Origin of the sequence: Brachyspira alvinipulli ATCC 51933, from assembly GCF_000518245.1 — a bacterium.
GTDB lineage: Bacteria > Spirochaetota > Brachyspiria > Brachyspirales > Brachyspiraceae > Brachyspira > Brachyspira alvinipulli.
Map to the genome: position 1 here is coordinate 47,897 of NZ_KI912404.1, position 57,671 is coordinate 105,567.

The 57,671-nt window shown below is 26.3% G+C and carries 56 protein-coding genes, 1 tRNA gene and 1 pseudogene (1 of these 58 cut by a window edge); 25 read left to right on the forward strand and 33 right to left on the reverse strand.

From position 1 onward, the window contains the following. The 3 genes from T324_RS17175 to T324_RS0110365 all read left to right on the forward strand — a co-directional run. Positions 1-369: tetratricopeptide repeat protein (locus T324_RS17175; RefSeq protein WP_038375218.1), on the forward strand; the 369-nt coding region annotated here is incomplete at its 5' end. Positions 370-725: 356 nt separating this feature from the next. After that, entirely contained in the window at positions 726-1,130 is a 405-nt protein-coding gene (locus tag T324_RS0110360; protein ID WP_028330192.1) for an HI0074 family nucleotidyltransferase substrate-binding subunit, read from the forward strand. A gap of 28 nt (positions 1,131-1,158) precedes the next feature. Next, entirely contained in the window at positions 1,159-1,449 is a 291-nt protein-coding gene (locus T324_RS0110365) for a nucleotidyltransferase domain-containing protein (RefSeq protein WP_028330193.1), read from the forward strand. 516 nt (positions 1,450-1,965) lie between these two features. Here the strand turns inward: T324_RS0110365 and T324_RS0110370 are convergent. Further along, positions 1,966-3,054: a hypothetical protein gene (locus T324_RS0110370; protein WP_028330194.1), complete on the reverse strand. Its 1,089-nt coding sequence runs from the start codon at positions 3,052-3,054 to the stop codon at positions 1,966-1,968. Between the two features lie 172 nt (positions 3,055-3,226). Then, positions 3,227-4,774 carry an AAA family ATPase gene (locus T324_RS0110375; RefSeq protein WP_028330195.1) on the reverse strand — a complete coding sequence of 516 codons (1,548 nt, stop codon included), beginning with the start codon at positions 4,772-4,774 and terminating at the stop codon, positions 3,227-3,229. A 184-nt stretch (positions 4,775-4,958) separates the two neighbouring features. Here T324_RS0110375 and T324_RS0110380 point away from each other — a divergent pair, with 184 nt between their 5' ends. Further along, the gene (locus T324_RS0110380; RefSeq protein ID WP_028330196.1) at positions 4,959-5,840 is read left to right on the forward strand and encodes a VIT1/CCC1 transporter family protein; all 882 of its coding nucleotides are present in this window, start codon (positions 4,959-4,961) and stop codon (positions 5,838-5,840) included. 128 nt (positions 5,841-5,968) lie between these two features. On the opposite strand, the gene T324_RS17180 is transcribed toward T324_RS0110380, so the two are convergent. The 3 genes from T324_RS17180 to T324_RS17760 all read right to left on the reverse strand — a co-directional run bounded on the left by T324_RS17180 (position 5,969) and on the right by T324_RS17760 (position 9,769). Continuing rightward, positions 5,969-6,856 carry a radical SAM protein gene (locus T324_RS17180; RefSeq protein ID WP_038375219.1) on the reverse strand — a complete coding sequence of 296 codons (888 nt, stop codon included), beginning with the start codon at positions 6,854-6,856 and terminating at the stop codon, positions 5,969-5,971. A 17-nt stretch (positions 6,857-6,873) separates the two neighbouring features. Then, positions 6,874-7,938: a glycosyltransferase gene (locus T324_RS17755; protein WP_051436836.1), complete on the reverse strand. Its 1,065-nt coding sequence runs from the start codon at positions 7,936-7,938 to the stop codon at positions 6,874-6,876. A 757-nt stretch (positions 7,939-8,695) separates the two neighbouring features. Beyond that, complete coding sequence (locus T324_RS17760; RefSeq protein WP_051436837.1) at positions 8,696-9,769, reverse strand: glycosyltransferase family 8 protein; 1,074 nt, start codon at positions 9,767-9,769, stop codon at positions 8,696-8,698. 337 nt (positions 9,770-10,106) lie between these two features. On the opposite strand from T324_RS17760, the gene T324_RS0110400 reads away from it, so the two are divergent. Then, entirely contained in the window at positions 10,107-10,625 is a 519-nt protein-coding gene (locus tag T324_RS0110400; RefSeq protein ID WP_028330197.1) for a YcxB family protein, read from the forward strand. A gap of 41 nt (positions 10,626-10,666) precedes the next feature. Here T324_RS0110400 and clpX read toward each other — a convergent pair whose 3' ends face one another. The 6 genes from clpX to T324_RS0110430 form a co-directional block, all read right to left on the reverse strand. After that, on the reverse strand, positions 10,667-11,905 hold the full coding sequence (clpX, locus tag T324_RS0110405) for an ATP-dependent Clp protease ATP-binding subunit ClpX (protein ID WP_028330198.1): 1,239 nt from the start codon (positions 11,903-11,905) through the stop codon (positions 10,667-10,669). Between the two features lie 146 nt (positions 11,906-12,051). Beyond that, positions 12,052-12,636, reverse strand: coding sequence for an ATP-dependent Clp endopeptidase proteolytic subunit ClpP (gene clpP, locus T324_RS0110410; protein ID WP_051436838.1), 585 nt, complete (start codon positions 12,634-12,636; stop codon positions 12,052-12,054). A gap of 43 nt (positions 12,637-12,679) precedes the next feature. Then, positions 12,680-13,990: a trigger factor gene (locus tag T324_RS0110415; RefSeq protein ID WP_028330200.1), complete on the reverse strand. Its 1,311-nt coding sequence runs from the start codon at positions 13,988-13,990 to the stop codon at positions 12,680-12,682. Between the two features lie 68 nt (positions 13,991-14,058). Next, positions 14,059-14,131, reverse strand: a tRNA-Gly gene (locus T324_RS0110420). Positions 14,132-14,178: 47 nt separating this feature from the next. Next, entirely contained in the window at positions 14,179-14,985 is an 807-nt protein-coding gene (locus T324_RS0110425; protein ID WP_028330201.1) for a Cof-type HAD-IIB family hydrolase, read from the reverse strand. Positions 14,986-15,125: 140 nt separating this feature from the next. Beyond that, a complete protein-coding gene (locus T324_RS0110430; RefSeq protein WP_084548654.1) occupies positions 15,126-15,563 on the reverse strand; it encodes an ATP-binding protein in 438 nt (145 codons plus the stop codon). A gap of 215 nt (positions 15,564-15,778) precedes the next feature. On the opposite strand from T324_RS0110430, the gene T324_RS0110435 reads away from it, so the two are divergent. Further along, entirely contained in the window at positions 15,779-16,894 is a 1,116-nt protein-coding gene (locus T324_RS0110435; protein WP_028330203.1) for a DegT/DnrJ/EryC1/StrS family aminotransferase, read from the forward strand. A 60-nt stretch (positions 16,895-16,954) separates the two neighbouring features. Here T324_RS0110435 and T324_RS0110440 read toward each other — a convergent pair whose 3' ends face one another. Continuing rightward, entirely contained in the window at positions 16,955-18,403 is a 1,449-nt protein-coding gene (locus tag T324_RS0110440; RefSeq protein WP_028330204.1) for a nucleoside-diphosphate sugar epimerase/dehydratase, read from the reverse strand. 150 nt (positions 18,404-18,553) lie between these two features. On the opposite strand from T324_RS0110440, the gene T324_RS0110445 reads away from it, so the two are divergent. Next, the gene (locus T324_RS0110445) at positions 18,554-20,323 is read left to right on the forward strand and encodes an SWIM zinc finger family protein (protein ID WP_028330205.1); all 1,770 of its coding nucleotides are present in this window, start codon (positions 18,554-18,556) and stop codon (positions 20,321-20,323) included. A gap of 51 nt (positions 20,324-20,374) precedes the next feature. On the opposite strand, the gene T324_RS0110450 is transcribed toward T324_RS0110445, so the two are convergent. The 8 genes from T324_RS0110450 to T324_RS0110480 all read right to left on the reverse strand — a co-directional run bounded on the left by T324_RS0110450 (position 20,375) and on the right by T324_RS0110480 (position 26,984). Beyond that, the gene (locus tag T324_RS0110450) at positions 20,375-21,508 is read right to left on the reverse strand and encodes a pyridoxal phosphate-dependent aminotransferase (protein WP_028330206.1); all 1,134 of its coding nucleotides are present in this window, start codon (positions 21,506-21,508) and stop codon (positions 20,375-20,377) included. 84 nt (positions 21,509-21,592) lie between these two features. Then, complete coding sequence (dapD, locus tag T324_RS0110455) at positions 21,593-22,297, reverse strand: 2,3,4,5-tetrahydropyridine-2,6-dicarboxylate N-acetyltransferase (protein WP_028330207.1); 705 nt, start codon at positions 22,295-22,297, stop codon at positions 21,593-21,595. Between the two features lie 24 nt (positions 22,298-22,321). After that, the gene (dapB, locus tag T324_RS0110460) at positions 22,322-23,017 is read right to left on the reverse strand and encodes a 4-hydroxy-tetrahydrodipicolinate reductase (protein ID WP_028330208.1); all 696 of its coding nucleotides are present in this window, start codon (positions 23,015-23,017) and stop codon (positions 22,322-22,324) included. A gap of 34 nt (positions 23,018-23,051) precedes the next feature. Then, positions 23,052-23,933, reverse strand: coding sequence for a 4-hydroxy-tetrahydrodipicolinate synthase (gene dapA, locus T324_RS0110465; RefSeq protein ID WP_028330209.1), 882 nt, complete (start codon positions 23,931-23,933; stop codon positions 23,052-23,054). Positions 23,934-23,964: 31 nt separating this feature from the next. Beyond that, positions 23,965-25,146 (reverse strand): M20 metallopeptidase family protein, encoded by a 1,182-nt coding sequence (locus T324_RS0110470; protein WP_028330210.1) that lies wholly within the window; start codon positions 25,144-25,146, stop codon positions 23,965-23,967. A gap of 103 nt (positions 25,147-25,249) precedes the next feature. Further along, positions 25,250-25,378, reverse strand: coding sequence for a hypothetical protein (locus T324_RS18780; RefSeq protein WP_281171810.1), 129 nt, complete (start codon positions 25,376-25,378; stop codon positions 25,250-25,252). Between the two features lie 136 nt (positions 25,379-25,514). Then, the gene (locus T324_RS0110475) at positions 25,515-26,153 is read right to left on the reverse strand and encodes a hypothetical protein (protein ID WP_028330211.1); all 639 of its coding nucleotides are present in this window, start codon (positions 26,151-26,153) and stop codon (positions 25,515-25,517) included. 186 nt (positions 26,154-26,339) lie between these two features. After that, positions 26,340-26,984 carry a hypothetical protein gene (locus tag T324_RS0110480; RefSeq protein WP_028330212.1) on the reverse strand — a complete coding sequence of 215 codons (645 nt, stop codon included), beginning with the start codon at positions 26,982-26,984 and terminating at the stop codon, positions 26,340-26,342. Positions 26,985-27,261: 277 nt separating this feature from the next. Between T324_RS0110480 and T324_RS0110485 the strand changes: the two genes are divergently transcribed. The 6 genes from T324_RS0110485 (at position 27,262) to T324_RS0110510 (ending at position 33,189) form a co-directional block, all read left to right on the forward strand. After that, the gene (locus T324_RS0110485; RefSeq protein ID WP_028330213.1) at positions 27,262-28,806 is read left to right on the forward strand and encodes an acyl-CoA carboxylase subunit beta; all 1,545 of its coding nucleotides are present in this window, start codon (positions 27,262-27,264) and stop codon (positions 28,804-28,806) included. Between the two features lie 19 nt (positions 28,807-28,825). Further along, positions 28,826-29,146: an OadG family protein gene (locus T324_RS0110490; RefSeq protein WP_028330214.1), complete on the forward strand. Its 321-nt coding sequence runs from the start codon at positions 28,826-28,828 to the stop codon at positions 29,144-29,146. A 17-nt stretch (positions 29,147-29,163) separates the two neighbouring features. Then, positions 29,164-29,571, forward strand: a complete 408-nt coding sequence (locus T324_RS0110495; protein WP_028330215.1) for a biotin/lipoyl-containing protein — start codon at positions 29,164-29,166, stop codon at positions 29,569-29,571. A gap of 9 nt (positions 29,572-29,580) precedes the next feature. After that, entirely contained in the window at positions 29,581-30,708 is a 1,128-nt protein-coding gene (locus tag T324_RS0110500; protein ID WP_028330216.1) for a sodium ion-translocating decarboxylase subunit beta, read from the forward strand. Positions 30,709-30,784: 76 nt separating this feature from the next. Beyond that, positions 30,785-31,474, forward strand: coding sequence for a M48 family metallopeptidase (locus tag T324_RS0110505; protein ID WP_028330217.1), 690 nt, complete (start codon positions 30,785-30,787; stop codon positions 31,472-31,474). Between the two features lie 290 nt (positions 31,475-31,764). Next, positions 31,765-33,189: a DUF4026 domain-containing protein gene (locus tag T324_RS0110510; protein ID WP_028330218.1), complete on the forward strand. Its 1,425-nt coding sequence runs from the start codon at positions 31,765-31,767 to the stop codon at positions 33,187-33,189. A gap of 65 nt (positions 33,190-33,254) precedes the next feature. On the opposite strand, the gene T324_RS0110515 is transcribed toward T324_RS0110510, so the two are convergent. The 4 genes from T324_RS0110515 to T324_RS0110530 all read right to left on the reverse strand — a co-directional run bounded on the left by T324_RS0110515 (position 33,255) and on the right by T324_RS0110530 (position 35,809). Next, a complete protein-coding gene (locus T324_RS0110515; RefSeq protein WP_028330219.1) occupies positions 33,255-33,671 on the reverse strand; it encodes a secondary thiamine-phosphate synthase enzyme YjbQ in 417 nt (138 codons plus the stop codon). A 20-nt stretch (positions 33,672-33,691) separates the two neighbouring features. Further along, positions 33,692-34,111 carry a C-GCAxxG-C-C family (seleno)protein gene (locus tag T324_RS0110520; protein WP_028330220.1) on the reverse strand — a complete coding sequence of 140 codons (420 nt, stop codon included), beginning with the start codon at positions 34,109-34,111 and terminating at the stop codon, positions 33,692-33,694. Positions 34,112-34,122: 11 nt separating this feature from the next. Beyond that, the gene (locus T324_RS0110525) at positions 34,123-35,097 is read right to left on the reverse strand and encodes a beta-ketoacyl-ACP synthase III (protein ID WP_028330221.1); all 975 of its coding nucleotides are present in this window, start codon (positions 35,095-35,097) and stop codon (positions 34,123-34,125) included. Positions 35,098-35,188: 91 nt separating this feature from the next. After that, the gene (locus T324_RS0110530; protein ID WP_028330222.1) at positions 35,189-35,809 is read right to left on the reverse strand and encodes a queuosine precursor transporter; all 621 of its coding nucleotides are present in this window, start codon (positions 35,807-35,809) and stop codon (positions 35,189-35,191) included. A 296-nt stretch (positions 35,810-36,105) separates the two neighbouring features. Here T324_RS0110530 and T324_RS0110535 point away from each other — a divergent pair, with 296 nt between their 5' ends. Continuing rightward, on the forward strand, positions 36,106-36,933 hold the full coding sequence (locus T324_RS0110535; RefSeq protein ID WP_028330223.1) for a CAP domain-containing protein: 828 nt from the start codon (positions 36,106-36,108) through the stop codon (positions 36,931-36,933). A gap of 55 nt (positions 36,934-36,988) precedes the next feature. On the opposite strand, the gene T324_RS0110540 is transcribed toward T324_RS0110535, so the two are convergent. Beyond that, positions 36,989-40,726, reverse strand: a complete 3,738-nt coding sequence (locus T324_RS0110540; protein ID WP_028330224.1) for a DUF2723 domain-containing protein — start codon at positions 40,724-40,726, stop codon at positions 36,989-36,991. 316 nt (positions 40,727-41,042) lie between these two features. On the opposite strand from T324_RS0110540, the gene T324_RS0110545 reads away from it, so the two are divergent. The 6 genes from T324_RS0110545 to T324_RS0110565 all read left to right on the forward strand — a co-directional run bounded on the left by T324_RS0110545 (position 41,043) and on the right by T324_RS0110565 (position 45,815). After that, positions 41,043-41,525 carry a hypothetical protein gene (locus tag T324_RS0110545; RefSeq protein ID WP_028330225.1) on the forward strand — a complete coding sequence of 161 codons (483 nt, stop codon included), beginning with the start codon at positions 41,043-41,045 and terminating at the stop codon, positions 41,523-41,525. A gap of 787 nt (positions 41,526-42,312) precedes the next feature. Beyond that, positions 42,313-42,525 carry a hypothetical protein gene (locus T324_RS0110550; RefSeq protein WP_028330226.1) on the forward strand — a complete coding sequence of 71 codons (213 nt, stop codon included), beginning with the start codon at positions 42,313-42,315 and terminating at the stop codon, positions 42,523-42,525. 148 nt (positions 42,526-42,673) lie between these two features. Then, the gene (locus tag T324_RS18530; RefSeq protein ID WP_245580685.1) at positions 42,674-42,907 is read left to right on the forward strand and encodes a hypothetical protein; all 234 of its coding nucleotides are present in this window, start codon (positions 42,674-42,676) and stop codon (positions 42,905-42,907) included. 7 nt (positions 42,908-42,914) lie between these two features. Further along, on the forward strand, positions 42,915-43,523 hold the full coding sequence (locus T324_RS17195; protein ID WP_245580686.1) for a hypothetical protein: 609 nt from the start codon (positions 42,915-42,917) through the stop codon (positions 43,521-43,523). 634 nt (positions 43,524-44,157) lie between these two features. Then, positions 44,158-44,724: a hypothetical protein gene (locus T324_RS0110560; RefSeq protein WP_028330227.1), complete on the forward strand. Its 567-nt coding sequence runs from the start codon at positions 44,158-44,160 to the stop codon at positions 44,722-44,724. A 194-nt stretch (positions 44,725-44,918) separates the two neighbouring features. After that, positions 44,919-45,815 carry an Rpn family recombination-promoting nuclease/putative transposase gene (locus T324_RS0110565; RefSeq protein ID WP_028330228.1) on the forward strand — a complete coding sequence of 299 codons (897 nt, stop codon included), beginning with the start codon at positions 44,919-44,921 and terminating at the stop codon, positions 45,813-45,815. A 57-nt stretch (positions 45,816-45,872) separates the two neighbouring features. On the opposite strand, the gene T324_RS0110570 is transcribed toward T324_RS0110565, so the two are convergent. The 4 genes and pseudogenes from T324_RS0110570 to T324_RS18540 all read right to left on the reverse strand — a co-directional run bounded on the left by T324_RS0110570 (position 45,873) and on the right by T324_RS18540 (position 48,285). Then, entirely contained in the window at positions 45,873-46,505 is a 633-nt protein-coding gene (locus T324_RS0110570) for a hypothetical protein (protein WP_028330229.1), read from the reverse strand. 87 nt (positions 46,506-46,592) lie between these two features. Further along, on the reverse strand, positions 46,593-46,781 hold the full coding sequence (locus T324_RS18535; protein ID WP_028330230.1) for a hypothetical protein: 189 nt from the start codon (positions 46,779-46,781) through the stop codon (positions 46,593-46,595). 44 nt (positions 46,782-46,825) lie between these two features. Next, positions 46,826-47,332 (reverse strand): hypothetical protein, encoded by a 507-nt coding sequence (locus tag T324_RS17200; RefSeq protein ID WP_245580687.1) that lies wholly within the window; start codon positions 47,330-47,332, stop codon positions 46,826-46,828. 440 nt (positions 47,333-47,772) lie between these two features. After that, a pseudogene (locus T324_RS18540) lies at positions 47,773-48,285 on the reverse strand (hypothetical protein). A 468-nt stretch (positions 48,286-48,753) separates the two neighbouring features. Between T324_RS18540 and T324_RS0110595 the strand changes: the two are divergent. Beyond that, complete coding sequence (locus T324_RS0110595) at positions 48,754-49,755, forward strand: NADP-dependent oxidoreductase (protein WP_028330231.1); 1,002 nt, start codon at positions 48,754-48,756, stop codon at positions 49,753-49,755. A gap of 670 nt (positions 49,756-50,425) precedes the next feature. Here the strand turns inward: T324_RS0110595 and T324_RS0110600 are convergent. Together T324_RS0110600 and T324_RS18060 are read right to left on the reverse strand one after the other, a co-directional pair. Continuing rightward, a complete protein-coding gene (locus T324_RS0110600) occupies positions 50,426-50,806 on the reverse strand; it encodes a PepSY-like domain-containing protein (RefSeq protein ID WP_028330232.1) in 381 nt (126 codons plus the stop codon). 410 nt (positions 50,807-51,216) lie between these two features. Further along, positions 51,217-51,366, reverse strand: a complete 150-nt coding sequence (locus T324_RS18060) for a hypothetical protein (RefSeq protein WP_156920164.1) — start codon at positions 51,364-51,366, stop codon at positions 51,217-51,219. A 130-nt stretch (positions 51,367-51,496) separates the two neighbouring features. Between T324_RS18060 and T324_RS0110605 the strand changes: the two genes are divergently transcribed. Beyond that, complete coding sequence (locus T324_RS0110605) at positions 51,497-51,853, forward strand: hypothetical protein (RefSeq protein ID WP_028330233.1); 357 nt, start codon at positions 51,497-51,499, stop codon at positions 51,851-51,853. 364 nt (positions 51,854-52,217) lie between these two features. Here the strand turns inward: T324_RS0110605 and T324_RS0110615 are convergent, their stop codons facing one another. Continuing rightward, on the reverse strand, positions 52,218-52,589 hold the full coding sequence (locus T324_RS0110615) for a DUF4234 domain-containing protein (RefSeq protein WP_028330234.1): 372 nt from the start codon (positions 52,587-52,589) through the stop codon (positions 52,218-52,220). A 131-nt stretch (positions 52,590-52,720) separates the two neighbouring features. Between T324_RS0110615 and T324_RS0110620 the strand changes: the two genes are divergently transcribed. The 3 genes from T324_RS0110620 (at position 52,721) to T324_RS0110630 (ending at position 57,296) form a co-directional block, all read left to right on the forward strand. Then, the gene (locus tag T324_RS0110620; protein WP_028330235.1) at positions 52,721-55,054 is read left to right on the forward strand and encodes a tetratricopeptide repeat protein; all 2,334 of its coding nucleotides are present in this window, start codon (positions 52,721-52,723) and stop codon (positions 55,052-55,054) included. A 91-nt stretch (positions 55,055-55,145) separates the two neighbouring features. Continuing rightward, the gene (gene rfaE1, locus T324_RS0110625; RefSeq protein ID WP_028330236.1) at positions 55,146-56,153 is read left to right on the forward strand and encodes a D-glycero-beta-D-manno-heptose-7-phosphate kinase; all 1,008 of its coding nucleotides are present in this window, start codon (positions 55,146-55,148) and stop codon (positions 56,151-56,153) included. Positions 56,154-56,168: 15 nt separating this feature from the next. Then, positions 56,169-57,296 (forward strand): hypothetical protein, encoded by a 1,128-nt coding sequence (locus tag T324_RS0110630; RefSeq protein ID WP_028330237.1) that lies wholly within the window; start codon positions 56,169-56,171, stop codon positions 57,294-57,296. On the opposite strand, the gene T324_RS0110635 is transcribed toward T324_RS0110630, so the two are convergent. Further along, positions 57,297-57,671: the 3' end of an AAA family ATPase gene (locus tag T324_RS0110635; protein ID WP_028330238.1), read on the reverse strand. 486 nt of this gene lie beyond the right edge of the window; only the last 375 of its 861 coding nucleotides appear in the window; its start codon lies off the right edge, out of view; it ends in the stop codon at positions 57,297-57,299. It lies immediately after the preceding gene.

The following is a 57,671-nucleotide window of genomic DNA, read 5'->3' on the forward strand; positions in this document are numbered from 1 at the left end:
TTAAACCAATATGAAGAAGCTATTAAAGATTATAATAAAGCCATAGAATTAAATCCTAGTAATTCAGAAGCTTATAATAATAGAGGCAGTGCTAAAAATAATTTAAAACAATATAAAGAAGCCATTACAGATTTTAATAAAGCCATAGAACTGAATCCAAATAATTTTATGTATTATTATAATAAAGGTATATCTAACTCTTATTTAGGACATAATGAAGAAGCTTATAATGATTTTATAAAAGGTTATGATTTAGCAGGCTATATATCTAAAAATGAGTACAAACAAAGAATTGTTAAATTAGCTAAACAAAATAATAAAGCAGCAATAGAAATATGCGATGAAATGGATTGGGGTATTAATTTTTGAAACTTTTATAAAATATACCAAGATAAAATTTAAATAATATAGAGTCTTAGATTTATAAAATTTTATATTTTTAATTTTTTTTACTATTCCAGCCATCTATGCTTTTTTATTTTGTACTAAAAATAAAGCTTTCATTAACTTTTTTGCTTAATTTATAAAAAGTATGCCCGCCTAACTTGATAATTTATTTAACGCACGGTGAACTGAATTTTATTTGTAGTTTAAATTTTAATTTATAATTATTCTATATTTATAATTTTGTTTAGCGTGCGTTTTACTTACTTATGGGAAAAAATTAAAGCTTGATAAATATAGTCTAAATTATATAATTGCAATTAAAAATTATTGGAAATATTATGTCAGAGAATATTCGCTGGAAACAGAGATTTAACAATTTTGAAAAAGCATTTAACTTATTAAAAAGTGTATTTGAAGAAAGAGAAATAAATGAATTATCATTATTAGAACAGGAAGGTGTTATTCAAAGATTTGAATATACTTATGAATTAGCTTGTAAAACCTTGAAAGATTATTTAGAATACAATGGAAGTTTAAACAATATAGATATATCTCCAAGAAATATTTTTAAAGAAGCATATTCAGCAAAGATTATCAAAAGTCAAGATGATTTTATTGATATGATGCTTAGCCGTAATTTACTTTCACATACTTATGATTTTATTAAATTCAAAGAAATTATTATCAAGATAGAAAATCATTATTTGAAAATACTTAATGAATTATATAATTTCTTTTTGTAAAGAATAAATAATTAAAGGGTAAATATTAATGCTTGATGAAAAGATAAAAGAAGGTATAAAAAATATATGCAGTTCTTATGAGAATATAGAACATGTTATACTGTTTGGTTCTAGGGCAATTGATAAAGAAAAATATAATTCGGATATAGATTTGGCTGTAATAGGAAAGTTTGATTTACTATTTTGCGAAAGACTAAAAGAAGAATTATCAGAGCTTCCTACTCTTTTAAAATTTGATGTTATTTCTTATAATGATATAGAAAATCAAGAATTAATAAATGATATAAAAAATCATGGAAAAATTATTTATAAAAAATAGTATTAATTATATTTGATGAATAATGTATCATTATAGCAGGAAAATATTTCCTCATTAATATATTCTATAATCAAGTTTTTTTATATATACTAAGAATTTTTAAGTTTGTCATTTTTTTAGTCAACTTTTTCCCGCCGCAAAAAGAACCAAAAAGTGCAAATGTAAAATTAGTATTAAACAGTACTAATTATATTTTATATGTAGGATAAATTATTAAATTTAAGCTAAAATGCAGTCTTTTTGCTTCTTTGGGTCACCAAAAGAAGTGGGGGTTCGGGGGCTAGTCCCCGAAAATAATAAAAACATAAAAACTGATTTTTGACAAACTTAAAAATTTTTAATATAAATTATTAAGTTTATATTTTATTTTTACTAACCTTTTTAAAAAATTAAATATGTTCTAACAAGTCTATATTTTCTTCTATATATAAATAAAAATTGTTCGCATTTAAACTCTGACATTTTTGCAAATGTCAGATACTCACAATTTTTATTTCTACTAACTTCTTTAAAAAATTAAATATGCTCTAACAAGTCTATATTTTCTTCAACATCCATTATATAAGCAAGCGAAGATTTATTATGTTTTTTATTATAAGCATTTCTATATAAATTATTAATCTCATCTATAATTTTATTAAGTTCATTTTTATTATCAATACCGTTATTTAATTTGCTTTCTATATCATCGCAGTCTTTATAATAATCATTTTTTATAGCATATTCAAAATCTTTAGATAATTCTTTTATTTCTTTTAATTTATCTTTACACTTTGGAATATAATTAATTATCTCTTCTTTGATTATATTTTCTGAATTATCAGTTTTAATATCTTCTTTTGACTCTGAATTACTTTGTTTTTCTGAAGAATTATTTTTTTGTATGTTTTGACCATTATTATAGAAATATGATTGTAAAGTAAATATATAATCTGAATAATTTGAATTACTTATCATTTTTGTAAGCGGATAAAATAATGATGATGATGAACTTCTTTTACTTAATGGGATTTTTTCTAAATCATTTAAAAATATATTTTTAGCTTCATCTGTTATTTTAGTATATTCAAAAAATTTATTTTTTTCTTCGTTTGAAGATAATAATTTTTTTATTAATTTTTCACTTAACCCTATGGTTATAGTATCGCTTGGTTTATATGTACCTAATTTCTTTTCATATTCTATAGTTATATAATTAAAAAAATGATGAAGTAAAAATTCATAAGACCAATGTGCATCTCCTCTGCTTATGGCAGGAGCAGCACCAAGACATGACATATTTACTATATGTTCGCAAATAACATTATATATTATAGGATTATCTCTAAAGTAACCAGCTTTTGTATACATATCATCATATTTTAAAACTTTTTTATCTACCAAGAATGAAGCTAAAGCACTGGCACTGCTTTTTATCCATATAAGAGATTTTTTATCTTTATAAATTATATTAAATTCTATATCTTCATAATCACAAAATATTTGTTTAGTATTTCCTCTTTTATAAGCACTAAATCCAATACTACGCATAGTATTTATAAAAACATTTTCATCTATAGAAGTATAATCCAAATCTATATTATACCTTGAACCGTATTTTCCCATTTATATTTTATCTCCTATTTATTCTTATATATATATTAATAGTACGAAAATTAAAAACATATTCAATTAATATTATAAGTTTAAAATAATTATTTTTTATAATCTAATCCTAATCTAACAAAAAATAATAAAAACTATTCATTAATACAATTTATTATTGTTTACTAATACATTACTGAATAAAAGGATTATACTGCTCCTGCTTTAATTTAGGTATAGGTTTATTTTTAGAGTCTGCATCCTCTGCCCAAGTATTAGATGAAGCTAGTACCGCTCTTGCTCTTGCCCATCTTCTCATGCCTTCCAAATCTTCAAATGTTTTTGATATAGGGTATGTTCTTTTCATAGCATCTATTATATGCTCTGTAGTAACTTCCTTGTCTTCATCAAATGCATTAAATAATGCTTCTTTAATAGCTTCTTCTATTTCTGCTCCTGAGAACAATTCGCATTCATTTGCAATTTTTGAAACATCGAAATTTTTATAATCTCTTTTAAATTTAGCTAAATGTATTTTGATTATCTCTTCTCTGTCCGGCTTCATAGGTAAATCCACAAAAAAGTTTTCATCGAAACGTCCCTTTCTTAAAAGCTCAGGAGGAAGTCCTCTTATATCATTAGCAGTAGCTACTACAAATACTGGTTTTTTCTTTTCCTGCATCCAAGTTAAAAATGTTCCCAATACTCTTGAAGTAGTACCTCCGTCCGTAGAGCCTGATGACTGCATACCTGAAAGTCCTTTTTCTATCTCATCTATCCAAAGAATAGAAGGTGATACTGCTTCTGCTATTTTCAATGCTTTTCTAATATTACTTTCAGATTCTCCAACATGTCCTGCAAAAACTTTACCCATATCTAGTTTGATAATAGGAAACTGCCAAGCTGCACCTACTGCTTTAGCACATAAGCTCTTTCCTGTTCCTGGTATTCCTAATAAAAGTATTCCTCTAGGAGTTTCAAGTCCATAATCTTTAGCACCTTGTTCAAATGCTCTTCCTCTTCTTCTAAGCCAATTTTTTAAAACATCAAGTCCGCCTATATCATCTAATGTTTCATTATGATGATAATATTCTAAATGTCCGCTGTTTTTTATGATAGTTTCTTTCTCGGATATTATTATTGGTATCTCTTCTTCTGTTAATTTTCCTGCCTGTACTATTGCTTTGGAAAATGCTCTTTTAGCTTCCATTATAGTTAATCCTAATGCAGAATCAACTATTTTTTCTTTATTTCCCATTGGGGTTATATTGTATTGTTTGCATGTATGTTCAAACATTACTGTTAAATCGCTTCTATCCGGCAAATCTTCTTCTACAATATATACATCTTTTTCTAATTCAGATGGAAGACTTCTTTTTGTTTGAAGAAGTATTAAAGTTCTGTCGCTGTAATTACTGTAGCTTATATCTTTTATTTTGCTTATTAATCTAGGGCTATCTATATGCAATTCATAGTCCTGAAGCATTAATATAGAATTTTTTGCCTCATCGCTTTGATACCAATCAAGTATAAATAATGCATCATCTTTTCCATCTATTTCTTCATAATTTTTTCCATTATTTAACATTTTTTTAAGCCCAGATGCAATTCCCCATTTATACCAGTCTCTTTTTAACTCTGCAGCAGTTCTTGAAATCTCTCCCTCTATTCTCATGGTTTCATAGCTTATAACCTGTACAATATTTATAGATGAACGTATTAAAATGCTTAGATTAATCATTAAAACCCCCAATCAATACTACATAATATGTTTCATAATAACATAGATATAATAAAATGCAAATATAATTATAAAAAATACTATATTTATCTTTAATATAATAATTTTTTATGTAATATAAAAAATGCTAGAAATTAATAATATTTCATTGTACTATATATAAAACTATATTGGATAAACTATAATGGATAATACTATTTCAAAAGAAACTCTAAAATTCTTATTAGAATTGCAGCAAAATGAAGTTACTGAGCATGCTGTTTATTTAAATTTGGCAAAATTCGTAAAAAAAGAAGATGATAAAAATGTTCTTATAAGTATAGGCAAAGAAGAATATGCTCATGCAAAAATACTTGAAAAATATACTAAAAAGAAATTAAAACCTCAGAAGTTTAAAGTATTTAAATTTTTTATATTAAGTATAATTTTTGGGTATACTTTTGTTATAAAAATAATGGAAGGCGGGGAGAAAAATGCTGAGTATATATATTCAAAAATAGTTGCTGAAGTACCCGATGCTAAAAAGATAGCATTCGATGAAGAAGAGCATGAAAATAAACTTATATCTATTTTAGATGAAGACAGATTAAAATATGTAGGTTCTATGGTTTTAGGTTTAAGCGATGCATTAGTTGAAATTAGCGGCACATTGGCAGGTCTTAGTTTTGCCTTACAGGATAATAAACTTGTTGCATTATCAGGTATTATAACAGGGATATCTGCCACTCTTTCTATGGCTTCTTCAGAATATTTATCAGCTAAAGCGGATGGTGATAAAAATGCCTTGAAGTCATGTTTATATACAGGAATAATGTATTTAATAACTGTGAGTCTTTTGATATTGCCTTATTTAGTATATCCTAATAATCATTATTTATATGCATTAATTACAATGCTTTGTATAGTAGTATTTATAATATTTTTCTTTACTTACTATGTATCTGTTGCTAAAAGTCTTCCATTTAAAAAGAGATTTATTGAAATGGCAGGAATTAGCTTAACTGTTGCCGGTATTAGCTTTTTAGTAGGACTTTTAGTTAAGCAATTTTTGGGTATAGATATTTAATATATATTACATGTCATATTTTATATCGTGTTTATAAAATAAATATCTAAATCTTTTAATTTTTTTTAAATGTATAAATTTATTTCCTTTTGACATAAAATAAATATTATTAATTAATAAAATACTTATTAAATATTTTTTATATATATATACTCATCAATTATTTTTTTCGAAGGTCTCCATTCACCTGCAATCTTTATTGGTCTAACACAATATCTGCAAAATGGAATAGGATTATTTATATAAGTAAAAATATCATCTTTTGAACATTTATATATATCTAAATAATCTTTACTTGTAATTTCTAAATTAACATTAAAATATTTATTAAATATATTGATATAAGCTGCTTGAGGACAAATATAAAATTTACCGTCTCTTAAATGAAAACATGATGGATAACATTTTTTAAAACTATCTTCTGCATTCTGTTTTCCGTCAATATCAAAAGAAGAACAATAACTGTATTTTACATAATCATCTTTATTACCTTCACCATAAAAATTAATATTAACATCATATTCTTTACATAACTCTAATATTTTATCTATATTTATGTTAATAGGATATTTTGTAGGATTTAAGTATACATTATTATTATGCATAGACTTCCAAAAATCCTCATTTTGCTTTATTAAAAGAATTCCATTGGTAACAAGAATAATGCCAGTAAATGGAAAATATTTTCTTGTTATAGTTAAGTAATCTTTACACCTTTTATTTAATAGAGGTTCTCCCCCCATAATACGAATTTCCTTTATAGCAGAATTAGTTAAATAACTCATTCTTTTAATATCTTTTTCAAATATATCAATATCATAATATTTTTCTTCAGATAATTGAGAATAATGCATACAGCTATAACAAGAAAAATTACAATGATCCGCTATATGTATTTCAAGTACACTTAATTTTTCTAACTTGTTCCATTTATTAATAATATTATTTCTATATATTTCTCTATATTTTTTTATTGGTATATATAAAGATAATTTATATTTTTCAAATATACTCATTTATAACCTTCCACAAATTAATATAAAAACATTTTTCTAATTTTATCTCTAACAGTTTTTAGAGGTATTAACCAAACTATAATATCCACAATTTTATTAATTTTTCTTTCTAAACGAATATTATCATACTGGTTAAATATATTCATAAAATATATTGGATCTTCTTTAAACCATGGTGTCATAATTAAATATTTCCAACCTTTTAATAACAGACTATTTTTTTCTTTTGGTATAAAATAGCAGGATGGTTCAAATACTTTACCACAAGAATAATGGGCAATATATACATCATCACAATATTCTTCCTTACGCCATATAGCCATATCTGTTTGATATTTTTCATCAAGCATTAAAATTCTTTCTTTTGGAATGAAATAATCAAAAAAATATCCTTCTCCGGCACCATAAATTTTTGAATCAATTAATTTATTGAAATATTTACAAACTTTTTCATGAGAAATAATATTTCTTAATGATTTCAAGTTCATATACATGACACCTACAAAAATCAAATCTTCTGGGTTTTTATTTACAATACCCATTTTTAACATTTTATTATAAAAATCATCATTCTCTATTTTTTCTTTCTTTTTTTCTTTTTCTCCATATAAAAAATTGAATTCTTCAAATCTAAGTGATTTTGATCTGTCTTTTTCATATTTTATAGATAAAATATCATAATTACTAATATCAGCATAAAATAGTTCTTTCAAATTTTTTAAAACTACCAAATCAACATCCATACTAATTACTTTATCAACATCTTTTAATATATTCATTATTTCAAGTCTTAAAAAAGGACTATATCCCCAATAAAATGGTATTTTAGTTTTATTAACAAATTCTTTATATTTTTCCAATACATTTAAATCTGGGGTGTAAAATTTTATATTAAAATCCTTTATTTCTTTTAATTGAATTAATTTATTTTTATCCTCATCTGACATGTCATTAGTTATAATATGAAAATAGAATTTATCGTCTTGATCTGAATTCATTAATATAGATACAATTAGAATACCTGTATTTATAGCATAAACATGCCCGTTTGATATTAAACATATATTTATAACTTCTTTCATAATGAATTAACTCCAAATATTTCATAAAATGCAAAATTTTCTAACCCTATCAAAGAAAATAGGTAAATGTAAAAAGTCTTTTTTAAGATAGATACTAAATATTTAAAATTTTTTAAATTACACCACTTGACTTGACTTGACTTGACTTGACTTGACTTGACTTGACTTGACTTGACTTGACTTGACTTGACTTGACTTGACTTGACTTGACTTGACAATTAAGTCTGATTTAATAAAATTAAATATTTTCATGTTTAATATTATATTGTATTTTGAATATAAATCAAGCCTTAGTTATAAATTAATGTACTTGTGTAAATAATATTATTCCAACTATAATTGTTTCTTTTGCACAAGTTTAATTATTTTAAATTTATATACTAAATTCCAACTATCTATCATAGGTTTTATCTCAAAAAATCATGGTAATTATGATATATGCTTATTATTAAAACAGGCTTATGTTTTTTATTGTATTTATAGCACCTTCCAATAATTGAGGTTCAAAACCTTACAAATCTGTTTTTAAGTTATATTTTTACATACTAAAAAATTCAAAATGTCTAATCCATATAAAAAATAGATAGATGTAAAAACCTTTTGTGGATTAGTTTTTTAGGATTAAGTTATAACTAATTATTAAAAAGTAAGAGTAAATATACATAAATATTATATTTATAATATAACGCAAATGCTAAATAACTTTTAATATCATATTAATTTGATTATGTTTGTGATAAATCAATAATTATATTATTTAATAATCTAAAAAAAATTTTCTGATGTTATCTCTAATTGCTTTTATTGGAATTATCCATAAAATAAAGTTAATAACTTTATCAATTTTTCTTTCTAAGCATGTTCTATCATATTGATTAAATCTATCCATAAAATATATTGGATCTTCTTTAAACCAGGCAGTCATAGATAAATATTTCCATCCTTGAAGTAATAATCTATTCTTTTCTTTTGGAGCTGGAACAGCATCATGAGATATTTCAAATATTTTTCCACATGAAAAATGAGCTATATATACATCACAACTTTCTTCCTTTAGCCATATAGCCATTGGTATATTATATTTAGGATCTACAAATTTGATTTTATCTTTTTTTATAAAATAAATAAGAATATCCTGTTCATATACTTTAACATTATTGTTTATACACGTTTCTACATAATCATTTATGAATTCTTCTTTCATTTCATTTCTTAGCAATTTTAAATTCATGCACATAAAACCACTACAAAAAGGTATATGAGTTTTTTTATAATCTATTTGAAGATTTTTATAATGCTGATATATTGATTTTTCATTTTTTATTCTATTATTATCATATTCTTCAATTGATTTAATATTCAAAAGTTTATAAGTCTCATTTCTATATAATCGGATGTCAAATTGATGATCTGCTGCTATAATATAATAACTATCTAAATTGGTGTAATATATTTCGCTTAAACTTTTTAAAACCATTTGATCAACATCTAAAAATATAACTTTATCTAAATGTGTTAATAAATGAATAACTTCTAGTTTAAAATATATACTATATCCCCAAAATTCTTGTACACAAAATGTTTTAGCCCATTTTTTATATTTAGCAATTCTATTAATATCAGGAGTATAAAATTTTATATCGAAATTTTTTATTTCTTTTAATTGAATTAGTTTATTCTTATCTTCATTTGACATATTATCTGTTATTATATGAAAATAAAATTCATCTTCCTTATTTGAATTAACTAATATAGAAGTGATTAATATTCCTAAATTTATAGCAAATACATGTCCGTTTGAAACCATACAAATATTAATTTTTTCTTTCATAATGAATTAACTCCAAATATTTTATAAAATGCAAAATTTTCTAATCCTATCAAAGAAAATAGATAAATGTAAAAAGTCTTTTTTAAGATGGATACTAAATATTTAAAATTTTTTAAATTACACCACTTGACTTGACTTGACTTGACTTGACTTGACTTGACTTGACTTGACTTGACTTGACTTGACTTGACTTGAGATTAAGTCAGAATTAATCTTAAAATTATAAATACTCATATTAAGGATTATATTATATTTTGAATATAATGCAAGTTTACGATACTTGAAAAAAATATTACTTATATTTATACTAAAAAACAATATAAATATTGGAGTATAAATGAAAAAAGAATATAAGTATAAATTGTCAGAAGATGACTTTATAGATTTTCAGCTTTATTATTTGAAAATGAATTCGAAAATGACTAAATCTGTAAAAAGAACTATTATAATATTAATATCTCTTTATGTTGTTATTTTTGCAGCAATGGCTATTTATTTTAGAAGCAATGCTTTTTTAATATTAATAATAGCAGTTTTAGTATCAGCATTTTCAATATTACAAATATTTACATATAGAAAACGTCTTGAAAAGAAAATCATTAAGAAAGTAAAAGAGTATGTAAGGTCAGGTAAATTAGATAAAGTTTTAGGTGATAAAGAGCTTGAAGTTTATGATGATAGGGTAGTATTTCATGAGGAGAGAGGAACAAGTTCTTTTAATAAAGAAGATATAAAAAATATAGAAAATAGTAATAAGTCAGTTTTCCTTTATGTTGATGATATGTCAGCAATTATTGTTCCAAAGCATTATATAACAGGTGAGGATGTAGATTTTTTATTATCTTATAAAAATTAATAACATAAAAAAGCGCAGGTTATCCTGCTCTTTTTTATGTTTTATTCTTCTGTTATTGAAAGTTTTGAACAAACATAATCTTTATTTAATTCAAAAACTTTTTTCTCTTTATCATCGGAAGGCATATCATACATAGCATCAAGCATAACACGTTCAAACAAAGCTCTCAAACCTCTTGCTCCTGTATGCTCTTCCATAGTTTTTTTTACTATAGATTTTAATGCTTCATCATCAATTTTTAATTCTATATTATCATAAGAAAATAATTTCTGATACTGTTTAGTTAAAGCATTCTTAGGTTCTTTTAATATTTTTAAAAGCTCTTCTTCTTTAAGTTCCTCTAAAGTAGCTATTACAGGAAGTCTTCCTATAAGTTCAGGTATAAGTCCATATTTAACTAAATCTTCAGTAGAAATATTTTTCATTATTTCATCATAATTAAGATTATCCATAGAATTAACTTCAGCAGCAAATCCTAAACCTTTTTTAGAAGTTCTTTCAGCAATAGATTTTTCTATATCAATGAAAGCACCTCCGCATATAAATAGAATATTAGATGTATCTATATGTAAATTATCCTGATGCGGATGTTTTCTTCCGCCATGAGGAGGGACTGTTGCAATAGTACCTTCTACTATCTTTAATAATGCCTGCTGTACTCCTTCTCCAGATACGTCTCTTGTTATAGAGCGTGATTCACTTTTGCGTGAAATTTTATCTATTTCATCAATGTATATGATGCCTTTCTCAGCAAGTTTAATATCACCATCTGCATTCTGTATGAGTCTAAGTAGTATATTTTCAACATCATCTCCAACATAACCAGCTTCTGTTACAGTGGTAGCATCAGCAATAGCAAAAGGAACATTTAACGCCTTAGCTAAAGTACGAGCCAATAATGTTTTACCGCTTCCAGTAGGTCCTATTAAAAGTACATTTGATTTTTCTATTTCAACTTCATTTTTATCTTCAATATTTTGAGTTATTCTTTTATAATGATTATAAACAGAAACAGATAAAACTTTTTTGGCATAATCTTGTCCTATAACATATTCATCAAGTAATGCTTTTATTTTTTTAGGAGGAAGCACAGTTATTTCATGTTCTTTTGATTTGGACTTCATTTTGCTTTGTGAATGCATATTGAAATAATCATTAGCTATTGCAGAACAATCTGAACATAAATATCCTTCATTTCCTTCTATATATCTGTTTAATTCTTTTAATTCTCTTCCGCATAAAGAACAAACTTCTTTTTTATCGCTATTTTTTTTAGACATATTTCTCCATATAAAAAACTATAATTAAGTTTATATATTTTATATCAAAATAAAAGTATTTCAATAATAAAAAAAATAAAAAGTTATATTTATAAAAAAATAAGGGGCTTTAATAAGCCCCTTATTAATTAATATTCAATTTTATATTATGATTCTCTGCTTGAGAAAACTTTATCTATTATACCATAATCTTTTGCCTCTTCAGCGCTCATAAAGTAATCTCTGTCCATATCAGCTTCAAGTTTTTTAATATCCTGTCCTGTATGATTAGCCATAATATTATTAAGTATGCTTTTTAAACGTATAGTTTCTCTTAATTGTATTTCCATGTCAGTAACCATACCTCTAGAACCACCTGAAGGCTGGTGAATCATTATTCTTGAATTTGCAGTGGCAAATCTTTTACCTTTAGCACCTCCTGCCAAAAGCAAAGCACCTGCAGAAGCAGCCTGTCCTACACATAAAGTAGCAACATCAGGCTTAACATATTGCATAGTGTCATACATACCTAAAGCAGCAGTTACAACTCCTCCAGGACTATTTATATATAATGATATATCTTTTTCAGGATCAGCTGATTCCAAGAATAAAAGCTGTGCTATAACTACATTAGCAACATCATCATTTATTTCTCCGCCTAGAAATATAATTCTATCTTTTAAAAGTCTAGAATATATATCATAAGAACGTTCACCTCTGCTTGTTTGCTCTATAACATAAGGTATAGTCATGTAATTTCTCTCCATCTTTTATATTAACCCCTTATTTTATAAATTAATATCCGCCCCAAATATCGCTTTCTTCCGGTTTGAATTTGCCCGCATCTTTCTCAGCAACATTTACATGTTCTTTAACATAATCTAAAATAGCTTCAGAAGTAGCTCTGTTTTGTGCATCTCTCATTATGTAGTTTATAATGTTCTGCTGTTCTTCTTTAGGGAGTTTAGAAAGCCCCATGTAACTTTGATATTGATACATTCTATTAGCATATTCTTTTGCTTTTTCTTCGTTTACTGTAATAGAATCTTTATATGTTTCAGCTAATTTAGCCATAATCATATCAAAAGTTATTTGTTTTCTAACATTTTCTTCATACTCTTTTTTAATGTCTTCATCTGTTTTAGCAACAGAAATTAAGAAATCAGTTTTACTCATTCCTCTGCTTGACATAGATCTTTCAAATTCATTTAATGATATTTCTAATTGCTCTTCATAATAACCTTTAGGAAGAGTCATATTAACTAATTCTATTAATTTATTAAATAATGTATCATTTACAAGTTCACTGTTAGCTCTATCTTCAGCTCTTTTTACTAAATGTTCTTTTAAAGATTCTTTAACTTTTTGTCTGTCTTCTTCTTTGGAATCATCTTTCATATCTGGTTTTTCTACTTTTACTATATTCATTATTAAAGTAGCTTCTCTTCCATCAACATAAGTTTTAAGAAGTTTTTTATCATCTTTTTTAACGCCTATAGCATTTTTAGCAAATATACTTTCATTTTCATCATTGCTTGCAACTACTGTAAGTTCTTTGTCATATTTTTTATTTATATCATCATCAAATTCTATTTTTACGTTAACTCTGTCTCCGATTTCAGATTTTAATTCACTTTCTTCAAAATGAGAAAATCTATGAAGAGAAAGTTTATAAGCTTCTTCAACAACACTGTCATCAACAGTATATTTGTTTTTTTCTACATTTATAGAAGCCAAATCAGGCAAATTAAATTCAGGTATAGGATAATATTCATAAGTAAGATGAAGCCCATCATCTTTATTTTCCAAGTTAAGCAATTTAGGAGTACCTAAAGCCTTAACATTTTTTTCATCATGATAAGTATTCCAAGCATCATCTATTAAAACTTCATTAGTAGCACCTTCTAAAGCTTCTCTGTATCTTGAAAGTATAATATTATTAGGAGCATGTCCTACTCTAAAGCCTTTAACATTAACTCTAGGTTTATAATATTCAATTTGTTTTTCTAATTCTTTTTTGTAAGCATCTTTTGAAATTGTTAGTTTGAGTGTAACTAAATCTTTTTCATCTGTTGAAGTTTCGAAATTTAAATCTTTAATATCCATATTTAAAAAACCTTTAAAAAATAATAAAAAAATACCCCAACAGAGAAATCTATTGGGGATTTAATATGAGCGGGAAACGGGACTCGAACCCGCGACAGTCTGCATGGCAAGCAGAAACTCTACCAACTGAGTTATTCCCGCATAGACATGTCAAATAATATAACATAATGAAACAAAAATGTCAATACTTAAATTGATAAAAAATCTTCTAAAAATTTACCAACTCCGTTTTTATCATTGCTTAAACATATATAATCAGCTTTTTTCTTCAATTCATCTTCTGCATTTGAAACTGCCACACCAATTCCTGCAAATTCAATCATTTTTATATCATTATAATTATCTCCGAAGGCTATTATTTCATCTCTTTTTATACATTTTTGCTCACAAAGCCACTTTAAAGCACTTCCCTTATTAATTCCGCTAGCAAGTATTTCCAAAAAATTTGTATGTGAAAATGATGTATCAGCATTTATGTTTTTATTTATATCATGCTGTATCTTTTCAAGTATATCTCTATCACCTATAAAAAGCATTTTGCTGAACTCAAAATTTTCTATATTGTCCAATCCTATAAAAATATCAGAAATATTTTCTTTCTGTGCATATCTTCTAAAATAAAAATCTTCTTCAGATACTATATATTTATTTCCGCTGTAAACATGCAAATATATGTCTTTGCTTTTATATTTATTATAAATATCTATAATATTCATAGCTGTGTTTTTATCTATAGGTTTATTATAAATAAAATTACCATCATTATCAGCAACTACAGCACCATTAAAAACTATAGAATGATTATTATTATTTAAAATATTTTTATAGCGTATCATTCCATTAAGAGGTCTTCCTGTAGAGAGTATTACTTCTATTCCTTTATCCATTAAATTTTGGAAAACTTTTTTATTATAATCACTTATTTCGCTATAATCGTTTAATAAAGTTCCATCCAAATCAGTTGCTACAAGTTTTATATTTCTTATATTATCCATAAATAATATATTATCATAAAAAAACTCAAAAACAAGTGAATTTCAAAATAAAATTAAACTATTAAAAGTGATAACTATATATTTTTTTAATGAAACTGTAATTTTGATATTGTTAAAGGAATAAAGTTTAAAATATAGTTTTAATTAATGTATTTAATCATAACTATTTTGCTGCCATTATTTTCAAAATAGAAATCATCAGCATAAAGTGATATTAAAAAAATACCTCTTCCGCTGTCTTTATATATATTCTCCTGAGATTCAGTTAATCCTATCATAGCCATTATATAATCAAATCCATTTCCTTCATCTTCTATAATAACTTCAACATAATCATTAATTATATTAAATTCTATATTAACTTTTTTATTTAAATCATTTCCGTTGCCATGAACTATAGCATTAGTCAAAGCCTCCTCAAAAGCTATTTGAAAGGCATCGCATTCTTTTATTCCATTATTCCGTAAAAACATTAAAAAGTCACTAGAAACCTTTGGTATATATGATTTATCACTAGGTATTTTCATTGATAAAGTCGTTTCTTTTGTTAAATCTTTCACACACATATTCACAATCATTCGTCTCAATTCTATTATATTACTGTATTCAGTTATTCATTACTATATAGTATAGTAAAATAAGATGCATTGTCAAGTTTTTTTATATTTATAATGCGTTTTTTTGTTCTTTTGTAAAACATTAACTACTTATGTTGTAATATTTATCAAAATAATATTGACAATAATTATAATATGAATACAATTAAACATAATTATTTTTTAAGGACTATTTTATGAAATATATGAACCTTTATAGAGGATATGAGAAGAGAAAAGATGCAATAGATAAAAAAATATTTTCTATTATAGAGAGAAGCCAATTTATATTTGGTCAGGAATTGGATGAATTGGAAAAAGAATTATCTAATTATACAGGGGCTAAATATGCTGTAGGAGTGTCATCAGGACATGTTGGTCTTGTACTTGCTCTTTTGGCATTAGGATTCAATGCGGGAGAGGATCATTCTGATAAAGAAGTTATAGTTCCTGCAATGACTTTCTTCTCTACTGCTGAAGCTCCGGCATTTTTAGGTATGAAAGTTAGAGTATGCGATATAGATGAATATTTTAATATGGATGTAAAAAAGCTGGAATCTCTTATAAATAAAAATACTGCTGCTATTATACCTGTTAATTTATTCGGACAATGTGCTAATTTTGATGTTATACTTGATATAGCTAAGAAACATAATATATTTGTTATAGAAGATGCATGCCAGTCTTTTGGGGCTAGTTATAAAAATATAAAATCATGCTCTGGAAAATTAGGTGATATTGCTGTTACTTCATTCTTTCCAGCTAAGCCTTTAGGATGTTTTGGTGATGGAGGAATGGTATTTACTAATAATGAGGAGCTTTATAAAAATTTAAAACAGCTTCGTCATCATGGTGATGAAGGCGGTATGATACATGTTAAATTGGGCACTACTGGAAGATTAGATAATATGCAGGCTGGTATTTTGTTAGAAAAATTCAAAGGTTTTGATGATGATATGAATCATAGAAGACAAGCAGCAGAATATTATAATGAAAAATTAAAAGATATTGTAAAAGTTCCTGAAGTAGCTTCCTATACTCAAAGTGTACATGCTCAATATGTTATACAAGTTAAAGATAATAGAGATGAGATAAGAAATAAATTAAATGAATTAGGTATTCCTACAGCACTTTATTATCCTCATCCTATACATTTAGCTCCTATACTTGTAAAAAAATTAGGCTATAAAGAAGGCGACATGCCGGTGTCAGAATATGCTTCAAAACACAATATAGCTTTGCCTATAGATAATGATATTTTAAGAGAAGAACAGGACATTGTTATAGAAGCTGTAAAGAAAGTATTATCTTAATTATAAAAATATGCAGAAGGTCATATAGTTTATATACCTTCTGCTCAATTAATATATAAATTATCCTGTATACTCTTCTATATATTTTCTCATAAGCATTTTGATTGTTTCTTTATCAGCATCAAGCGAAGCAATATCAAAAGCATCTATCATAACTTTTCTCTCTTCAGGAGTTAAGCATTTTACAGTGTCCTTAGCTATGAATAATTTTTTATACTGAGAAGGTATTAATGTTTCATCATCCATTAAAATCTCTTCATAAAGTTTTTCTCCCTCTCTTATGCCGGTAAAAATTATAGGAATATCTTTTTCTGTAAGTCCGTACATTTTTAGCATATTCTTTGCCAAGTCTAAAATTTTAACCGGCTTTCCCATATCTAAAGTAAATATTATACCATCATTTAAAGTGCATGCTTTTATAACAAGTCTTGCCGCCTCTCTTATAGACATAAAGAATCTTACCATCTCAGGATGCGTAACAGTCAATGCTTTCCCTTCTCTGATCTGTTTTTCAAATACAGGTATAACACTTCCGCTGCTTCCTAGTACATTACCAAATCTTGTTATTTTAAATGCTGTAATATTTTGTTCATGCGATAAAGACATTATCATTCTTTCGCATATTCTTTTACTTGCTCCCATTAATGAAGTAGGGCGAACTGCTTTATCTGTTGATATGAATACAAAATTTTTAATATTATTTTTAATTGCCAAAGTTGCAACATTTTCCGTAGCTAAAATATTATTTTTAATAGCTTCTTCCGGATAAGCTTCCATAAAAGGTAAATGTTTATGAGCTGCTGCATGGAAAATTATGTCAGGATTTTCTTCTTTTAATATTTTGTCAACCTTTACATAATCTCTTACATTAGAAATTATATATTTAAATTTATGTTTATTTTTTTCATTTTTAGAATCATTTAAAGACATTATAAGCGAGTGAATAGCACTTTCTGAATTATCTAATGCCATAACTTTTTTAACAGGAAGTGTAATTAATTGTCTTACAAGTTCGCTTCCTATAGAACCGCCTCCGCCTGTTACAAGTATAACTTTGTCTTTATAGTATGCAGCAATTTCCTTTTCATCAAATCCAATCTCTTCTCTTCCAAGCAAATCGGAAGGCTCTACATTTCTAATATCTTTTATTGACGCATTTCCTTTTATTATTTCAAAAAAACAAGGAAGTATTTTATATTTTATTCCTGTAGGATATATAATATCTAATATTTCAAGAAGTTCTTTTTGCTTAAGAGTAGGTATAGCAATTATTATTTCTTCTATATCTACATCATTATTTTTATATTCTTTTATTATTTTTTCTATATCTTTGATTTTACCTTTTACTTCTATGGAGTGATTTTCTAATTTTAATTCTTTTTTATTTTCATCATCATCTAAAAAGCAAAGTACATTATATTCATTGTTTTCATCAGAAGTTAATATTTCAGAAGCAAGTGTTTCTCCAGCATTACCAGCTCCGATTATAACTATATTTTTTTTATTCATTTATTTTTAATTCCCAAGATATAATTTAAATATTGAGTAATAGTATATAGTTTTTTTATTTATTATACAAGAATTTTTAATACTATAATTTTGACAATATATATGTTTTAGTATATCATTTTTTTATCAAGCGGTAAATGGAATATTTTAATGACTGAAAAAATAAATAATTTAAAACAATATATAAACGAAAATTTTCTTCTTACTTTAACAAGCAAAGGTATATATAACAGATCTGTAAAAGATATGGATGCTATAATAAATAATAATAATATCAATCAAATAAGTATTGAAGAGATTGACGATAAAATAAAAGTGATATTTGATATGTCAGGAGAAAAAATAGAAGTTGTTTTAAATGATGAAAATATAAAATTAAGTAAATGTACATGCCCTTCAAAAGATGTTTGCAAACATATAATAATGGCTCTTCTTTATATAAAATATATAGATGATGCCAATACTGTAAATGACAATGAAAAAAAAGAAGAAATAGAAAATGATTTTAATAATAATTCAAATAATGAAAATGATGCAGCAGAAGAAGAAAATAATTCATTTGACGAATTAAAAAATATTAGTTTTGATAATATAAAAAAATTAAGTACAAAAAAGAATTTTGAATATGCATTGGATAGATTTTATGATAATGTAGAAGTTAATATAAAAGAAGATGTAATGCTTGAGATATATATACCGGAAGATGATATAAGCATTTATTTCCCTAAAAAAGATAGCATAAAAAATTCTATATGTTCATGCAGGGATTCTTCTTTATGTTCTCATAAAATAATTGCAATACTTAAATATAAGGAAATGTATGGTACTTTAGAAGAAATCAAAGAAGAGGATAAAGAAATAGATGAAAATATTTTAAAATTCTCGAAAAAATTTACGGAAAGCATATTTGAAAAAGGTTTATATTCATGCAGTGAAAAAGATTTTGATACAGCAGAACAGCTTAGTATTAAACTTCAAATGAAAATAATGCCTGAGCTTTCAAAGATGTTTAGAAGTATTGCAGACGGTATTGATTCTATGCTTAATAAAAGAGCTTCTTTTAATAAATTGTTTTGCTTTGCTACTTTATCAAGACTGTATAATACAATAAATTTAATAGAAAAAGCAAAAAAAGAAAATGATAATAGAACTGTAAAATTATTAACAGGAGAAATTAGAAGCAAATATGTAGATAGAAGAAACGGTGATTTTTTAGGTTTAGGTGCTTATCCTTGGATTACTTCTACAGGATATTTGGGTGTAAGTGCATATTTGTATAATTTGAATTCTAAAAATGTTTCTTTCTTTTCATACATGATACCTACATTTTATGATGATTCAAAAATTTCTTATGATGATGTAAGAAGCAATTACAGAAAGAAAATGCATTTTGAAAATAATTTATCTATAGAAGAAGTTTCAAAATATAAGTTAAAATTTATAAGTTATAAAATTAACAGTGAAGAGCGAATATCATCGAGCAAGTATAGTTCTGTAATATTAAATGATAGAGTAGATTCTAAATTATTAGAAGAAATAAGAATATCTAAAAACAATGAAGAATTATTTGCTGAAAGTTATGATGATATATTTAATATGGGTTTCGAGTACGATTATTTTAATAGATCAAATAGAGTTAAAGTTATAGTAGCTAAGTTTCAAGCTATAGAGAATGTGGACTTTGATAAAATACAGCAGATACTTTATTTTGATATAGTAAATAATGACGGGGAAGAAAGATTAACTTTAAGTATTAAATATAATTCTATTCATTCAAACGGTATTAAATATATAATGAATTATAAAAACTCTGATATTGATAAAGACAGATTTATATTATTAGAAAAAACAAAATATTATATTAGACCTATAAGTATAATAAATGTTAATGCTGTTATAAATATATTTTTTGAAGATTAATATGTTTAGCATATAAATCTATTCATATACTAAACATATTAATATATATTATTATTTGTTTACGAATTTCTTTATTCTCTCTACAGCTTCTTTTAATAAAGGTATATCCTGAGTTAAAGCTATTCTAAAATAATTCTCACTTCCGAAAGCAATTCCAGGTACTACTGCAACTGAAGTTTCCTCTAAAAGTTTCATACAAAAATCAATAGAATTTTCTTTAGAGAATTTACTGTATCCTACAAATAAATAAAATGCTCCTCTAGGCTCTATAACATCAAAACCTAAATCTGATAATCCCTTAGCCATAATCATAGCACGTTCTTTATAAGTATCTCTAAAACTTTCAATAAAAGGATAATTTTTTAAAGCATACTCAGCAATAGCACATGAAAGAGCAACCATACTTCCTACATTATTAAAACTTGCATTGATAAAGCATTTTCTAACATATTCCGGAGATATACTGTATCCTATTCTCCATCCTGTCATAGAATGAGATTTAGAAAAACCATTGAAAGCTATAACTTTATCTTTTATAGAAGGATAAGATGTAAATGATGTAAAAGGATAAAATGATATAGCAGAATATATTTCATCAGCTATAATAAATATATCTTTTTTCTCAAAGTATTTAACAAGCTCATCCATTTCTTCTTTTTTAAGCATATATCCGGATGGGTTTCCTGGATTGCTGAAAAGTATTGCTTTTGTCTTATTTGTAACAACTTTTTCTATAGTTTCTGGTTTTAATACGAATTTATCTTCGCTAGTATCCAAATAAACAATTTTACCATAAGCTAATTTTATAGCCCATTCATAAGGTGAAAAGTATGGAGTAGGAAGTATAACCTCATCATCAATATTTAATATAGTTCTGAATATTGATGAAATTCCTTCCATAGAACCTATATGCATTAAAATATTATTAGCATTAACATCAGAACCGTAATATTTATTATAATGTTTTGCTACAAGTTCTCTTAATTCATTAGAACCTCCGGCTTGAGTATAACCTAATGCATGAGTTTTAGCATACTCATAGGCATAATCAATAAATTCTTTAGGAGGCTGCAAATCAGGCTCTCCTATAGTAAGCATTATAGCATTTCCTTTTTTTTGAGCTTTTTCAGTAAATTCCCTTATTATAGAATAAGGCACAGTAACTATATTTTTATTAAGCTCCATGATAGATTCTCCATTTAATTTATTTTTTTTATATATTGTCAAATTAGAAAAGCCTCTATATATAGACTATATAGAGGCTTTTAATTATTTTCTCAAATCATCAACTAATTTAGTTTTGTCGGAAGTTTTATCATCTTTTTCTTTTATTACTTTAGCAGGATTTCCAACAACAACTTGATTATCTAATACATCCTCTATAACAACAGCACCGGCACCAATAACTGCATTTTTACCAACATGTACACCTTCTATAATTACAGCATTAGCTCCTATAACAACATTGTCTTCTATGATTACAGGTTTAGCAGAAGGCGGTTCAATTACTCCGGCAATAACTGTACCAGCACCAACATGGCAGTTTTTTCCAACAATAGCACGTCCTCCTAAAACAGCTCCCATGTCTATCATAGTTCCTTCGCCTACCTCAGCTCCTATATTGATTATAGCCCCCATCATTATAACAGCATTATCACCAATTTTTACTTTATCTCTAATTATAGCACCAGGCTCTATTCTGGCATTTACATTAAAATAATTTAAAGTAGGCACGCCTGAATTTCTTCTGTCATTTTCTAAATAATAATCTTCTATGCTGTCCTTATACTCATCCAAAATAGTTTTAATTTCTTCATAATCTCCTACTATAAAATGAAAATTACCAGAAGAAAATACCTTTGCTGTAGTTTTTATATTATCGATATTTCCTTTTATATATATTTTAACAGGTGTCTTCTTTTTAGAATTTTTAATATACGCAATTATATCTTCCGACTTTTCTAACATGTCCATTTAAATTATTCTCCTCAAAATAAATTATGCTAATACTTCTCTCATTCTGTAAAGGCCTGGTTTTTTGCCCACGATAAATTGTGCAGCTTTAATAGAACCTTTTGCAAAAATTCTTCTTGAAGTTGATGTATGCTTTATTTCTATTATCTCATCATCTCCATAGAATATAACACTATGTTCACCAACTACCGAACCGCCTCTTATAGAATGTATACCGATTTCTTTTTTATCTCTTGCATGAAGTCCGCTTCTTCCATTAACAGCAAGCATTTGATTATCTAAAGCATCATTAATTACATTGAAAAGAGTTTTAGCTGTACCGCTTGGAGAGTCAACTTTTCTATTATGATGCGTTTCTATGATTTCAATATTAAAATCAGTTAATTTAGGAGCTATTCTAGCTACTATTTCATTCATCAAATTTATACCTATACATGTATTAGAAGATAATACTATAGGAACATGTGCTGATGCTTCAAGAATTTTAGATAATATACTTTCATCGTATCCTGTAGTACAAATAACCATAGGTATATTATTTTTTACTCCATAATCCAACATAGAAGGAATTCTTGAAAAATGAGAAAAATCTATAATAACATCGCCTTTCTCATTGGTTAAATCATCAGCAAAACCGCTAATTTCTAATTCGCCTTCTTTTTCAATGACTTCTTTTAACATAGAGCTCATAACTCCAGTTCCATGTATTATTACTTTCATTTCTAACTCCAAATCTTTATTTATATTATAAAAATTATTTTTTTATACCATATCTGTTTATTATTTCTCTTACATGTTCTCTATTTTTGTCGCTTAAAGGTCCCAAAGGAGAACGGCAAGGGCCTACATCAAATCCCATAATATTCATAGCCTCTTTTACAGGTACAGGATTAACTTCTATAAACATTGCTCTAACTAAATCTATATATTTAATTTGTGCTTTAACTGCTTCAGCAGTATTTCCATGAAGATAGTTCATAACCATATCATGATTTTCTTTTGGTATGATATTACTTGTAACAGATATAACTCCTTTTCCTCCCAAAGCAAGTATAGGTGTTACCATATCATCATTTCCGGAATATATATCCAAATCAGGTGCAATATTAGCAATATCAGCTACATAACTAATATCACCGCTAGCTTCTTTTATACCTTTAATATTAGAAATGGCAGCTAATGTTTTTATAACGTTTAAAGATAATTTTACTCCTGTTCTTGAAGGAACATTATACATTATAACAGGACATTTTACGCTATTTGCTATTTGAGTAAAATAATCAATTAATCCGCTTTCATTTCCTTTATTATAATATGGGGTTACAGCCATTACAATATCGGCACCATATTCATAAGATTTTTTACTAAACTCTACAGCTAAACTTGTGTTATTGGTTCCAGTGCCTGCAATAACTAATGTTCTTTTTTTAGTTCTCTCTATGCAGAATTTGATAATTTCCATTCTCTCTTCTGCACTAAGTGTTGCACTTTCTGCTGTTGTACCAGCAGCAACTATAGCATCAGCTTTATTTGCTATTTGAAACTCTATAAGTTCTTCTAATTTCTCGTAATTAACCCTATAATCGTTAGTAAATGGTGTTATTAAAGCTACACCAGCTCCCTCAAATAATGACATATTAATCTCCTTTAATTATATATTATTACAATTATAAAAACAACTCTTTATTTTTATAAGTATTATAAACATTCAAAACCTGCATTTTCACACCTATGTTTATAGCATCTTCATCAATATCAAATAAAGCATTATGAATAGGTGCTTTTATCTTATCATTAGAAACTCCTAAACTGAAAAAAGAACCTTTTACTCTTTGAAGATAATAACTAAAATCTTCTGTAGTCATGTTGGCATTTTCTTTTATACAGTTTTCTTTTCCTAAAAACATATTTCCAGATTCTATAATAATATTAACAGCATTATCATTATTAATTAATGCAGGATAAGATGGTATATCTATAAACTCACATTCAGCACCAAAATTTTTTGCAGTATTGGTAACGATATTTTTTATCATATTTAATCTGAATTCCCTTGTTTCATCATCGCAAAGCATTCTAATAATACCTTCCATTTTTACATTATCAGCTACTATGTTATTTGCTGTACCTCCATTAATTGTTCCTATATGAAGTCTCATACTTCCATCAGTAAATGCAGAAACAAAACTATGAAGCTGAGTTATTATATGAGAAGCAACAATTATAGAGTCTATACCATAATATGATTTAGCTCCATGAGCAGATTTGCCATGTACATGTACTTCAAACATATTAGAACTAGCATACATTGCTCCATAAGTAAAACTAATCTGTCCTACATTTATTTCTGGTCTCACATGAAGTCCGTAAATAACATTAACATTATTTAAGGCTCCTTCTTCTATCATAGGCAAAGCACCACCTGTTGTCTCTTCTGCAGGCTGATATATTAATCTTATATTGCATGGTGGCTTTATTTCAGAAAAATATTTTGCTATACCTGTTAATATAGTTGTATGAACATCATGTCCGCATGAATGGCATTTTCCTTTATTTTGAGAAGCGTAAGAACAGTTTTTTTTGTCCTCCATAGGTAAAGCATCCATATCAGCTCTAAAAGCTATGGTAAAATTTTGATCTTCTCCTTCAATATCAGCTACTATGCCGGTTTTTGCTATTTGTGTTTTATGGTTTACATTAAATGATTTAAGTATAGATGATATTTTTTCCATAGTTCTAAACTCTTCAAAGCCTAACTCCGGATGCATATGCAAATCTCTTCTTAAATCTATTAAAAACTCTTTCATGGACAAGAGTACATCATCTGATATTATAAAATTATTATTCATTATATTATATGCCTTGTTTTAAAAACAGTTATATCTTATTAATATAAAAGTTATGTATTAATTAATATTATTTTAATTTGGAAATTGGTTTTATTTTAAAGAATTACTTCTTAGATTTAGATAAGTTACGTTTGAAAGATTTATAGAATTTAGAAAGCTGAAAATAAATGTTTGAATTATTGGATGTGCATGCAGCACTTTGGGTTGCATTGAGTCTTGACGAAATATACATTCCAAACTCCTTATTTAAGATTATTGATAGTATTATTATATACAATAATATCGTAAAAGTCAATAAAAAGAATATTATTTTTTAAAAAAAGGAATGCATTTTTTGTAAATGCATTCCTAAAATATTTTATTATAATTTAGAATCTTATTCCAATCTGAGCACCTAAATCTACACTAGACAATTTGAAATCATAACTTTTACTTTCCATAAAAGGAATATCATAAGAAACATAAATACCAGCAGTTAAATTAAGTGGAAGTATAAAATCAAGCATTACTTTAACATAAGGTATGAAAGGCTTATTGAATTCTTGATATATAGTTTTAGTGTCATACATACTAGCTTGACCTATAGATGTGCTGCTTTCTTTGCTATACATAAGTCCTGCTATAGGGAATTTAAATCCTCCTCCAATACCTACAGAAATAAATCCTACATCTATTCTAGGAATAAGTCCAAGATTGAAACTATCAAAAGAAGCACCATATCTTCCTTTTTGATCTTTTAATCCGAATGCGAATACATCTTTTTGATATCCTATATCAAGTCCTATACCTAAATCCACATTACTTATGCCAAAATAATATCCAGGTATAACATGAATACCAAATTCAAATCCAGCATCAGATTTTGTGTATTTAGCTGATGAACCTGTGTATGTACCCAAACTCACTCCGAAAGGAAATAGAACATTAACTTCAAATCCTGTTTTCGCCATTAAATTTCCGCTTAATGCAATAATTAATAAACTTGCAACTACTATTATTTTTTTCATTTTTTATCCTTAAAATTGTTTTGTATTATATGTTCGGTAAAATAGTTAAGTATAATATTAAAAAATTACTATAGTTATGTAGTATATGAATTTAAATAATATGAAATATTAATTAAAAGTTATTATATTAAATAAAAAAGGAATGCATAGAAAATGCATTCCTTAAAAATATTATATTAAAAAATATTAGAATCTTAATCCAATTTGTCCGCCTATATCAAATGCTGACATTTTTATATTGTTGTTAGGATCTTTGTATTCTATCAATGGTATATCATATGAAACATACATACCAATAACAAAATTTAGAGGGAGTAAGAAGTCGAAAGTTGCTTTTACATAAGGTATATAAGGATTTTTAAAATTATTTTTTAGCTTTTTTAGATTATATCCTTCTGCATTATATCCGCCGTCACTTTCTTTGAAATATGTACTTGCTGCTAAAGGTATTTTTATTCCAGCACCTACACCTATAGATACAAATGAAATATCTATCTTAGGCAATACACCTATCATTAAGCTATCAAAAGTTATTCCACCTCTAGAGTTTTGATCCAATGATGATTTGAAGGCAAATACATCTCTGTTGTATCCTAAATCCAAACCTAGTCCAAATGATAAATATTTAAATCCGAAGTAATATGCTGGTTGAAAATGTATTCCGAATTCAAATGCTTTGTCAGATTTTATAGCAGCAGCATCATTTCCGCTGAAACTGCTGAAACTTGCTCCAAGAGGAATCATCAAACCTAAACTAGCTCCTGTTTTAGCCATTAAATTTCCACTTATAATTATAGCTAACATAAAAGATATTATTATTATCTTTTTCATTGTTTTCTCCTTAAAATAAAAATTATAATAATTATTTGTATATTGTAATTATCTATATATAAATATAAAAAATCAATAGTTAAAAACAATATATAATTCTATTTTTTTTATATTTTTTTCATAAATTAAACATTCGACTAATTTGTTAAAAGGTACAAAAGTCATAAAATACGATTGCAATAAATAAAAAATAATTATATGTTCTTTAACTAGTCATTAAAATTTTTGTTTATAATCTAATAGTTAGATAAAAAATCTAATAAGGACTTAAAGAAATATGCAAGAAAAAATCAATGAACTTAGAAAAAGAAAAGAAAAAATAGAGGAAGCTGGCGGAAAAGATAAAATAGAAGAACGCCATGCAAAAGGAAAATTAACTGCTAGAGAGCGTATACTGCATCTTTTGGATGAAAATACTTTCTGTGAGATTGATGCTTTTATAGAGCATAGATGCAGCGATTTCGGAATGGAAAAGAATAAAATAGCAGGCGAGGGTGTTGTTACTGGATACGGAAAAATAAACGGAAGACAAGTATGTATATATGCTCAGGACTTTACTGTTATAGGCGGTTCTTTAGGACAAATGCATGCCGCTAAAATTTGTAAAGTTCAGGATATGGCTATAAAATTAGGATGTCCTTGTATAGGTATTAATGATTCAGGCGGAGCTAGAATACAGGAAGGTATCGATTCATTAAGAGGATACGGAGATATATTCTATAGAAATGTTCAGGCTTCAGGAGTTATACCTCAAATATGTGTAATAATGGGACCTTGTGCAGGAGGTGCTGTTTATTCACCTGCTTTGATGGACTTCATACTTATGACTGATAAAACTGCTAATATGTTTATTACTGGTCCTCAAGTTGTAAAAGCTGTAACAGGAGAACAGGTTTCTGCTGAGGAGCTTGGAGGAGCTTTTGTCCATAGCAAAACTTCCGGTGTTGCTTCTTTGATGTTCCCTGATGAAATATCTACTTTGGAAGGTGTTAAGAAACTGCTTTCTTATATACCTCAAAATAATTTAGAGGATGTTCCTTTAGAAAAAACTAATGATGATCCTAACAGAAATGATGAAGAGTTATCAAATATACTTCCAGATAGTCCTAATAAGCCTTATGATGTTAAAGAGATTATTAAAAGAGTGGTTGATAATGGTGAGTTTTTCGAGCTTCAGCCTTTATTTGCTACTAATATAGTTATATGTTTTGCACGTCTTGATGGTAAATCAGTTGGCATAATAGCAAATCAGCCTAATTCTATGGCAGGAGTACTTGATATAAATGCAGCAGATAAAGCAGCAAGATTTATACGTTTCTGCGACAGCTTTAATATTCCATTAGTTACATTAGTTGATACTGCAGGATATTTGCCTGGAGTAGGACAGGAGCACAATGGAGTTATAAGACATGGGGCTAAACTTTTATATGCTTACTCAGAAGCTACTGCACCAAAAATTACTCTTATTATAAGAAAATCTTATGGAGGAGCTTATATTGCTATGTGTTCAAAGCATTTAGGTGCTGATATGGTTTATGCTTGGCCTTCTGCTGAGATTGCTGTTATGGGACCTGATGGTGCTGCTAATATAATATTCAAAAAAGATATAGATAAAGCTGAAGACCCTAAAAAGGTAAGAGCTGAAAAAATAGAAGAATACAAAAAAGAATTTGCTAATCCTTACAGAGCTGCTGTAAGAGGTTATGTTGATGATGTAATAGAGCCGGAATATACTAGAAGCTATCTTATAAATGCATTACATCTTTTAGCAAGCAAAAGAGAAACAAGAATGCCTAGAAAACACGGCAATATACCTCTATAAGTTTGAAGGAGTTGTAAGAATGGAACATAATGCAGCTATTGCCATATTCGGCATAATGTCTGTTTTGATTACCGCTTTGGTTTTCTATATATTATCTGTGATTTTAGCTATTATTTTCAAGGCTAGAAATATCAAAAAAGAAGAAGAAATAAGCAAGGTAGTAGAAGAGAGTAAAACTAAAGAAGAGGACTTGATTGATGATACTGAGCTTGTTGCTGTAATTACTGCTGCGATATCATCTTATACAGGCATGTCTAATAATAAATTTATAATTAAATCTATACAAGAATATAAAACTCCTATATGGGGTATGGCAGATAGAGTAAATAAACTTAAATAAAATATTTGGGAGAAATTATGAATAAACAATATAAAATAACAGTTAATGGAAAAATTTACGATGTATTAGTAGAAGAGGTAAAAAGTGAAAAAGTACAGCAGCCAGCACAAGTAGTTCAGACTGCAGCACCTGTAGTTCAAGCATCAGCACCAGCTGTTAAAACATCAGCACCTGCAGCAGTTCAAACTCCTTCTGCACCTATAGATGAGAATGCTGTATCAGTAAAAGCTACAATGCCTGGTACTATAGTGTCATTCAGTGTGGCAGTAGGGGATAAAGTTTCTGAGGGTCAGGTTGTAGCAATATTAGAAGCTATGAAAATGGAGAATGAAGTTACAGCACCCGCTTCTGGAGTTATTAAATCTATACATGTAGAAAAGGGTTCTTCTGTTGTTGAAGGTCAGGTTATATTACAGATTAGCTAAGGGGTATATATGAATAATGCTTTAGGTTTGGATTTTAACAATTTACTTACAGGTTTTTATCCGCCGTCTTTTGCCCAAATTATTATGATACTTTTGGGGGCATATCTTATATATATGTCCATTTATTATAAAAGAAAACCTTTACTTCTTCTTCCTATGGGAGTTGCGATATTAGCTGCTAATATGCCTCTTCCTAAAATGACTGAAGATGTTGTAACTGGATTTTTAGGTTTAATACATAGTGGGGCAGACAGCGGAGTTTATCCTGTTTTAGTATTTTTTGCTGTTGGTACTATGATAGATTTAGGGCTTGTGCTTGCCGATCCTAAAAATTTCTTTATAGGTGCTAGTTCACAGATTGGAATATTTTTGATATTTTTTATTATGAGTTCTTTAAATATAAGTGAAGGATTATCTGCAGCTACTTCTATTATAGGAGCTGCTGACGGAACTTTAGCTATGTATATGGCTTCTTTGATTACAGAGCCTAAATACTTTGCTGCTATTGTTATGTCAGCATATATTTATATGGAGCTTCTTCCTCTTCTTCAATCTGGTCTTACTAAAGTTTTAACTACTTCAAAAGAGAGAAAAATATCTATGGAGTATTTAAGATATGTATCAAGAGGAGAGAAAATAATATTTGCTGTTATAGCTATGGGACTTTGCGGTATATTTTTAGCTAATTCATTTCCTTTAATAGCTGCACTTTTATTTGGAAGTATTTTAAGAGAATCTGATATAATAAAAAACTTTTCTGTTACATTGCAGAAATCTATTACTGGAATACTTACAATGCTTATAGGAATAGCAATAGGTTCTTCTGCTTCAGCCGAATATTTTATGACGCTTGATACAGTTTTAATATTTGCTTTCGGTTTATTTTCATTAGTTTTAAGTACAACTATAGGTGTTATAACTGCTAAGCTTATTAATATAATTTCAGGCGGAAAGGTTAATCCTATAATAGGTTCTGCCAGCTTGAGTGCTTTCCCTGTACCTGCTTGGGGAGCACATATTTACGGACAAGAAAATAGTTCTTCTAACTGTCTTCTTCTTCATGCTATGGCTGTAAATATATCTGGTATTATATCCGGAGCTATTACAATGGGTATACTTTTGACATTTTTCCACTAATTTTGCAATTTTTAATATACATACAAATGTTAGAGCCCTTATATAGGGCTTTAATATTTTAACGGTAAGTCAGTATATGAGCGAAGTAATAATAAAATATAAAAGAATAAAAAACATATACATAAGAGTAAAACCAGATTTAAACATATATGTAACAGCACCTAAAAGGGTTACTAAAAAATATATATACGAACTTTTAGAAAAAAGGAAAGATTGGATAGAAGATAAAAAAGAAGAAATTAAAAAGAAAAATATTTATGATACAAACAGAAAAAAATTAAAAAGTGGCAATGAAATATTTTATCTTGGTAAAAGCTATATATTAAAAGTATTAAAATGCCAAAAAGAAAATATAATTATTGCAGGCAGAATTATGTATATGTATGCTGATATAAAAGACGATGAGAACGATGATGCAAAAATAAAGCAGATACTTCTTGATAATTGGTACAAAAAAGAGGCATTGAAATTATTTGATTCATTAATAAAAAAATACAGCTCTATTATGGGATTGGAAATTGATACATTTAGTGTAAAAAAATTAAAAAGCAAATGGGGTTCATGCGATGTTAAGAAAAAACATATTACTTTAAATCTTGAACTTATGAAATATCCAATACAATCAATAGAATACATAGTTATCCATGAGTTGGCTCATCTTATAGAGGCAAATCATAGTAAGAAGTTTTATAATGTTGTAAGTATTTATATGCCTGAATGGAAGAAGCATAAAAAGATATTAGATACATTTTTTAATAACTTATAATGAATTTTTATTTAATTTACATACCCCGCCCTATAAATTTATTAATATTATTTTAAATATTGACTTTATATGTATTAAAAATTTTTTTATAAAAAGCACACCCGCCCTAGTTTTTATTAACGCACGTTAAACTAAATTTCTAGTATAATAAAAATTAGAATCATATGTAAATGTATATTTTTAATTTTATTTAGCGTGCGGTAAACATAAAAAATATAAAAAATGCTATATAAAATTATTGTTATTTAATGTATAATAAGAAAAAGTTTATATCAGAGGTGCAAATACTAATGGATTACAATGAAAAATTATATAATGTATTTTCAAGCGGCGAACAAAGATTAGAATCATGGATGGCTGCAGTATTTACTAAAGAGTATGATCATAATATGACTATAGATGAACTTAGAGATATACTGTCTGAGTCCGATGAGTATTTGATAGTTGATTTAGAAGAAATAGAAAAATCTAATTTTATAAGAGATAAATCTAAATGGGAAGTGGCTGTAAAACTTCAGTATTTGCCTATGGTTATGGATGAAGAAGAGCATGAATGCGGAGGAGGATGCAGTCATTCCGAAGGCGGATGCAAATGCCATAGCAATGAAGAAAATAATGAAAATGAAGAAGAAAATAAAGATGAACTAAGTTTTTATATTGCATTAGTTGATGCTTCTACTGTTACTGAGAATGTACCAGAAATATTTTCTGTGAATACTGTAAGAGAAGAAGATTATAATGAAGCATGCGGATGCAGATATGCTGTACATGTTTCTACAACATTTGATAATTTTCAGCTTACAGATTATCAAAGACAATTAAAATTATTAGATAGTTTAGTTCCGGAAGCATCTATATTTTTGGATATGTCATGTTATACAGCACATTCCGGAGATTGGCTATCATATACTTCTACTTTTGCTTTGCCTTCATCTTTGGATTATCTTTATACTATACATGCTGTTTATGATGATGATAAAGACCCTAATAAAGTTGAATATTGGTTCCATACGCATGGACTTTACAGAGTAGGATCTATTGAATTGGAGATAGTTGGAGTGGAAGATTCAAATGCTGCTTACGGACAATTGTTAAATACATGTGCTAAAATGTTTATAGAAAGAGGAGTACCAGAACCAGGATTTAAATTTAATCCTGCATATAATGTTTATGTATGCTGGCTTCCTTGGGAAGAAGCTTTGAAAAAACTTAATATCGCAGATGATGTTCCAGGAAGTGCTAAAGATAGAAATGATGGAGTGCATAATACTCCTTCAGGAATTCTTGTTGCTGTAGATAAGGATGGAAATTATCATACACTTGATTATTATAAAAATGAGCTTACAGATAATCCTATGTTTATGATGAGTTACTTTGAAACTTCTCTTATGAGAGAGGCTGCTTTTGAAAAATTAGAATATTTCTTAGAATTATTGGATAAGAATAAAGGTGATGAAAAAACTTCTTTCTTGGTAAAATTAGGATATGGAGAGACAGAAGAAAACCCTAATGATTTAGAGCATTTATGGTTTGATGTTCATGATTTTACTAATGACGGATATTTTGATGCTACTTTGATTAATGAGCCTTATAAAGATTTGGGTATGCATGAAGGCGATAGAGGAATGCATAGTATAGAAAGGCTTACAGATTGGGCTATATATACAGAAGAATCACAGTACAATTCAAGAAATATTTATCTTTTATTTGATTAATATAAAAAAACAATGGGGTAGTGTTCTATTATCCCATTGTTTTTAATTTATATTTAAAGAAAAAATTATTCGCCAATTATTTTTATCAATACCCTTTTTAATCTCTTTCCGTCATATTCTCCATAAAATATTTGCTCCCAAGTACCGAAATCAAGTTTGCCGTCTGTAACAGCAACAACAACTTCTCTTCCCATTAATTGTCTTTTAAGATGTGCATCGGCATTATCTTCATATCCGTTATGCTTATACTGACTATGAGGTTTTTCAGGTGCAAGTTTTTCAAGCCAAACTTCAAAATCATTATGAAGTCCGTTTTCATCATCATTTATAAATACGCTTGCTGTGATATTCATAGCATTGCATAATATTAATCCTTCTTTTATACCACTTTCCTCTAAGCATTTTTGAACTTCTGGCGTTATGTTTATATAACCTCTTCTTTTTGGATAATTAATCTCTAATACTTTTCTGTATGATTTCATAATTACTCTCCAAATAGTTTTTAATTTATTCTATAATCTTTATATTTTTCCATTAAATAATCAAATATTTTAGCTGCTTCAAGTATTAAATAGCGGCATCCGTTTTCGGGATCTCTGTATTTTTCTACCAAAGTTGCACAGTCAATAGCATTCATTTTTTCATTAAATGTGTTTATGAATTCTGATTCTATCTCTTTTAAAAGTGTTCCTTCATGTCCTTTTTCTCTTATGAAAGCCTTAGATAAAGCCATTATACCGCCTGTTAATATACCGCATGTAATACCTACAGCCATTCCTCCTCCAAATCCGGCAGCTAGCTTTAAATCATCTCTATTGATTCCTAAATTGTATATATCATTTGCACCATAGAGCATTTTTTCAGCACAATTCAAATCTTCTGCTTTGCCGAATCCTGAATACAGATATTCATATAATGTCATAATAAAAACCTTTAAAATTTAATTAAAGTAGAGCCCCAAGTAAGACCAGCACCAAATGCAGTTAGAAGTACATAGTCTCCATTTTTGATATTTCCAGATTCAAAAGCCTCTGTAAAAGCTATACCTACGCTTGCTGCTGATGTGTTGCCGTACTTTTGTATATTAACATAGAATTTATCATCACTTAATCCTAAATTTTTAGCAACAGCATTCATTATTCTAGTATTAGCTTGATGTGTTATTATTAATGATAAATCTTTTAATTCCAAATTGGCATTTTTTACTGTTTTGTTTATAGTGTCATCGAATGTTTTTACAGCCTTTTTAAATACTTCTGTACCAGCCATATATATAGTATTGGTTTTATCCTCAACATTTTCTTCAGTTATAGGAGATGCACTTCCTCCTCCTTTTACTATAAGTATTTCATCATTAGCTTCAGCCCCTATGTCAGTAGAAATAATGCCTTTATCTCCTTCTTCAGCTTCTAATAAAGCAGCACTCACCCCGTCTCCAAAAAGTATTGCAGTGCTTCTATCTTGCCAATTTACTATATCAGAACATTTTTCTGCTGCTACTATTAAAACTTTTTTACATTCTTTACTTTCTATCAATGATGCTGCAGTATTTAGAGCATATATATATCCAGAACATGCAGCAGATATATCAAATGCAAGGCATGAATTTTTTATATTAAATGCTTTTTGAATAACTCCTGCTGTTGAAGGAAATGTGTATGATTTTGTAGAAGTTGCTACAATTATAGCGTCGCAGTCATCTATAAAAGCTCCTTTCTCTTTTAACTTATTCACAGCTTTAATAGCCATGTCTCCTGAACTTTCTGTTTTATCAGCAATTCTTCTCTCTTCTATACCTGTTCTGCTTACTATCCAATCATTATTTGTATCCAATGTTTTTTCTAAATCATAATTTGTTATTATATTTTCCGGTAGATACGATGATAAATATTTAATATTAGCTTTCATGTTATTTTCACTCTCAAGTTTATTTATTTTATTGTATTAATGTCAAAAGATAACAATTATATCATTTTATGTCAATACTGTTTTTTTAGTATTAATTTTTCTCTTTTACTAAATAAATCATAGGTACGCTTATAATAGTAACAGCATATTTTACTACAAAGTTAAATATAAATATACCAACTAAAGCATCAAAAGGCAATGCACCCCAGAATGCTATTGCAACAAAAACTAAATTATCTACTGGTATACTGAATGCATTGCTTATTAATACTCTAAGCCATTGATGTTTTTTCGTTATTTTTGTAACAAAGAAATGATATATCTCTGTATCAACTAATTCTGATAAAGTTGATCCTACAATAGAAGCTATTGCTATTCTTAAAACAGGACTTAATGTTAATTGAAAAGCCTCATTAAATTCCCAGCTTGCATCGGCAGGTATTTGAGATATTATATAAAAATAAATAGGAGAGAAAATATTTATTATAGCAGAAACTATTATAAGTTTTTGAGTATTTTTCTTTCCTATAGTTTTATGCGCCATATCTCTTATTGTAAATGCTAATGGATATAAAAATGTTCCGCCATCAACTGCAAGAGTAAGTACATTTGCTATTTTTACGCTTGCTATGTTTGATATCATTTGACATGCTATGTATGAGCAAATTATTAAAATAGTTATAAATGAAATTTTGTATTCTTCGTTTTCCATGATTCCCAGCCCAAAATTTTTGTATATATACGATGCTATATAATATATTAAAAAATAATTTTAGTCTATATTATAATTAATCATTTTTATTACTTTAATAAAATCTTTCGATGTAAATGTATTATAAATGAATTTTGTATCAGTTTTAAATTACTTGATTTGTTTAATGTATGCAGAAATAAAGTAAAAAAAGCATATTTGCATGTTAGTGAAATTAGAAATTTTATTTACTGCGCGTTAATAAAAATAGTTTTAAATGATATAAAGTGTTAGATTATTTAATGGAGGTATTAAAAATGAATCTGTACAAATCAATATTATTAATATTATTCTGTTTAGCAGTTTTTATTCATCCAGTTTTTTCACAAAATAATAGTGAAGCTGATGAGATATTAAGGCTTATAAATGAAGAGAGAAAAAAGTCAGGGCTTACTGAATATAAAACAGAAGAACAGTTGAAAAAGGCAGCTAATCAGAGAGTAAGAGAAATAGCAGGAGGAATAAGTAAATCTACAGCTTTGAAGGATAATAATATACAATTTTCTTCATATTCTGAAAATTCTATAATAGCTAATATGAGTGTAAATGATATATTCAATCAAATATTAAAAAGCAGTAAAAATCTTATTTTAAATAAAACATTTACCCATGCAGCTGTAGGAGTTTATGAAAGTAACGGCAGAAAATATTGGGTTATGCTTTATGTAGCATCAAGAAATAATGATATAACAAGAGATAAATTAAATGCAGATAAAGAGAGAAAAAGAGTTGTTGAGCTTGCTAATGCTGCTAGAAAAGACAATGGTACATCTTCTCCTTTGATTCTTGATCCTACATTAACTGAAGCAGCACAGAAGAGAGCTGAAGAATTGATAAAATTATTTTCTCATACTAGACCGGATGGTACTCAATTTTTAACAGTTTTAAAAGAATATAATGTTACATATAATACTGCTGGTGAAAATATTGCTAATGGACAAGTAGATGCAGATGATGTAATGAAGTCTTGGCTTAATTCCCCAGGACACAGGGCAAATATATTAAATGGTAAATTTGGGAAAATAGGTGTTGGAGTATTTGAATATAATAATAATTTATATTGGGTACAGATATTTACAAATTAAGCAAAATAAAAGGCTTACTAACTAGAATTAGTAAGCCTTTTTTATTTTTAATTATTTATTGTACTCCGCCTGTAGTTCCTATATACTGCATTATCTGAAGTCTTCTGCTTTCAACATCTTTGTCTAAATTAGCTATCACTTCATTATTGGCAGCTAAAGGAGACATTCTTTTTCTAAAGTCATTGTAAATATTTAAGGCTTCTATAATTTTGTTCTGTTCTATATATATATGACCTATAGCATATAAAGCAAAAGCACCATCTTGTGTTAAATCATTGGTGTATTTTGAATATGTGTATATAGCCTCATCATACATTTTATTGTTTAGATAAATATTAGCTAAATCAAATTCTAAACCTGTTCTCTCTTCTTTGGTGAGATCCGGCATTTTTAGAGTTTCATTTAATGTATTTATAGAACTGTCTGTATCTCCTATATTAGCATAAAGTATAGATATATCTTTATTAACATTAACTAACTGTTCTCTGCTTCTTGCTCTTTTTCTAGCCTCAAGTTTAGCCCATAAAGTTTCATCAATATCTTGTCTGTTTTGATATACATAATTAGCATAAGAAGAATAACTTTCAAAAGAATCTTCTTTCATAGCCTGTTCTTTTAAACTATCTGTCTGCTGTCTTGTAGTTTTTAGCTGTGCATCTATTCTAGCCATAAATTGTTTTATTTGCTGATAAGTTTGATTTTGTTCTCTAGCAGCATCTCCCATATCTTTGCCTCTATGGAAAGTTTTTTCAGCTCTTGCAAGTACATCTTTAGCTTTGTTTAAATATTCTGCCTCTTTATCATAAGGCGTATCTTTTGAACGTGCTAAATATTCATAAGAAGCAGCTAAATTAAAGTATGCAGGATAAATAAGTTTTTCTAATTTTATAAGCTCCTCAAACATTACAGCAGCTCTTTCATAATCATTGTCTAAAATAGCCTGATTTCCAACAGCAAAATATACATTAGACATATCAAAACCTATTGTAAGCATTTTATCTTCTTCTGCTCTCTTTAAGTTTTTGTACTCTTCTATTTTTTGATTAGCTTCTGCTCTAGTCATTCCATTTTTAGCAACATCCTCATTACCCATAAAGTCAAGTAATTTCTGATATAATTTTATTTTTCTGTTATACATATCTATTTTAGCAAGAGAATAAGAACTAACAAATATTTCTCTTGTTAAGAAGTCATAATGAGAAATCTCTTCCGGTGTTCCCTGCATAGTATAGCTGTTCCAATAATCCTCTTCAGTTTTATATTGAGGGAAAGGAAGCTCATACATTTTTACAAAAGTTATTTCTTCATTGCCGTTATATGTATTTTTTCTTTCAACGGATATTAAACCTTCATCTAATAAAGCATTTAAATCAGCAGCAACTTTTTCATTCTCATAATCTCTTTTTAAATTAAGCAATGCTATATTTTTATAGTCATTTACAGTAAGAACTTTAAAGAACTCCAATTCATCAACTAAAGCATATTTTATAGGCTGCACTTTAAATACAAGTCCGTAAGCCTTAAAATAGTAATCCCCAAGTCTATGAAGTCCGTCACGTCTCCAAGCCATGTAATAAGGTCTTCCTGAATCTATGAAGTCTTTATCTACAGCATCACTAATATCTCCAAGCCATCTGCCATCAGTTTTCATAAGGTTACCATATATTCTTTCAAATACATTACCTTTTTGGTCATATATTTTTAAATCTGGTCTTCTTCTTTCAACCATAGTATAATATACAAGTCCGAATACTTGGTTGTCTCCTCCCTCTGTTGCAAATATAGCATTATCAGGAAGAGAGTTCATCATATTGTATGAATAGTCATGGTTGCTGTAATCTTTTGAGTTATTATTACGGCTGAAATTCATAACGAATATAGGAATCATTATTGCAAATATTGCTATGAGTGATATTGCATGATAAGGTTTTAATTTTGTATCTGCTGTTTCCTCTAAAGCAGGTTTTAATACATTTTTAATATTAGTATTAAAATATTCCATATACCATTGAATACCGAAACCTATTATTACAAGCATATACAAAGTTGCCGGCAAGAAAAATACTTCAACGAATGATAAAGTTCTTACACTTGGAGGAGGATTAGTATATGCCATTAATGATACTGCAAAACTTAAGAGTCCGAATACTGAGAATATTCCCATAAATCTGTTTTTCTTAAATATTTGGAATAATCCCGGTATTAAGAAAAGAACACCTAATACAGTTAATTGAGTTTTGAATATATTTATTAATGCACTAACCTGTTCCGGATGCAGTATGAAAGCAGCAGCAACATCATTTCCTGAAGTTCCGTACTGTTTTCTATGTATCATACTGAATAAATAGCTTAAATTTTCCCATCCTGAAGGCTCATTTAATTGTCCCCAGTTTAGAGGAGGTAAAGCTCTTGCTCTTATAGGCATGTAGGCATATATCATAACTCCCACTGCAAGCATTAAAAGCATTTTATAATAAACTATTGATATTCCTGTTATAAAGTCATTATCATTATTGAATTTGTCTATTTTGCATAAGAAATATCTATAAACCAAGCACCATACAAGCACTAAGAATAAAGGCCAAAATACTAGGAACATTCCTTTATAAAGTGTAGGGTAGGTTGGTGCTTTTAAATTTCCTAACATATCAGGTCTTAAATATGAACCATTAGCCAATGCTGTAAATATATCGCTTAATATATTCATATCAGAAAATGGTTTAAATATTATAGAAAATATTGAATCATTAGAAGCTACTCCAGGAGGGAAATATAAATAAGCTTCATAATTCATAATAAATCTGTAATATCCAAATCCGCCTATAAATAATAATACTAAAAATACAAATATTGATATAAAAGAAGTTTCTATATTATTAATGTATCTGTCTTTATGAACTAAGAATAATACAACTGCTATGAACAAAAGAGGAGCAAAAGCAAAAGGCAAAGTTACATGGTGATTGGCAAGTGCTACACCATAAAGAAAACCAAATGCCATTAAATGCTTGCTTCCATAATAAGGAATTTCATCGCTTGCATGCTTCCATACATTTTCAAACCAATAAACTAGTATTAAAAGCATAGAAGCTATTTGAAGTATATTTAAGCTGTAAACTTCTGCCATAGTAGCCTGTGCCCACATATTATCAGATATAGCAAATGCTACACTTGCAAGTAATGCTGGTATTTGTACTATTGGAGAAAATCCTCTTTCGATTCTGTTTTGTCCTAATACTTTTACCATAATAAGATAAAAGAAAATCATTGAAAATGCTGCACAAGTACCAGAGAATAAATTTGTTCTCCAAGCAATATTTCCAATAGGTATATAAGTAAATAACTTAGACATCAATGTATAGAAAGGATATCCCGGAGCATGTCCTACACCCAAAAAATAAGCGGCAGTTGTAAGTTCTCCGTTATCTCCTGCTGATAGCGAAGGTGTTAATGTAAACAAATACAAAAAGAATGTGAAAAGAAAAGCAGCAGATGCGAATATTGCATCTATTTTTGAAAGATGATAAGGCTTTATCTCATATCTTTTATAAATAGGCTCCTGATTGTCATTTTTAGAAAAGAATTTAGAAAGTATATTTCCGCCGTTTTCTTTACTAGTTTTTTCTTTTTTATTATTATTTTTTGTATTGTTTTTTTGATTATTTTGGAGGTTGTTAATATATTCTTCTATTAACCCTCTGTCTTTTTCTAATTTTTTTGTAAGCTCATCAATGCTTTTATTTTTATAATTAGCTTTGATATACTCTTTTTCCAGATGAGAAAGTTTAGCCATTTAGTTATTTCCTCTTTATTAAAATAAAAAAATTATATATCTATCCTAATAGTGACATTTTAAATAAATAATTTTAAGAATTAAAAGAAATATTTTTTAACAAGTAATATTTAGTTAAAAAATGCAGTCCTTTTGCTTCTTTGGGTCACCAAAAGAAGTGGGGTGCGGGGCAAAGCCCTGCAAAAATTAGCTATAGTAGATTATTATATAATAAAATCGCTTATTATTCAAGAATGTAAAATAGATTTTATATTGAAATAAAACTTGTTTTAAATTATAGTAAAATTATATTTATTAGTTATATTCAGGAAATAAAATGAACTTCTTAAAAACAAATAGAGTAACTATTATACTAATATTTATTATAATTTCTTACATATTTTATAATGATTTGATAAAAAATAATAACAATAAAGAAATTAACATTTATAATTTAAATTATATAATAGTAGAAGATAACTGTATAATAGAAGATAATTATAACACAGACTCTGATATTAAATATCAAAACATAAGAAGAAGATACAAAAGTGATCTTGACCTTGAAGAAGATAGAGTATTTATTATGTTTATAGGCTCCCTGATTATAGGTTTTTTATTTAGTTTTATATTATTATCAAAAAATAGCTTACCTAAAAAAGAATTAATTGCTGCCAAAATAATACTCATTGTATCTGTTATAATTACAGGGCTAATTATTTTTATAAATTATGAGAATATAAAAAACATATTGGAGTATTTATCTTCACCTATAGGCTTTATAATAGGCTTTGTATTGGGAAGATTAATATTTAAGTAAAAATAATATATTTACTTAATTAAACCTTATTCTAATCCCCTCCCTTTAAGAATTGTTAATCTATTTTTTATTAAACTTTATTTAGATTTAAAAGTTTATATTATATTTTTATCACCCGCCCAAGCTTTATTTAGAATTAAAAAATTTACTAAGCGCACGGTGAATAAAATTTATGATATAATTAGATTTGAATTATAATTAAATTTATATTTTTAGTTTTATTCTGCGTGCGTTGAAATATGCAGCAAATTTAAAAAAATCTTGGGTGGGCAGCTGAAATAACAGTTAAGATAAAAAAGAAAAATAAGGCAGAAATGACTAATAAAAACAGAAAGCCTAAAGGGTGGGCGAGTGTAATTAAGTTTTAAAACTTATTTTAATTCCCGCCCTTTAAGATTTGTAAGTCTATTTTTTGTTAATAATCTTCATCTATGTTTAAAAGTTACATTTATAATTTTACCCCACCAATTTTTTTAAATTTATTATTCTATTACCGCACGCAGAATTAAACTAAAAATATAATTCAAATTTTATCATTCTTTAAATTTCATTTACCGTGTGTTAAATCTAATCAAAGCCTAATATATATTATAATTAATCTTTCAGCTAAATATAAAATACCATTTCATAAATAACAACAAAAAAGTAACTATATATAGAAAAATAAAATTATTAAAATATGTTTTTATATTTTTTTGTAAATAAATATTGACAAAATTTAACTTTTATATTACTTTTTTACATAATGTCATTTAAGAGGTATAAAAATGAAAAAAATTATTTATTTATGGTGTTTTTAACCATTGTTAATTTTTGGGGATGTGCTAAAAACAATAATGTTACAGCTCCTTATGCAAGTATTAAAAAAACAGAAGTTTCATTTTCATATTTAGATGATCAGTATCAAATTGTAAACAATAAAACTGATAATATATTAATGAGGACAAAAGATATAGCAAAAAATTTTTCTTTAATCTCAAAAAAAAACAGGAGAAAATGAATATACAGCTATAATAACTGATGAACAAAATAATATATCTGTTGCTATGGTATAATTTAATTTTAAAATTTGTATTTACAAATAATGTAAAAATATTTGGTAAAATTGGAAAAGAATTTAAAATTCAAATAAATTAGGAAATTATATTATGAAAATAAAGTTACTCTTAACCATCATCATAACTATTTTATTGTTTAATATTAATATTTTATATTCAATAAGTTTTTCTCCTGAAATCGGCATATTTATGAATATAGGAGGTTCTAAAATTTTTACTGAAACAGATGTGGGATTAAAAAAATCAGATAAATCTTATTATCAATTTGGAATATACAGTGCATATTATGATACTATAAAAAGGCGATATCTTTTTAGATTTTGAAGCTGTTTTGCAATTAGGTGCAAAATATAATATTAATAATAATATTGTTACTGGCTTAACTTCCCTTTTAGAAATAGGATATAGTCCTTATATAATAAGCACAAAATATGAAGGTAAAAGCGGAATTAATAACTATATTTATACTGATAGAGTTATTCTTTATAGTTTAGTTTTAGGAGTATTAGAAAAAATAGTTTTTAATAACTTCTCTATAGGAATAGGAGGAGGATTACTGATTCCTATAGCAGGCTTAGGTACTTCTAATAATATAGAATATGATAATAATTCATTAGTTATTCCATCAAAAAATAAATTAAGTTACTATGATATAAAAAGACTATTTAAAGTTCCTGTTGCCCCATATATAAAGATAACTGCCGAGTATGCATTCAAGCCTTATAAAATTGATAATGCTGAAATGGATTTTGTACTTGGTGTGTATTTGAATTATAATTTTGGTATGCAGTATGATGTTTCTATATTAAATGAATATACACCACAGCAAACTATACCTCCTACTATAGGACTTTTTAAAGGTGATATATATCATAAATATGATTATTCCAATTTGGATTTTGGGTTTACATTGGGTGTTTCTTTTAGAGCTTTAGAATAATTTGATATTTGATAAAAACCGTTATGATAGTGAATATATCATGGCGGTTTTTAATTTTATTCTAATTCCCCGCCCTTTAAAATTTATTGTTTTATTTTGAATTTCAGTATTAATTATATTTAGAATCGAATTAGAATTTTTGGCACCCGCCCAAGCTTTATTTAGAATTAAAAAATTTACTAAGCGCACGGTGAATAAAATTTATGATATAATTAGATTTGAATTATAATTAAATTTATATTTTTAGTTTTATTCTGCGTGCGTTGAAATATGCAGCAAATTTAAAAAAATCTTGGGTGGGCGGCTAAAATAACAAATAAGGTTAATTAAAGAAAGATAATACAAAAATGACAGTGATAATAAAAAGCCTAAAGGGTGGGCAAATGTAATTAAATTTTAAAACTTATTTCTAATTCCCCGCCCTTTAAGAATTGTTAATCTGTTTTGCTATCAAATTTCATTTAGATTTAAAGGTTTATATTATCTTTTTAGCACCCGCCCAAGTTTTATTTAGTTCTGCGTGCGTTAAATTAATTCTTATTTTTTATTAATACATTATGTAGGTACTTGAAATAAGAATCAATTTATGATAAATATGTATTAATTTCGGTAAGCGGTTTTTTAAGAGGTTTATATGAAGATTAGTATATTAGCGGCTGTATTAATTATTATTTCTTTTGTATTCTATAATGAAATGATAAAATATAATTATAATGTATATAATATAGAAAATGAAGAAATCAGCATTTATAATGGAAACTATATAGTAAGTGATAATGATATTATTTTAGAAAATAGTTATGATTTTAATAATAATATAGAAACTAAAGAAATTAAACGCAGAAGATGGAGAGATAGAGAGCATCCTAACTTGGATTTTGAAGAGGATTCAAAAGATTTATATGTGAGATTAGTAATAATATTTATGGTAGGATGTGCTATTATAGGCGTTTTGATGGAGATAATCTTTTTTAGAAACTACTCTTATAAATTTTATATTATTGTACTTGCTGTAATTCTCGTAATAAGTTCGGTTATTATTTATAAAATACATGAAAACTTAGCTATTTTTAATATGGCTGGAAGTATAGAGAGCATAATAGAATTATCAGCTTTCTTTTGTGGCGGTATACTATCTTTTATAGCATTGTCAATTAGTAAATACCTTAAAACTAAGGATAATAAAAAAAATAATGAATAATTATAAAGATTTAATGCTTGTATGATTGATGCATAAACTTTTTATAAATTTGTTTTTGTGTATGCATAAAAAAATTATAAAAATAGGCTGGATTATAATGTAAAAAGTATTTGTTGTATATATAAATTGAAAAACTAAAATTTTTAGTATAACAACAACATTTACTTTTATTGTCTTTTTGTTATAATTTTTATATGAGAAATATTAACAGAATGAACGATTACTTTGTGCGTTATCTTTTAGGCTCTCTTGGTAATGAAGATATACTAGAAAATATAGTCAATTGCGTACTTAGAGATTCAAAATTTGATGAAGTACATGATTTGGAAATTATAAATCCGCATAATCTTCCTGAAAATATTAATCTCAAAGAATCTGTTCTTGATGTGAAAGCTAGAACAAAAGATAATAAAAAAATCATTATAGAGATACAATTATCTGGAAATATTGATTTTGTAAAAAGAATATTTTATTATATATCTAAAAATGTGGTAAGCGAAATTAATGAAAATGAACCTTATAATACTATTATTCAGATAATAAGTATTAATTTTGTTAACTTTAATATGGACTTTTATGATGAAGGTAAGCCGCATAGATGTTTTAAATTAATAGATACTGAAAATCATAATGTGTCATTAGATATGATGCAGATGCATATAGTTGAAATACCAAGATTTATAAAAATTCTTAATAATTCAAACATGGATGATATTAAGAAAAATAAAATATTATCTTGGATAGAGTTTTTTACGGTTAAAGATTTAGATAAAGTTAAAGAAAAATTGAAGGAGGTCAATAATATTATGCCTAAAGTAATAGATAAATATGAAAGATTCATATCAAGTAAAGAAGAAATGGAAGTTTATAATGCTAGAGATGCATTTCTATACGGTCAAAATTTAATGTTAAAAAGGGAAAGAGAAGAAGGTATAAAAGAGGGTATAGAACAAGGCATAGAACAAGGTATAGAAAAGGGTATTAAAAAAAATCAAATATTAGTAGCTAAAAATATGAAAAATAAAAATATGGACATTGAACTTATAGCTGAATTAACAGGATTAGATATTAAAGAAATAGAAAAATTGTAAATTTTCTCATTTTGAATCTATTATAAAAAATAGAAAAATTAAAATTATTAATATATCTTATTTTGATTTTCTCTTTTCAATTCTTTTAATTATATAAATAATTAAAATTACAGATAAAATTAAAATTAATCCTATAATTAGATACTCTTTTAATGTAATATCCTCGAATAAAACCGAATTAAAAAGATTGTTGTATCCTAATAATAAGTCAGCAATATTTCTCTGAGTTGATAAGGTAGATTTCAAATCATTAGTATAATTATTTGTAATGTTTTGATTATTGATAGCTGTATCATTTATAGTGGATGGGGCATTAAAAAATGATGCATATAAAAGTATAAGAAAAAATATTAAAGCAACAATTAATGTCTTTTTTATATTATCTTCATTTATATTAAATAATGCCGTTATAATACCAATTGCTATAAATATATATTCATAAGTATTTTCAGTGTATTTTATTATAAAAAAAACTGATACTCCAAAAAAAGCTATTATTAATATTATAATTATACCCAAACCTATACCATTACTATCACCAATGAACTCATCAAAGCTAAAATCTCCTTTAATTAAAACTAGTATTAAAAACACTATTATAAAAGAGCATAAAAATAATGCTGACATTCTAAATAAATCATTTTCTGGTATATTGATTTTGTATATTAAATTAAAAATAATATCTTTCATAAATATTTTATATATCCTTAATGCTTAATATATTTGCGAGTAGTAATTCCTGCTGCTATACTTAAATATTCTTTGGCAGTTATAATATTATCCTTTAACATAAAGAAAGCAAATATAGTAATTGCAATCCATAGTAAATGGAAGAAAATTAATTATTGCCTCCTTTTTATTTTTTAATCCTTCTTTTTTTATTTTATTAATTGTTAAAGTAGGTACAATAAAAAGAATGGCTCTTATATAAATATTTTCTTCTTTATGTTTTCTCTTTCTTATCATAACTGCCTTATATTTTTACTATGAATATCTTTCTAAGAAAGTATCTAGTATTTTCTAAAAATTATTGCACTAAATGCTAAATATTCTATTTTACTTTTAGCATTAATAACGCATAAAACTGTTATAGTAATAACATTTGCAAATAAAAAAAGTGTGAATAGCAAACTTTTTTTATCCTCTTTCATTGTTCTGTAGAATTCTTTAATTTCATTCTTTGTATTTGGTATAATACCTGTAAATATAGCCAATATAGCATATAACAAAGAAACTCTCATAAATATAGTATTAAAAAAAGCTTTTGCCGTATAATATTTTATAAATAAACTATTTTTTATATGTGTTGTCAATTCCACTTTCTTTTCTTCTTTTGATATATTTTTTAAATAAGTTGTTTCTAAATAATTTTTTATATTTATTTCTACTTCTTTTGCAAATCCTATATTTGTATCTCTGTAAGAAAATATAATTATAAGAGCAGGAGGTATTATAATAGGTGAAAACAAAAATATTGCAAAAATTATTATAGATTTTGCAGATTCTTTTTTATCCATTTTAAGCCTTTATATATATTATGATTAGAAAAATATAAAGACAATACTTTTTTATTATAAAATAGACTTTTTATATAGGCAATAAAACTGTATTGTGTAAATTAATAAATGTCTAATTAAGTAGCATTTTATTTTTCATAATCCTAAATATATTTTATTACATATGTTTTTTTTGTCAATACGGCATATATGTTTATTGAATTATAAATTGAGTTAGCTTATTGTAAGCGTAAAATTAAACTATTAAGCAAAAAATTTTTAACTTTGTCAATTTTTTTATTATTATTTTACCACTGTACATTAAACGAAACTGTCAATATAATTATTTTATTAGTCTTTTTGCAACTTTTTTGGCAAAAAAAGTTGATAATAATTATATAATATGCGGTAGTCGGAAAAATGAAATCGTTTCAGTATATATTTTTAGAATACTAATAAATTTATGTTATTTTCCTAATGATAACATAGGCTATAAAACCGAAAATCACTCCGCTGAAAGCTAAATATTCTCTATTACTTTCCATATTTATTACTGTTACTATTAAAACGAATGCCATTAATGCCAGAGTAATCAACCCTACTAATATTGTTTCTATAGTCTCTCTAATATCTTCTTTTATTTTTTATATCTTCATGATAATATTTTTGGGCTATAATTGCGGTAATTGCAAGCGATAATATATAAGTCAGTCCATATACAATTAATACTCTTATACCAAGAATTTTCAAATCCACTTTTGAGCCGCTATATTTAGATGATGAAGTTCCTTTTAATAATAATGATGTTATTATTTTTTGAAGTACTTCTTCTTTGTCAAAATTTGCTGCATTAGTTTGTTTATTATTATCTATTATTTCTTTTTTTCTTTTATATTTTTATCAGCCATAGCAAAAAATGATATTGCAGTAGATGGTATAATTAAAGATAAGAAGAGATATATTATTAAAGCTATTACATTATCTTTGCCATCATTTTTTTCTTTTTAATTTTCATTTTTATTTAACTACTCTTTAATTAAAATTATTTTTTATCATATATAGTTTTTCAATTCTAATGTATATAGGTTTTTTGTCAATACGGTATATATGTTTATTAAATTACGCACGGTAATGTATTTATATAAATAATCAAAATAATATTTATAAATTAGCTTTTTTATAAGTCTAGTTTAGCGTGCGGTAGTATGCATTATGATTTAAAAAATTACTGTGTAAGTTAAAATAATAATATCAAATTAAAACAATATAATTTAATATCTAAAATACATTTATTTTATGAACTACAATATATGTTTTATATGTATTGCAATATATGTAAACATTATTGTTACTGCATTAGTAACAATAAATACTTAAAACTTTCATATTGATTTATATACTACATAAATTTATTTTTATAAAAAATAATAAATGGAGATATTATGAAAGCTATTCAAATAAAAAAATATTTAAAAGATATAGATATAAATATTGCCGATATTCCAATACCTGAAATCTCTGATAATGATGTATTAATTAAGGTAAAGGCAGCGGCAGTAAATCCTCTTGAGATATTAATATTAACAGGTGCTGTAAGACTTATACAAGATTATAAAATGCCTTTAACATTAGGTAATGAATGTTCTGGTGTAGTTGAAAGTGTAGGAAAAAATGTAACCGATTTCAAAGCAGGAGATAAAGTTTATACTCGTTTGACTATATCAAAAATAGGGGCTTTTGCTGAATATGTTGCAGTAGATAGTAAATTTATATCTCTTATTCCTAAGGATTATGATTTTATTACATCTGCTGCAATACCTTTAACTGCTCTTACTGCATATCAAGCATTTACAGAAGAATTAGAGGTTAAATCTGGTGAAACTGTTTTAATAACTGGAGGTTCTGGAAGTTTTGGGGAGCTTGCCGTTCCAATTGGAAAATACTTAGGTTTAAATATTATACTTTCTGGAAATGAAAGATTAAAAGAACATTTCATCAATTTAGGGGCTGATAAATATATTAGTTACAATAAAGAAAATTACTCAGAATTAGTTTCAAATGTTGATTATGTTATAGATACTCTTGGGGCGAATGAATTTGACAGAGAATTATCAGTATTAAAGAAAGGAGGACGTCTTTTGAGCTTGAGAACTAGCCCTAATAAAAAGTTTGCTGAAGATAATAAACTTCCTTTTTTCAAAAAATTATTATTTTCTCTTGCAGGTTATAAGTATGATAAAAAAGCAATGAATGAGCAAAAAGAATATCGTTTTATGTTTGTACGTGCTGACGGAGAACAGCTTCGTAAAATTACAAAAATTGTAGAAGATAAAAATATAAAACCTAAAATATATTCTACAGTATTTAATATGGATAATGCTTCAGAGGCTTTAAAATGCGTTTTACAAAAACATACAGATGGAAAAATAATAATATCTATGTAATTAGTTTTTTATTGAGTTACGCACGGTGTGAAAATTCTTATACATAATTAAAATTATAATTAAAAAAATAATCAAATATTTATAATTTCATTATTCGTGCGGTGAATATATTTTTAAACTTAAATAAATCTAGGATGGGTGTTAAAATAACAGATAAAAACTAAAAAGAAATATAACACAAAAATAACAGTGATTTTAAAAAAGTATAAAGGGTGGGCATATGTAATTTGAGTTTTAAAGCTTTATTTACATACCCCGCCTTTTATTCTTTATAAACTTATTTTGCAATTAAAATTTTATTTGAGGCTTTTGCCTAATTAGAAATTTCAGCACCCGCCCAAGTTGTGATTATATTTAAAAATTTATACAACGTACGTTTAACTGAATTTGATATATAATTTGAATTTGATTGATAATCAGTTTATATTTATGATTTTTTTAGTGTGCGTAAAATATATAAAACAAAAATGCAATCACTTAGAATTAAAGCGATTGCATTTCTATTTACTTTTTTTATATATTCTCTTAGTTTTTATCATTTTATTATATAATAGTTTTTTGTCAATACCCTATATACCTTTATTTGATTTTCTAAAATAAAAGGCTTAAATCTTTTTCAGATTCAAGCCTTATATATTAATTAATTTTTTAAAGAGATACAACTTAAAAATTATGCCATTATTAATTCGCCGTTATTTCTTATACATACTTCTAAAGAGTTAGTTAATTTTACTCTGTAGAATTCTATTCTTTTATTGATTTCAAATATATAAGCATTATTGTATTTTTTCATTATGTTTTTAATTTTATTAGCTATTGTTTTTGGAAGTATATTTTCAGATAGTTTATCATCGCTGCTTATATAATTCCAAGTTCCATTTTTATCAAAATTTATATAAGTACCATTGCTTAATTTGATTTCATATTCGTCTTTAATTTTGTCTATATAAACAATTTTAACATTTCTATAATTAGAAGCTATGAATCTTCTAATGTTTTCTGGTAATTGGCTAGGTGTAATTTTAATGAAAAGGTTTAATGAATTAGTCATGTTGTATCTCCTTAACAGGTATTGTAAAATCTCTTTATATTTATAATTATAGCAGATTGTAAAAATTAAGCAATATTTGTTTACAAATAATTTACAACAAATTTACAAAAGATATGTGTATTATGTATTTAATAACACATATAATACATAAATAAAGTATGTTTCAAGAATTATTGTAAAATATATTTACAAATATTTGAAAATTGGCTATAAATCTATGATTTTACTATGAAAATTAGAAACAAATTGGAATTTTTGGTGATAAGTATAATATTTAGGATAAAATATTGAATTTTTTTACATACCCCGCCCTTTATTTTATATAGCTTAATTTTTAAATAATAATTAAAATTATATTTATTGCCTGATTAGAAATAGCATACCCACCCAAGTTTTTTCTAAATTTTTAACTATATATTAGTTGTTATTTTTGTGAAAATAATATTTAACTTAGATTGTAATGCAACAATAGAATAAATATATCCAAATGGCACTAGAATAAGTATGGCTAATACAACAGCACTTCCTCCATAACTATCTAATTCTGCCTTTTGGCTCATTTAATTAAAAATAAGTATTATTAATATAAACTAAAAATTATTTTAATAAAACTTTAAATAATATACATTTATTGAAAAAACATGTATATTATTATATAACATAATAGTATAAAACTAATTTGGATTTTTTATGAAAAAAATATTAGCTATTATTTTATTGTTTTTTATAACATCAATATCTTTTGCAAAAGTAAAGGTAATAAAAGATGAATTTTATGGTACAGAATATTATCAAATAGATCATGTAAATATAAATTATGCTAAATCCGGACTTGATTGGTGTGCACAAATTAGATTTAGAACAGCAAATGGTGATAATAATACAATTATTATGAGTGCAGCTATAATTTATTTGCCTTCTTCTGTTTTTTCATTAGATAAAGCTTTAATAAGATGTGAGAATAATCATATTATAGAAATAAAACCAAATAGTATTATTGATAAAGTATCTGATCTTAATAAAAGTTTTAGTTACACAACCAGCTGATTACAGGCTGTTCAATTTGAGGTTATTTTAACAGATAAAGATATTGAAGGTATAAAAAGCGGATTTGCTATATTAAGATTGGAATTTAGAGATAGTTTTAAAAATATAAATATTAGTAAAAGTGAAGCTAAAAATATTACAAAAAAGCTAGATGAATTATTAAAAAAAATAAATAATTAATTGTATATAGGAATATTCTTATAGTATTGATATTATAAATAATTTTGAAATATTAATAAATATAGTTTTATAGTAAGCTTATTTTTATATAAAAATAATAAATATTTAAATACTCTGACATTATGTATTGATGGCTTACATTGTAAAATAATGTCCTATAAAAACTAGAATTTTTTCAAATTAATTATTTTTTATTAATTTTATCATAAATAAAATTTAATTTAGATTGTAAAGTAACAACAGAATAAATATATCCGAATGGCACTAGAATAAGTATCGCTAATACAACAGCACTTTCTCCGTAACTATCCAATTCTGCCTTTTTGCTCATTTCATTAAAAACAACAGTTCCGTATTTATAGAACCAATATATAGTAAATAATCCGCATGTTGCTATTAACAAAATAGCTGCTAATGCAGGGCTCATATATTCTTTTTCCATATAAGTGTTAACATCGTTTGTAGTAATGTATATCCAATAAATTAAGTATATTCCGCATGTTACTAAAGATAAAATACTTACAATTAATAATGATTTAGCTTGAAATTCTTTCATATTTTATTTCTCCTATTATTAATTTAAGTATAATTCATTATTAATAATATACAATTAAAAAATCATAATTTATTGTTGACATAATATATATATTCATTGTAAAATAATTATATAATGTATATGGGGTTTTTATGTATAATACTAAAATGGATTATCTTTTAAATGAAGCTTCATACCGTTTAAGCAATGAAGATTATGATCAAACTCTTGAAATACTCGATGTTATATTAAAAAAAGTTCCTAAAAATTATAGAGCAAACCTATATAAGGGACAAGTATGCGTTGAGATGAAGGAGTATGAAGATGCTATTAAGTATTTTGAAGAAGCCAGAAAAGTAGATATAAAAACTTTCAAATCATATAATTTACTTGGAATAAGCTATCATGCTATAAAGCAGTATGATAAAGCTATAGAATGTTTCAATGAGACTTTAAAAATTACCCCTAATTCTTACAAGGCTTATAATCTGCTTGGAATAAGTTATTTTGAAAAAAAAGATTATGTAAAGGCTATAGAAAATTTTAACAAGTCCATAGAGATTAATCCAAAATATGATAAGGCTTATAATAATTTGGCCTTGTTTTACTATAAAAATAAAAAATATAATGAAGCAATAGAGTTTTTTGAGCATTCTAAATCTTTAGATGAAATGGTTTTTAAGGCTTATGATATGCTTGGAATGAGTTATTATAAGGTATCTAATTATGAAAAAGCAATAGAATGTTTTGTTAAATTTCTTAATTCTAATAAATCATATAAAATATCAAATACTTTAGGTGCTATTTATTCATTTTTGAAAGATTATGATAATGCTGTAAAATATTTCAATATATCAATAGATATTAATCCTAAATATGCCAGTGCTTATAATAATTTGGCTTTAGTTTATTTTAATAGAAAAATTTTTGATAAAGCCGCTTTTTATTTTGATAAGGCAAGAAAATTAGATCCTAATACATTTAGTGATTATAATAAATTGGGAATAAGTTTCTATTCAAAAAAATATTATTATGAAGCTATAGAATGTTTTGAAAAGGTTATAGAAAAAAACAGCAATGCATATAAGGCTTATAATTTTATAGGCGTATGCTATTCATCTAATGAAGAGTACAGCAAGTCTGTAGAGTTTTTTAAGAAGTCTATAGAGATTAATGACAGATATTATAAGGCTTATAATAATTTGGCATTGGCATATTATAATTTAAAAAATTATGAAATGGCTATAGAAAATTTTAATAAATCTTTAGAGATAAACAGAGGGAATATAGATTCATATAATGGAATAGGATTATCTTATTATTATTTAGGAGAAAAAGAAAAAGCTTTGATATATTTAAATAAAGTATTAGAGCTTGATCCTTCATATAATAATGCTTATGAAACATTGTTCAATATATATTTTGATTTGGAAGAATATGATAATGCTCTATATTTAGCTGATAAAATTTTGCAGTTAAAGCCTAACTCATTTAAGCATTATGATAAATTAATTACTATATGCTTTAATAATTCTAAATATGATAAAGTAATAGAGTATTCTCATAAAATACAAAATAAATCTGCTGATGTTTATAATATGCTTGCAGTGTCTTATTATCATTTGAAAGATTATGATAATGCCTGCCTTTATTATAATAAGCTAATAGAAATTGAGAAATCTTCTTTCTATTTATATAATAATTTAGCTATTATTTATTATTTAAAAAAAGATTATGACTTGCTTTTGAATACTTACAGCAGATATATAGATAATTTTGATTTGAATAATGATAATTTTGCAAGTTATAATGTGTTTCTTCTATCATATACTTTACTTAAGAAAAATATTATAAGTTATGATGATTTTTTAAGTTTATTTGAAAAATCATTAAATAAAAGTATTGAACATTATAATATTCATAACAAATATTATGGAAGAAGTTTATACAAATATATGACTTATGATACAAATTCATTAAAATTAATATTTGAAAGTAAAATTGAATCTCATAATTTATATAATATGCTAGTAAATTTAATGGAGCATAATAAATTAAAATCAATAAAAACTATAATTGATAAAATAAAAATATCTACGTTCAGTTTATATAATAATTCAATATTAGATAATAATACTTTATGCATAGAATATCAAAGTTCAAGCGATAATGCTGTTGTTTTAGATAGTAAATATTATAATAAAGATAGTATTTATGGAAAGAATGCTAAATTTTTGATTAAAGATGAAACAGACAGTTATGATTCTATTGTTTCTATGTTTGCATATAAGTCTTATGATTCAAATTATGATGATTATTATAGGGCTGTATTAAATGATGATTCAGTTTTCAAAATAAAAAGCATATATTTCAGTAATGATTTTGATGATTCCAATATAGAAATAATAAGACGAATAATAAACAATAATGATATAAAGCTATATAAGATGAATAAAGAAAAAGATTCTTATTATGAGTGTTTATAAAGTTATTTAGAATATTTCAAATTTACAATTTTTTATTATTTATGTTATAATTTTATACGAATTAATTTTAATGTAGAAGACAGAATACAGTATGGATTTAAAAAATAAAGCTCAGAAAATTACAGAATCAAAAGTTCTAGTTATAGGCGATTTAATGCTTGACAGATTTACTTACGGAGATGTTATAAGAATATCTCCCGAAGCTCCTGTTCCGGTTTTGCATGTAAACCATGAAGAGAATTATCTAGGCGGAGCTGGAAACGTTGCAAGAAATATATCCGCATTAATAGGAAAGAATAGTAATGAGAATATGTTTCTAATAGGAGTTATAGGTAAAGATAAATCTGCAGATATTATAACAGAGAGTATGAATTATTCTAATATATCAACTTCAGGTATAGTTATCGATGACAGCAGATATACTATAACAAAAACTAGAATAGTTGCAGGTACTCAGCAGATAGTTAGAATAGATGAAGAAGATACGAAACCTTTTTCAAATATAATAATGAAAAAAATAGAAAAGGTTTTTTTGGATAATATTGATGATTATAATGTTGTTATTATAAGTGATTATAATAAAGGCGTTGTTACTAAACCATTAGCAAAAAAGATAATAGATACATGCAATAAAAAAAATAAATTAGTTCTTGTTGACCCTGCTATAAAACATTTTTCATTCTATAAAAGAGCTACATTGATGACACCTAATTTGAAAGAAGCTACAGAAGGAATGGATAGTAAGTTCCCATTCTATGAATTTGATAAAAACGCTATAAATATATTGGGCAACAGTATAATAAGAAAGTTAAATTTATCAAAACTTATGATAACATTAGGTGCAAATGGTATGGCTTTATTTGATAAGGATATAAAACTTAAAGACAAAAAAAGCCCTTATATAATACCTACCAAAGCCAAAAGTGTATTTGATGTTTCAGGAGCCGGTGATACTGTTATATCTGTTCTTGCTATGTGTTTGTCAGTTGGTATTTCTTTTAAAGAGTCATCAGAAATAGCAAATGCTGCTGCCGGTGTAGTTGTGGGTAAGAGAGGAACTTCAACTTTAACTTTAAAAGAATTAATTAATGTACTTTAAAATGGAATATGTTTTATGAAGATAAAAATTATACTATTAATTATGATGTTTGTTATGGTTTCATGTCTTCCAAGACCTTTAATAGTTCCTGCAAAGATTGTTACTGAACTTTCATTAGGAAAAGATATAGCTGTTTATGATAATGAATTTGTCAATTTAGATAGTCCTAAAATATATAAAGTTAATAATGATTATTATTTTGGAGATTTCTATCATGTAAAAGATGATGTGGTATATGCTTTGGATGTATCAAATTCAAAAATGATCATAGCTTCTGGAAGTAATGTTAATAGCTTTCCATTGGAGTATACTAATCTTGAAACTTCAAAAATATCGCTAATAGATTCTAATGCTAATATTTATATAACAGGATATGATTTAAGATATATTGGAGATGTTGTTGTAAGTAATGCTATGATGTCTTTACCTTCAGAAGAGCCTTCAAGTATAGGAGATGATACTCCTCATATAGAAACGTATACTATTACGGTAACTAATACTAATTATACGAAAGTTGGTTTAGTTTCTTTGAATAAAATATCCTCTAATGGAAATACATTATATACTATAGACAGTATAATAGATAATGAATATGAATCTGTAGTAAAACTTCTTACATTAACCAATAATAAATTTGCTGTATTAAAAAGAAATAAAGAGAGAATTCCTATACTTGATATATACGATATGCATACAGGAAAAATGGAAAATAGATATTCTTTATCAGAAGTTGAATATATTGATGCAGATAATATGTCATATAGGGAAATAGTTGATTGTGTTTATATAATTGATAAGGAAGTATTAGCGATACTTACTATGAATATAGTCAATGGAAAGCATCAGGAAGATATTATATATACATCAAAATTAGATGATTTTAAATTGAAAGAATCTTATAAAGTCCCATGTAGGGATAATTCTCTTGCTGTAGGTATGGCAAATAATGGAAGAGTAACTTATACAGGTATGGATAATGGTATGTATTTTTTTATACGTACAAATCCTTTTTTATCTCAAAATTATAGTAAAGAGTATTTAGGAATAGACGGTTTTAATAAACTTAGAGGAATACATATGTTTGATAATTCCATTTACGGCTTTATGCTTGAAAATGGAAATATAAAGTTTCATAATTATTGATTACTTTGTATTATGCATATTATCATCATCCATATTAAGACTTAATATTCTAAGTCCTTCGCTTCCAAGAACAGATTTTAATGCTATTAGAAATGATGTATCTTTACTGCTTGCAATATTTGTTTTGTATAATTTCATTGCATATCTTGCCATATTGATACCATCTCTTACAGAAAATGATGCATTATGTATATGAGATTTTTGCAAGAATCCTACAGTTATTTTTAATATTTCATCATCAGCGAAAGGAAGATTCATTTTTAATATATCATACTCTTCTTTTACATCAGGGAAAGGCAATTCTATAGTAGGCTGAAGACGTGAATGTATATATTCTGGAAGTTCAAAAGTGCTGGCATCATCATTCATAGTAAC

Excerpts from the sequence above, each read along its gene's own strand:
- T324_RS0110360 (WP_028330192.1), top strand. The coding sequence starts at position 726 with ATGTCAGAGAATATTCGCTGGAAACAGAGATTTAACAATTTTGAAAAA.
- T324_RS0110365 (WP_028330193.1), top strand. The coding sequence starts at position 1,159 with ATGCTTGATGAAAAGATAAAAGAAGGTATAAAAAATATATGCAGTTCT.
- T324_RS0110370 (WP_028330194.1), bottom strand. The coding sequence starts at position 3,054 with ATGGGAAAATACGGTTCAAGGTATAATATAGATTTGGATTATACTTCT.
- T324_RS0110375 (WP_028330195.1), bottom strand. The coding sequence starts at position 4,774 with ATGATTAATCTAAGCATTTTAATACGTTCATCTATAAATATTGTACAG.
- T324_RS0110380 (WP_028330196.1), top strand. The coding sequence starts at position 4,959 with ATGGATAATACTATTTCAAAAGAAACTCTAAAATTCTTATTAGAATTG.
- T324_RS17180 (WP_038375219.1), bottom strand. The coding sequence starts at position 6,856 with ATGAGTATATTTGAAAAATATAAATTATCTTTATATATACCAATAAAA.
- T324_RS17755 (WP_051436836.1), bottom strand. The coding sequence starts at position 7,938 with ATGAAAGAAGTTATAAATATATGTTTAATATCAAACGGGCATGTTTAT.
- T324_RS17760 (WP_051436837.1), bottom strand. The coding sequence starts at position 9,769 with ATGAAAGAAAAAATTAATATTTGTATGGTTTCAAACGGACATGTATTT.
- T324_RS0110400 (WP_028330197.1), top strand. The coding sequence starts at position 10,107 with ATGAAAAAAGAATATAAGTATAAATTGTCAGAAGATGACTTTATAGAT.
- clpX (WP_028330198.1), bottom strand. The coding sequence starts at position 11,905 with ATGTCTAAAAAAAATAGCGATAAAAAAGAAGTTTGTTCTTTATGCGGA.
- clpP (WP_051436838.1), bottom strand. The coding sequence starts at position 12,636 with ATGACTATACCTTATGTTATAGAGCAAACAAGCAGAGGTGAACGTTCT.
- T324_RS0110415 (WP_028330200.1), bottom strand. The coding sequence starts at position 13,990 with ATGGATATTAAAGATTTAAATTTCGAAACTTCAACAGATGAAAAAGAT.
- T324_RS0110425 (WP_028330201.1), bottom strand. The coding sequence starts at position 14,985 with ATGGATAATATAAGAAATATAAAACTTGTAGCAACTGATTTGGATGGA.
- T324_RS0110430 (WP_084548654.1), bottom strand. The coding sequence starts at position 15,563 with ATGATTGTGAATATGTGTGTGAAAGATTTAACAAAAGAAACGACTTTA.
- T324_RS0110435 (WP_028330203.1), top strand. The coding sequence starts at position 15,779 with ATGAAATATATGAACCTTTATAGAGGATATGAGAAGAGAAAAGATGCA.
- T324_RS0110440 (WP_028330204.1), bottom strand. The coding sequence starts at position 18,403 with ATGAATAAAAAAAATATAGTTATAATCGGAGCTGGTAATGCTGGAGAA.
- T324_RS0110445 (WP_028330205.1), top strand. The coding sequence starts at position 18,554 with ATGACTGAAAAAATAAATAATTTAAAACAATATATAAACGAAAATTTT.
- T324_RS0110450 (WP_028330206.1), bottom strand. The coding sequence starts at position 21,508 with ATGGAGCTTAATAAAAATATAGTTACTGTGCCTTATTCTATAATAAGG.
- dapD (WP_028330207.1), bottom strand. The coding sequence starts at position 22,297 with ATGGACATGTTAGAAAAGTCGGAAGATATAATTGCGTATATTAAAAAT.
- dapB (WP_028330208.1), bottom strand. The coding sequence starts at position 23,017 with ATGAAAGTAATAATACATGGAACTGGAGTTATGAGCTCTATGTTAAAA.
- dapA (WP_028330209.1), bottom strand. The coding sequence starts at position 23,933 with ATGTCATTATTTGAGGGAGCTGGTGTAGCTTTAATAACACCATTTACT.
- T324_RS0110470 (WP_028330210.1), bottom strand. The coding sequence starts at position 25,146 with ATGAATAATAATTTTATAATATCAGATGATGTACTCTTGTCCATGAAA.
- T324_RS18780 (WP_281171810.1), bottom strand. The coding sequence starts at position 25,378 with ATGTATATTTCGTCAAGACTCAATGCAACCCAAAGTGCTGCATGCACA.
- T324_RS0110475 (WP_028330211.1), bottom strand. The coding sequence starts at position 26,153 with ATGAAAAAAATAATAGTAGTTGCAAGTTTATTAATTATTGCATTAAGC.
- T324_RS0110480 (WP_028330212.1), bottom strand. The coding sequence starts at position 26,984 with ATGAAAAAGATAATAATAATATCTTTTATGTTAGCTATAATTATAAGT.
- T324_RS0110485 (WP_028330213.1), top strand. The coding sequence starts at position 27,262 with ATGCAAGAAAAAATCAATGAACTTAGAAAAAGAAAAGAAAAAATAGAG.
- T324_RS0110490 (WP_028330214.1), top strand. The coding sequence starts at position 28,826 with ATGGAACATAATGCAGCTATTGCCATATTCGGCATAATGTCTGTTTTG.
- T324_RS0110495 (WP_028330215.1), top strand. The coding sequence starts at position 29,164 with ATGAATAAACAATATAAAATAACAGTTAATGGAAAAATTTACGATGTA.
- T324_RS0110500 (WP_028330216.1), top strand. The coding sequence starts at position 29,581 with ATGAATAATGCTTTAGGTTTGGATTTTAACAATTTACTTACAGGTTTT.
- T324_RS0110505 (WP_028330217.1), top strand. The coding sequence starts at position 30,785 with ATGAGCGAAGTAATAATAAAATATAAAAGAATAAAAAACATATACATA.
- T324_RS0110510 (WP_028330218.1), top strand. The coding sequence starts at position 31,765 with ATGGATTACAATGAAAAATTATATAATGTATTTTCAAGCGGCGAACAA.
- T324_RS0110515 (WP_028330219.1), bottom strand. The coding sequence starts at position 33,671 with ATGAAATCATACAGAAAAGTATTAGAGATTAATTATCCAAAAAGAAGA.
- T324_RS0110520 (WP_028330220.1), bottom strand. The coding sequence starts at position 34,111 with ATGACATTATATGAATATCTGTATTCAGGATTCGGCAAAGCAGAAGAT.
- T324_RS0110525 (WP_028330221.1), bottom strand. The coding sequence starts at position 35,097 with ATGAAAGCTAATATTAAATATTTATCATCGTATCTACCGGAAAATATA.
- T324_RS0110530 (WP_028330222.1), bottom strand. The coding sequence starts at position 35,809 with ATGGAAAACGAAGAATACAAAATTTCATTTATAACTATTTTAATAATT.
- T324_RS0110535 (WP_028330223.1), top strand. The coding sequence starts at position 36,106 with ATGAATCTGTACAAATCAATATTATTAATATTATTCTGTTTAGCAGTT.
- T324_RS0110540 (WP_028330224.1), bottom strand. The coding sequence starts at position 40,726 with ATGGCTAAACTTTCTCATCTGGAAAAAGAGTATATCAAAGCTAATTAT.
- T324_RS0110545 (WP_028330225.1), top strand. The coding sequence starts at position 41,043 with ATGAACTTCTTAAAAACAAATAGAGTAACTATTATACTAATATTTATT.
- T324_RS0110550 (WP_028330226.1), top strand. The coding sequence starts at position 42,313 with ATGGTGTTTTTAACCATTGTTAATTTTTGGGGATGTGCTAAAAACAAT.
- T324_RS18530 (WP_245580685.1), top strand. The coding sequence starts at position 42,674 with ATGAAAATAAAGTTACTCTTAACCATCATCATAACTATTTTATTGTTT.
- T324_RS0110560 (WP_028330227.1), top strand. The coding sequence starts at position 44,158 with ATGAAGATTAGTATATTAGCGGCTGTATTAATTATTATTTCTTTTGTA.
- T324_RS0110565 (WP_028330228.1), top strand. The coding sequence starts at position 44,919 with ATGAGAAATATTAACAGAATGAACGATTACTTTGTGCGTTATCTTTTA.
- T324_RS0110570 (WP_028330229.1), bottom strand. The coding sequence starts at position 46,505 with ATGAAAGATATTATTTTTAATTTAATATACAAAATCAATATACCAGAA.
- T324_RS18535 (WP_028330230.1), bottom strand. The coding sequence starts at position 46,781 with ATGATAAGAAAGAGAAAACATAAAGAAGAAAATATTTATATAAGAGCC.
- T324_RS17200 (WP_245580687.1), bottom strand. The coding sequence starts at position 47,332 with ATGGATAAAAAAGAATCTGCAAAATCTATAATAATTTTTGCAATATTT.
- T324_RS0110595 (WP_028330231.1), top strand. The coding sequence starts at position 48,754 with ATGAAAGCTATTCAAATAAAAAAATATTTAAAAGATATAGATATAAAT.
- T324_RS0110600 (WP_028330232.1), bottom strand. The coding sequence starts at position 50,806 with ATGACTAATTCATTAAACCTTTTCATTAAAATTACACCTAGCCAATTA.
- T324_RS18060 (WP_156920164.1), bottom strand. The coding sequence starts at position 51,366 with ATGAGCCAAAAGGCAGAATTAGATAGTTATGGAGGAAGTGCTGTTGTA.
- T324_RS0110605 (WP_028330233.1), top strand. The coding sequence starts at position 51,497 with ATGAAAAAAATATTAGCTATTATTTTATTGTTTTTTATAACATCAATA.
- T324_RS0110615 (WP_028330234.1), bottom strand. The coding sequence starts at position 52,589 with ATGAAAGAATTTCAAGCTAAATCATTATTAATTGTAAGTATTTTATCT.
- T324_RS0110620 (WP_028330235.1), top strand. The coding sequence starts at position 52,721 with ATGTATAATACTAAAATGGATTATCTTTTAAATGAAGCTTCATACCGT.
- rfaE1 (WP_028330236.1), top strand. The coding sequence starts at position 55,146 with ATGGATTTAAAAAATAAAGCTCAGAAAATTACAGAATCAAAAGTTCTA.
- T324_RS0110630 (WP_028330237.1), top strand. The coding sequence starts at position 56,169 with ATGAAGATAAAAATTATACTATTAATTATGATGTTTGTTATGGTTTCA.